The following is a 52,613-nucleotide window of genomic DNA, read 5'->3' on the forward strand; positions in this document are numbered from 1 at the left end:
AACACCTTGATCTTTCCAGCCATCCACTTGTGCTTGCTTCCGCACCATCGCAACAACCGGGTGAGTCTTTGCATGTTGCAACTGCTCGACCACATGCGTACCTATCTTCCCGTTTGCACCAATCACGGCAACTTTCATAACGCCTCCAGATTTTAATAAATTGTCTATGTATATTTCACTTACGAAAAATTATCGTTAAGAGTTCATGAACTAGAGGGATCTGAGTAGACATTTAGATACGTATTAGTCATGATTTATTACATTCAATTATATGGAATTTTTTATCATGCCGCATCGTACCTTACTCCCTTTATTCTGCTTATTCTTTGTTGCTATGCCTTCACTTAAAGCGCAGGAGTTATCAGCAATGCAAGAGTGCCTCCTTGATGCAATGAATAAGGAAAAGGCCTCGTTAACGATTGCAGAAGTGCGTCAGCAATGCATGGAGAAGCTACGTCAAGAAGAGTCAGAAGACGTGGTTAAGATTGATAAAGTCGAAGATCCTGGCGCATTGACCAAACGCTTACAAAGCGAAAAAGTAACCGAGTTTGATCCATACGTGCTCACGCCTCACCGCCGTAATTACATCTTACCCGTTTGGGGAACAACCGACATTAACACGGCGCCCTACCAAAACTTCCAAGGCTATGAGGACAATCTTGAAGAGTACGAAGCAAAGCTTCAGCTAAGCTTTAAAGTGCCTGTCAATAAAGAGAGCTTGCTCGTTGAAGGCGACAAGCTTTTCTTCGGCTTTACAATGCAGTCTTGGTGGCAAGTATACGCGAGTAATATCTCAAAGCCGTTTAGAGAGACCAATTACCAACCTGAGGTATTTTATACAACACCGACAGGCTGGCATCCATTTGGTACTAATACGGGCTTAGCTGTTGGTGTTGAGCACTTGTCAAACGGACGTAGCCAAGAACTTTCGCGCAGCTGGAACCGTGCTTACGTGCAGTTAGTCGCAGAAAAGGGGCCCTTTGTGTTCAGCCTAAAACCATGGATTCGCTTCCAAGAGGATGAAAAGTCCGATCCGATGCAGTCTTCAGGCGACGACAACCCTGATATTACCGACTACGTTGGCGACTATGAATTCACCATCGCTGCTAATATCGATGACTTTGAATATACATTAAACTTGCGACATGCCATCGAAACAGGTCGAGGCTCAGCGGAATTCAACTTCACTTTCCCACTTTGGGGCAAATTCATTGGCTATACCAGTTTGTTTACTGGGTACGGCGAGAGCTTAATTGACTACAACCACAAACAAACACGTTTTGGTGTGGGGATCGCGCTCAATAATGTTCTCTAACGCTTACCGGCCGTAATCGTCGCCAGCTGTTGAGCAAAATACTCAGCACCTCGGCGGCGGCAATATTCTATATTACGCTCGGGAATCTTCTCGGGGTGCTCGAATTGCTCTAATGCCTCTTCCATCATAGCCTCTCGAAGTAGGTGCAGTACCGGATAAGGAGAGCGATTGGTATAGTTCTCTGGGTCACTTTGCTTGGCATCCGCAAAACAGTAGTCGGGATGAAAGTGTGCCAGTTGGAATTCGCCATCAAAGCCTTGCATCACTATGAGTTCATTGGCTTGGTCTACCAAATCCAAGAAATCGTAAAACCCCTCCACGCCTCTAGGAACAATAAGAAGTGTAGTCGCAATAGCGTCGTTCTGTTGCAAGTTTAACAACTCATGATTCAGCGCTGCGAGCTGAGTCTGTCGGTCTTGCTCAGCTACAACGCAGTACCGGATACGCTTAGCGTCGACCTCCGGTCGTGCAAATGGGCAAAAGTTGAACTTAACCACAACCTCTTGTACCCAGCGTTGGGTTTGGTCAATAATGGTTTGCTGGCTCATCGTTAATCATCCTAAATTATGAAAGCACTTGAACTCAAAGTTCCACCGCTATTACTCATTTTTTTAATCGCCCTACTTATGTATGGTTGCGCGGTCCTGTTCCCTTCTGTTCGCTTCGGGTGGGTGCCGATGTGGATACGCATTATTTTATTAGCACTGGGTATTCTATTACCTCTATTGGGATGGATTGAGTTTCGTAAAGCAAACACCACCGTTGATCCCCGCATACCCGATAAGTCGAGCACATTGGTGACGCGCGGTATTTACCGCTGGACACGTAACCCAATGTATCTAGGCTTTCTAATTATTCTTTTTGCTTGGGGTTTATCACTACACAACATGGCAGCCTTGTTGGGCTTACCCCTCTATATGTTCTACATGAACCTATTTCAAATCAAACCAGAAGAGCGCCAGCTCGAAAGCTACTTTGGTGATACCTACCGTGACTATAAAAAACGCGTGGGACGCTGGTGGTGATTAAACCACTAGCTCCACCAGTTCGCTTAAATGACGGATAGTATGATTCGGTTTAACTTCTTCGGGACAAGTGGCTTGGTGTTCATTCAACCAGCAAGTATGCCAGCCTGCACGTTGTCCCCCCAATATATCCGAATACGGATTATCCCCGACCATTAAGATGCGACTGGTCGGAACCTCCTCCGAGATATGCTGACGATGCGTATGCTGGAAAATCTCAGGGTGTGGTTTTGCCACACCAAGCGCTTCAGAAACCACCACAAACTGAAAAAACTGTTCAAACTGATGCGTTGCGAGTCGCTCCTGCTGAAGCTCGACGAAGCCATTGGTGATAATGCCCATGCGAACTTTATCGTCGAGTGCAGTGAGCATTGACCCTGCCCCATCAAGCGTTGAGGAAATAGTACCCATCTGCGCCATAAATTGACGGTTGAGCTCTGTAGATGAAACCCCCAAACGATCTTCCCAATCCACAAAGCGTCGTGCTTTAATATCTGCGGCAGAAATTTCACCGCGTTGGAACGCCTCCCATAAGGGTGCATTCACTTCTTTAAACCGTTTAAAGTGCGTTTCGGTAAAGTCAACGTCGTAAGACTGTAATAGCTGGGTTAGACCGCGCTTAGCATCGAACCTAAATAGTGTTTCATCGGCATCAAATACAACCCAATCATACGCCATTGCATACTCCTAGTTAGCGACTGTCCTGCGTTTTCTGAGCGGCCATAATAACAAGCTCAACAACAGATCGGCTAGCAAACTAATAAATAAGCCGACTACGACAGCCATAACGAGAGCCTCAGGTGTCAGGCGTACCGCATAGTCATAACGCGCCCAAGCTTCTCTACGAATATCAGTAATCGGAGACAAAAATGTCGTTTGGTAACGTTGCCAATAGCCCTGTTGGTATTGGTTCCAAGCGGACTGAAGCATCTGGTAGCGCTGATAAATGGTCTCGATGCTATCTCCGCCATCAATAAATACCGGATCATCTGAAGCGCGGTAATAGTCAATAAGACGCTCAATAGAGCCATCAAAATAGCGGTCGGCTTCCTGTTGAAACTCCGCTACGCTCGCTTTCGCCTCGTTAAGATGTGCGTAGACGGCATCACCGTATTGGTCGACAAATTGCGGTATTTGAACACCTATCATAGCCGCCACAAAAAAACATATTAAGCGTCCATACGCTGCTAATCTTTTCATTTTTGAGAGCCTCGCCATCGCGCGATCTGCGCTTTCAACTCGGGTAACACCTCATCTTCGAACCATGGATTTTTAGCAAGCCAGCGGTTATTGCGAGGGCTCGGATGGGGTAATGGCAGTATGCCCTGTTCTAACCACGCCTGCCAATTCTTTACGCGCTCTGTGAGTGTTCGCTGGAGCTTGATACCGGTAAGTTGCTGAGCATGCCATTGCTGAGCATATTGTCCGATTGCGAGCGTGAGTTGTAAGTGGGGTAGTTGTTCAAGTAATTGCTCGCGCCAAGCGTCGGCGCATTCAGGTCGTGGGGGCGCATCTCCAGAGCTCGTAGTACCCGGGTAGCAAAAGCCCATCGGTAGGATGGCAAACTGCCGTGCGTCGTAAAAATCTGACTTATCGACACCAAGCCACGCTCTCAAGCGCTCACCGCTCGGATCATCAAACGGTTTGCCCGAACGATGTACGCGAATACCTGGCGCTTGGCCCGCTATGAGTATCCTGGCGTGCGGATGAAATTGAATAACAGGGCGAGCCCCTAAAGGTAATTTGGGCTCACATAGAGAGCAATTACGTACATGTTGTACAGTGGTTTGCCACGCGCTCATTACAAGCTCCTTAATATAAGACGCTTAAATAGCGTGGCAAACTTACTCGCTCAATTCAATTGGTTTACTTTTCGATGAACGCTTGCTCGATAACGTAACTGCCTTGTTTACGCGAGGTCGCTTTACTAAAGCCGCGTTCGTTCAAGATAACCATTAAATCTTGTAGCATGGCATCATTGCCACATAACATGAAACGATCGTGCTCAGGGTCGATATCAGGTAAATTCAGCTTACGCGTAAGCGTGTTCGACTCGAGCAACTCGGTGATACGTTTCTGATGATCTTCATCACGGAAGGGCTCACGCGTCACTGTTGGGTAGTAGCGTAGCTTTTCCTTGACCCAATCACCGAAAAATTCATTGTTGGGCAAATCCTCGCCGATTTCTTTCTGATAGGCGAGTTCAGAAACATAACGCACACCATGCACCAACACCACTTGTTCGTACTGCTCGTAGATATCGGGATCTTTAATCACACTCATAAACGGCGCTAGACCAGTCCCCGTCGAGAGCAAATACAAGCGCTTACCAGGTAGGAGGTGTCCTGGTACCAAGGTACCTGTTGGCCGTGTTGACATGATCACTTCATCGCCTACTTCGATATGTTGAAGACGCGAGGTCAGTGCGCCATCCGGTACTTTAATACTGAAAAACTCGAGCTCTTCTTCATAGTTTGCGCTTGCAATACTGTAAGCGCGCAGCAGAGGTTTATCGTCGACCTCTAAGCCAATCATCACGAATTGTCCGTTTTCGAATGTGAACGAACGTTGTCGTGTGGTTTTAAAACTAAAGAGGGTATCGTTCCAATGACGTACTTGAGTGACTTTTTCTGCAATGGTACTGCGCATAGCGACTCCTAGATCACTGTTTAAATCTCGAACAGTTTAACATACGAAAATCTAAATGAGAATTTTTTTCATTTAGTATTGAAAATGAGAATAAATCGCATATAATTAAATTGCACTTCACGTTAGTTAGCTGTGTGAGCAGTTGTCGTACGGTGATTCGAATTACAGGCGCGAAGCACCGTACGGCTCACATTTTTAGAGTGCGCCATGGCACACTCTGTTCTTACCTAAAGACTTGGCACGGTAGAGTGCTCTATCAGCACGATTCAGAATCGATTCAAATTCATCGTCTTGCGTCTCGAATAATGAAATCCCAATACTCACTGTATAATCCACTTCCTCGCCGCTGTGCACAATAGAGTCGAGCTCTATCGCTTGTCTTAATCGTTCTGCAATTGCCAACACCTGTGGCATATCTGCATCGCGGATTAACAAAGCGAATTCTTCGCCACCAATGCGGGCTGCAATATCGTTCATGCGTACAGCGTGATTAAACTGTTTTGCTAACGCCTTTAGCACCTCGTCCCCCGCACTATGGCCGTAGCGGTCATTGATGACCTTAAAAGAATCGATATCCATCATAACGACAGCGGCTTGATGACCCTTTCGTTTGAATAAATCATGGCTTTGCTGCAGTTCACTCATAAAAAAGCGACGGTTGGGTAATTGCGTTAACGCGTCGGTATTAGCAAGATGCTGTAACTGTTTTGTTACTTTGTCATGGGAAGCCATCTCAGCATCCGCGAATCGCATGCGCATTTCTGCTTCCGCTCTTGCCTCGCCCTCTCGCGCCAGCGCACGCATCAGATCTAAATTACGGATGGAAATTGCCGCCTGTGCAGCAATAAATTCCACAATGGGCATCTGCCTGTCGTTAAAAGCATATCGGTTGCGGCTATGCTCCAAATACAACACACCGACCAAGTCACCCAAATACACCAACGGTACAGTCACTGCCGAACCGGAAAATTCACCTAATTGGTTACGCTTAATATCTTCGGCACGGTTGTGCCAACTTCGGTTGGTCAGCGTATTTTCATTAATGTGTTGCAGCTTTTTTACTCTGGCGACATGGCGAATCATTTCCGTCGGTAAATTATTTACGTGCTCCAACCTAACGCTTGGCTCAAAATATTTTTCCAAGTGATGTTCTACGTCCATTACTAGCTTTAGCTCGTCATCTTCACACTGCAAAAGTGCCAATCGCTGGGCGCCTGTTTGTCGAACCAGTATACGAGAGACTTCAGAAACAAGTTGCTCATGCTCAGTAAACGCGGACAGCGCTTGCGCAATTTCAATCACAACATCCATACTCATCGCGTACCCCGTCGAACGGGTCTTACGTTCGCTGTCATGTATCAATTCGATCGCATCCCAACGCTCCATCGCATGATGCCGTTGGGAGGAATACTCCGATGCAAATCCAGGGTGCCCTTTACTTTGCCAGTAATGCTGCGCGCGCGTGGCTATCATAGCTGCTGTGTGCCACTGCCCTTGCTTCTGCGCTTGGCGCAAGGCAGCGTCATAATCTTCCAATGTTTGCGGCATATCACCTTGTCGACGTGCTTGCTCAGCACGCATTAACGTCAACCAATGGCTAAAGTTATCAGGCTGCCATTCTGCCCAGGTTTGATAACGCGTGATTGCTACGTTTAATGAATCTGTATCTAACTGTTCAAGCTGGCTTAATGCCAGCGCACGAAGGCCAGGCCAGTGCGCCATCGGCAGTAAGCCTTGTACCGATATATGTTCAATGTAGCGCTCGCACCGTTCGAGCGACTTTTGCACAATAATTCTATCGTTACCGACTAACCCTTCAATCAAACGCATGCAACTGAGGATAGCGAGCACTTGGTGATTATGGTTAGCTTCGGCTTGAGCTACATGTTGCTCAAAGCTACCTCGAAAGTGACCTATGCCACTCAACCGGTACATGACCCCTAGGGCCCCTGTCATTAAATCAATGCCCCAAGTATTACCGCGCTGCATGGCGTACTCTAGGTAGTGCTCTACACGCGGAACAAGCTCGGAAAGCGATTCACCGGAAAAAAACCGACAGTAAGTATCATGACCAAAGCCATATACTGCATACTGTAAATTTCCCGATTGTTGACCACATCGGTATGCCGCCATGTAATCATCGCTCGCGAGACGTTGGGCTCTAAACCAATGATTTAAGGAACTCCCCATCATCAGAAAACCCATACTTTGCGCACTCGTATCGCCACGTTTTCGAGTTAACCGTTCGGTAGCATCGTAAAGTAATTTAATTTGTTGGCTATCAGCCAACTGGTGATTAACCATCAGCCCACCGATCGCTGGTAGCGTATAACCGGTAGCACCGTTCGCACCATAAGCGCTGATTAACTTGAACTGCGCGATGACCACACTCGACCATAGACGTGGAAATGCTCGATAACATGGCGGTCCCATGGCTATCAATAAGGCGAGAATGGCCTGTTGTGTTTTATCGGTGAGCACTGGCAAATGCGCTAAGTCATTAAAAGAGAGGCTGTCTAAAGAATCCGATACGTTGCAACGCAACGCTGCCGTGCTGAGTTGTGCTTCCTCAGGCAGGCTCACATCGAACAATGCAAGCCCTTCACGCGCTACATTGACCGCTTTCTGATAATCAGCATTTAAGGTGGCTTGCTGCACCCACTGGGTATATAAGCTGGCCTTATCAAGTAACGAATCAGTATTGCCTATCGCTTGGCGTACAAAATACTCGGCGCGCTCAAAATTTGAGTTGAGGTACTCAAGTTCACCACGCTCAGAATACACTTGGTAAGCAAGTTCTGGATCTACTGACCATAAATCATCAAGGCATGGATTTTCATGCATTCCCTGATGCACGATCGTTAAAGCCTCGGCAAAGGCGCCTGCCGAAGCCGCTTTCTTAGCAGCATTGATGACTAGCCCAAGAAATTCTCTTTGTTCGACTCGGGTGTCAATAAACTGCTTACCACGGTACAGGTGGTTAACGATTCGGATTGAGTAAACTTCTGGATGAGCCGTGGCTTGCTGCAATAAATGTGTACCCAACTGATAATGCACTTTGGCACGACTGCTCGTATCAAGTGTGCGATGGGCGACATCCTGCACTCGATCATGAATGAAATGAAATCTCATGTTCGATTCATCCAATATCGGCGACTTAATATTAGCCTCTACGACAACAAACTCATCGTTAATTGCGGGTAACAGCTGCTCCAAAATCGTTTCAGGTGTCTTTCCCGTCAGTCTAACTAAAGACGCCATATCAAAGCGCACACCAATGCACGCGGCTTGAGCGAGTAGGTACTGCACGTCAGTTTGCAAAAGTTGAAACCGCAACTGTATGACTGAGAAAATATCGTCAACTTGGTCCAACTCATCAATTGCATCCATTCGCCACCGCCAGCCGGTCTCCAGTTGATACTGAAGTAATCCTCTCTGACTGAGAGTTTTTAATAGTTGCCAAACCATAAACGGGTTGCCATGGCTATGTTTATGCAACCAATCAGCTAACTGTTTAAATTGACGCGTTTCGTGTTGAACCTTTTCGGCGAGTAACAAAGAAATATCGTCGACAGATAACTCGTCAAGTTGAATATGCTTAAGCGGAATCACATTAGCACGTTCAATTTCCTGAATCGCGATACTGAGCGGATGTCCACTATTCACCTCATCTTCTCGCACTGAACCAATCAACAAAACAGGCGCTCGACTCGGTTGAGTCAGTATCCATTCCAACAGCTCCACGGACGCTTGATCCGCCCATTGCAAATCATCTAGAAAGATCACCAAAGGACGTTCAGCATACTCAAACACGGAAAGCAATCGGCGAACGGTTTCATTAAGTCGTTGTTTTGCCTCCGACGAGGGCAAATTAGTTTGTTGCGTTGCTATTGTCGAGTCGGAAAATCCAAGGCTGCTTTTAATATCAGGTACCCAACTCAAAAAGGCAGCCAGGTAGTCAGACATTGCTTCAGCGAGCCAAGACCGCCATTGAGTAAGCTGCTCACTCGACATCTGCCTAAAATAGCCCGCCAGCGACTCAATTGCTAACAGCCAACCAATGTATGGAACACCGCTAGTCGAGTGCTCATACTTACCCGAGATAAAAAAAGCATTGTCAGCGGTCATTTGTGGATACAAATTACGCACCAACGATGTTTTTCCTAAACCTGAGCGACCATTAATGAATACGCCTTGCGTTCCACCCTCGCGACTCATGCTGTATTTTTTTTCAAGCTGTCGAAGTTGGTTATCGCGTCCATAGAGCGAACCGACCCGCTCTATCTCGCTCGTGAATCCCAATCGCGAAATGATGCTGATATCATCCATACGCTGTCCTAATACCACTTGGCGTACCGTCACAAGATCGTTCAGTAATGCATCTACGTCACGGTAGCGTTGATACGGCTGCTTAGCCAACAATCGCGCGACGACCTCTGCCAGAACCTCAGGTAACTGAGGATTAATGTGATTCAAACGTTTGGGTGTTACTACTAGATGCTGGTGGACGATTCGCGCACTTGAGTCAGCGGTAAATGGATAGTCTCCAGCAAACCAATAATATAAAATCACTCCAAGACTATAAAGATCACAGCGAGCGTCACCTATCGCTTGTGAACGACCGGTTAACTCCGGTGCGACGCACCTCAAAGAGGATACGTTCTGTGGAAGAGGGAGCCAGGGTGTGTGAATAAATCGAATCTGCGTGACGGTCGCTAAATCAATCACTATGGCATGTTGGTCGGTTACGTAGAAAATCGAGGGGTTCAAAGCACGATGAATTAAACCCGTCTGATGAATGTGCTTTACCGCACCCACTATACGCTCTGCAACACCGATCGCTTCAAGTAAGTTATCCCAACGTAGTTCGTCGAGCCAGCCTCCTTGAGGCAAAACAAGCCCATGCTGATCGCCGTTATCGAGGAAGTAGTTAGGATTAACAACCTGATGCCAACGGTTATCGTTTTTTAATCGCTCGCCTGCTAAAGACTCAGCCCCTGCCTCAACACGCTTTAACCAAACTGAGCGCTGATTGTCCCGTTCAATACAATCAAATAAAACGCGGTCATCGAGCTTTCGTGTTGAATATGGCATTCGCGACAGAGATCCTTTTGTCATGGTTCTCTAAATATAGTTAAAGATAGGCGTCTTTACATTACGATCTTTACATTTACGCTCGAAACGCTGTCAGCGATTAATTCGTTTTGAAACCGCGTTTAAGAATACCGACTTTTTACTCACAACTAAGGTCAGTTTTTTCTTCGCTCGAGTGACCCCTGTATAAAGGAGTTCTTTAGTTAGTACAGGTGAGTCATGCTGAGGTGTTACTAATACGGTATGCGCAAATTCTGACCCTTGAGACTTATGCACTGTCATCACATAAACGGTTTCAACATGATTTAGGCGACTCGGTAATACCCATTTTACTTTTCCGTGACTGTCAAAAAACGCCACTCTCAAGCGACCGGTCTCGGGCATCCGAAACGTGACACCGATATCTCCATTGTTCAACCTCAGCCCGTAATCATTTTTAGTGACCATAACCGGACGACCTTCATACCACCGGTCGGCTTCAACGCCCAAAACATCGGCAACATATCGATTCAGTGCATGAGCGCCCCAGGGTCCATTGCGTAAACCTGTTAATAGCTGAAATGTTGCGTATGCATCCAGCACTGCCGCTGTATCGCGTTGTTCAGCGGGGGCTTCGCGCCATTGTTCGAGCGCTCTTAAGTAGTGCGAAAAACCCTGTTTTATCAACAGGTCAAAACTATCCTGACGGTCGTGTTCCAACATCAACCACGTGACAATATTCGAGTCATACTCCGACACTGGCGCGCTAAAGAAGTGCTCGATCGCCCGCGTATTCTGGTCGTTAATTGAATTCGCAACGTCCGCAATAGCCTGCTCAAAACGTCGTGTTTGACGCAGCATCACCACGTGCTGTAAGCGCTTGGGCCCGGCCTCATCCTGATACTGGATTAGCGCATCCCGTTGTGCATGGGTACTGGCCAAACTGTTAATCGTCGATGACCAATACCCCCCTTTCTCGGCCCCTTCACACAAGTTACCTAAAACAGCACCCGCCTCTACCGAAGCCAGTTGATCCTTATCACCTAGCAGTACCAATTGGGCCTGTGTCGGAGTCGCCTGAAGGAGTGCTGTCATCATTTCGATGTCTAACATTGATGCTTCATCAATCACTATAAGGTCGGCTCGAACAGGATTCTTTTCATGGTGACGATAACGGCGAGAGTTAGCGATAACTCCTAACAATTTATGTACAGTGGAAGCTTCTATTTGAATAGTCGCCAGCAACGGTTGAAGCGTTTCCGGTAACTTTGTTTGTAGTTCTGACAACGCCTCGTTGATAGATTCACTTAAGCGCGCTGCCGCTTTGCCCGTAGGTGCCGCAAGTTTAATACGCAGTGGTCTTCCATGGGCTTGTTGAAATTGTTGCTGCAGTACTACGAGCAACCTTACAACAGTGTATGTCTTGCCGGTTCCAGGTCCGCCAGTAATCACACTAAAGGCGCTTCTCGCCGCGTTAGCACAGGCCATTCGTTGCCAGTCTAATTGTTTGCTGGTATCACCAAACAAGGCGTCCAAGGTCATATTGAGCTGGTCATCGTTTACCTCAAGCGTATTATCCATCCGCATCTCGAGGTTTTGGCTGTTGTAGTGTTCACAATACCAATAGCGCCGCAAATATAAGCGCTCACCATCGCTACTTTTATTCAGAACCAATGGACTACTGTCACTATTGAGTGAAACAGATGTTTGCCAATCGCCTTCAAACACACTCAACTCATTGAGTAGTTTGCTAGGCAACGTGACGTCATGACTTCGCCCCGACGGCGGCAACGCCAAACAGCGCTCGGGCGACGCTTTAAGGTCCTCAAGCTTTAACGAGGTTAACCCTCGTCCAGCCTGGTGAGACGTCAGCATAGCGAGCGCCAGCATAGCGACATTTGTTTCTCCGCTGCGGAATAGAAAGTCGACCATGGCACGATCCAGCGCACGTATCCATTCATGCTCAAACCACTCATCAGCAATAGCACGCAAATAGCTCAGTCGTTCATGCGACATCATGGTTCTCCCTTCCTTTAAACAGAGCATCGAGCTCGGCTATGAGTTCATAGGGAGGTTTTGCTCGATAAACACCACCCGTTTCCGCGTGATTACCCCTTAAAAATAAATAGGCAATACCACCAACGTGCGTATCGTAATCGTACTCATCGCCTAAACGCTGTTTTAACTGCCGATGCAGAGCTAAGGTATAGAGTACATACTGCACATCGTAGCGACTCGCTAATATCTTATCGGTCATGGCTACTTCACTGTAATCATCGTCCGAGTCGCCCAGCCAGTTTGATTTATAGTCAACGACGAAATACTGACCTTGATGCTCAAACACCAAATCGATAAAGCCTTTGAGCATGCCGTTTAACTCGATGCTCTCTAAACGAGGTCGACTTTGCCCTGGGTGAAGATGTCGCTGGATTAACGCATCCAACTGTTCTGCTTCAAGCTCAATTACCGGTAACCAGAATTCAGGCTCGGCTTTATAGCTTGTAAGGTCACTCAGTGCCGTTGGTTGCATAGTGTCACTGAATACCATCGGAAGTGCTAAGTACTGCATAAGCCAATGTGCCAAATTATCCCGGTACTCATCCCAAACTTCGCCTCGCAGTTCTTGCGCGATAACATCGCTGAGCCGTTGTGGATCTGAGAGCACGGTCGAGAACCCTTCTATCGCGCAGTGTTCGAGAACGTTGTGTAAAAGCGTTCCTGGAGTCGCACCCTTCGGAAACTGATGTAAATGACTCGGTAAATAAGTCAAGTCATTTGCCTCAACATTACCCTCGCCTGTGGCGGTGTTTGCCTCCTCTAATAGGTTCATTTCGACTGCCGTTTGCGGACCTGACTGTGTGTAGTCATTGGCTGCTCGATAACGCAATGCGCTATAACTCGACACCCACCAGCGCTCAAGCAGTTGGGTTCTGGGCATCTCACGCGCCTTCAAAACCGTATATTCGGCAACTTGCTCTTGCAACGCTTCAAATCGCTCGTCGTCTTCTAGTTTGGAAACCACACTCACATCTGACTGTCCCCAGGCTTCGCTCGCAGCTTTATACAGATCGTCAGTTAGTGCGTCGTCACCAAGCAAATAAGCAAGCGGGTTATGCTCAAATTGCCCGACATTCTCGACTGTAATAAAAGTGGCGTGTTGTGCACGCGTTACGGCGACATAAAGCTTGCGTAAATCCTCAGCCAACAACTCATCTAACACACGCGATTTAGCAGAGTCGTCCTTTGACCAGAGCACTTGGACATCACCTTGTTCGTCATGATAAGTCATCGGTGGCTTAATACGATATTGCTCTTGTGGCGTGTAAGTTATAAAGGGCAAAAACACCAGCGGGTATTGCAAACCCTTTGATTTATGAATAGTAATAACTTTAACAAGATCGTCATCACTCTCGAGTCTGAGTTGTTGTTCATCGCGCTGCGTGCGGCTACTTGCACCAAAGCTCTGCCGCTCATAAACTTTCTCGGCAAAGTCATTAACCAACGCGGCCATGCCCTCTAACGCCATGCTGTTCTGTTGCAGCAGCTCCGCAATATGTAGCGCATCCGCCAATTTACGTTCGCCGTTGATTTTATCCTGTAACAAAGTTGCCGGCACCTGAAAGTGATGCATTAAACGATGTAGCATGGCTAAGACACCTTGGTTGCGCCATACTTCATGAAAATCAATGAAGGTATCGACCGTTCTTTCCCACGTGTTCTCGTCTTCCTGTAATTGAATTAATTCAGACAAAGATAAGTTCAGCAAGGGTGCCGCAACCGCAGTTTTCAGTGCGCTGGCATTTCGGGGCGCAGCACAGGCTTTTAAAATATAGAGTAAATCCCGCGCAACGGGTTGAGCATAAACCGATTCTCGCTCGGATAAATAAACACTTTTAACGCCCCTCGCTGAAAGCGCCGTACGAATAGCATCCGCTTCGGCGAAGTTATTAACCAAGATCGCGATATCCTTGGCACAAACACGTTGCTGCAAAGCATCGTTGTCATCATAGTAGCCCGCTTGCGGATCATTGAGTAAATTAACAATCAGCTGTGCATGATGACTTGCGAGGTGATTAAACGCGTCACTCTTTTTTCGCTTTTGTTCTGAACTTACGCTCCAGTAGAGCGCAGGCGCCGGCTCAAGCTGTTGACTTCGCAACCGATGTCTAAATGTTGTTTTTACGCCGTTCGCGGATACGGGTTCAAAGGGTAACTCATTTTTTTCTTCTTGCTTAAACAAGAAAGCCCCGCGTTCATACTGCTCGGCACGCTGAAAAAGATAGTTCACGGCTTCAACCATCTGTGTTGACGAACGAAAATTAGTTGCCAAACTATAATGCCGTCCTTCTGTATCACGACGCGCTTTTAGATAGGTAAAAATATCCGCATTACGGAAGCTGTAGATGGCTTGCTTGGGATCGCCGATTAAAAATATCCCCGTGTCTGGCAACGGTTCTTTTAGGCGATAAATACGATTAAAAATTTCATATTGAACGGGATCGGTATCTTGGAACTCATCAACCAATGCGATCGGGTACTGTTGTCTGATTGTCGTCGCTAACTGCTCACCATCCGGTCCTCGAAGCGCATCGCGCAGTCTTGTCAGCATATCGTCATGATTCATTTCAGCACGTTGATTTTGCAGCTCGGTGAAACGCGCTTTAACCCATTGAGTTGCATGACGGTTAATTAGCTCGTCAAAACCGCGCTTAATTTGATGTACCGCTTCAAATTTAGCTTTGAACTGGGCCACTTGAAGCCAGTAAGGTGGTAACTCAGCACCCGCTAATTTCTTCTCGTGCAGTTTTGTTAAATCAGTTTCACTGATCGTTCGCCAGTTAGCATCTGTGAACTTCACATCGGTTTGTGCGTCACTCGCACACCAGTCACCAAATTTTTGTATCTGTTTGGTTTTCTGCGCCACACCTTTAACACCTTCAAGGTCGGCTAACACGCGCTCAAATGCAGAACAGCTATGTTGCTTGAGCGAGTTCAGCTCGCTTTGGTAGCGCTGAGCTTCGCGTTGTAATCGCTCCGCGATATCATCGTCAACCTGTACAGACCCGCTGTCCTCCACGCTCGACAGCTGTGCCAAAATCTTGTCGGGAGTATCAAACACCGCTAGCAGAGCAGTTTGCGTAGCTCTATCACTTTGATAAATAAAGCGACGGAAGTAGTCCTCGGCCGCTTGCCGACGCAACTCCTCGTCATCGGTTTCAACATTTTGTGTAAACAGGCTTCCACTGGCGAATGCGTGTTCTTTAAGCATCGACTGACACCAGCCGTGGATTGTTTTTACAGCCGCTTCATCCATGGACTCGGACGCAAGCTCAAGCAGTCGCGCCAGGTAATTGAGTGATTCGCCTTGTGCTTCAGACGTGGCACGTAACTGCGTTAAAAACGGATCGGCAGCCACACTATCATCATCACGAAAATAACGCGCTGCTTCAGCGAGACGTGCACGAATACGGTCGCTTAACTCTTCAGTCGCCGCTTTGGTAAACGTCATCACCAGAATATTACGTGGCAAGAGGGGGGTCTCTAATGCAGCGTTGCTGTCACTATCAGCCCGCATGCCAATAACGAGCCGAACATACAGCGCTGCGATAGTATAAGTTTTCCCCGTCCCCGCACTCGCCTCTATCAGCCGACTACCCGCTAACGGAAAGTCCAAAGGATTTTGTAATACCTGGCTCATGACTTTTCCCCTCCCTGTTGTTCGACGAACTCAAACATGGGGCGGTACAAGGAATTTATAAAAAGTTTAAAGTAGCGCTGACCGTGTATGTCATTAAAGGTACCTGCTGTACGAGCACAATACTGTGCTGTCTGTACCAGCGGTTTACGTTGTGATGTGCCAACCTCATAGTACTCACGCAACGCGGCTTCAGCGGCTGTTTCATCATCTTCTTTACTCATCGTTTTTAAATAGATACGGGCTAAATCAAGATGCATTGCTATAGGCTCGCGGTACGCCAGTGAAATTAACTTTGTCATCGCATCAAGCTGAAAGTTAACTACATCAGGAGCAACTGCCGGCAACTTAAAGTGGCAGCCACCGCGAGACACGATATGTGTCACTGTTGGTTGTCGGCTATTTAACAGCAAATGTCCTACGTAATAAGGTGCGAAATGCTTCCATCCACTATCTGTAATGTTATCAGCCTTTTTTGCGGCGACCTGACTCGCCGTAGTAATAATCCAAGCACACTGTCCATTATCGTCCCAGTGCAAACCTTCAATACCCTCCTCAATAGTGACGTCATTATGTCGAACACCAACCCAATAAGGCGTTATATTTTGACGCGTGTACCCTTGCGCCACGACACCGTAGGTCTCTAGAATATCTTCAGCTTGCTGCTGAATGTGTTGTTGATGACGCTCCGCTATCATCGACGTACCAATCGCACCTTCTCGACGTATACGCGCCAGTTCTTCGTGCATCTGTTGCTCAGGCTCGAGTTCTTTCCTTACTGCTTCGCGCGTTTTATCCACCACCCGCTGTAACAGTTTCCACTCCGTTAACGCATCCAGTTGAAATGCCTCACGATCAATCGTTTCATCCGCGTCAACCGAAAAGTAAGTTTCCAACCGACTGTTAAAAAACAAACGCGCTGGCTCTTGAACAAAACGTTTAATATCGTTGAGGTTTACCGTCCGTTCATCCGCGAGGTCATCAGTAAGCGCAACCGAACTTGAAGACGATTGATGAGAGACGGAATCATGCGCCTGAGCCCACTCACTCGCGTATGAGAATACGCGCGAGCTGTCATCAAAGTAAGCTCGATTAAATGGCTGTAACTTATGCGCTAGCGTGTGCTCACTCAGATCGCTGTGCCATCCTTGCTGTAAATGTTCGCGTAGTTGCGCAACCAATACCGAAGGCGTGCGTGCGCTGTTATCTCGTGCGCTAAAGCCCACCCAGCTTACGTAAAAAACGTCACGAGCAGAGAGTAACGCCTCGAGAAATAGATAGCGGTCGTCATCTCGACGTGAGCGGTCACCGGGTCGATAACGTGATGCCATCAGATCAAAATCAATCTGACTGGTGTTTCGTGGATAATCACTCTCGTTCATGCCTAATATGGCAACAAACTTAAATGGAATAGCGCGCATCGGCATCAGCGTTGCAAAATTTACTGCACCGGCCAAAAATCGTTGATTTAAATTCTGCTCATCAACTCGGGATAGCCAAGACTCGCGGAATAATGCAATATTCAGTTCCGTTTTATTATCGGCCTCATCCACATGCTCGGCAACTTGATATAGCTGGTCGAGAATTTGGTTTTTCAGTAGCGCATCACTCGCCTCTTCCGACTCGAAAAAGGTGTCGATGAGCCACTCCGCTATGGGTAGCCAATCGCTATAAGTACGCGCCTCTCGCGAGTCATCCCACCAGCGCTCCAACTGCTCGATAAAATAACCGAAGCGTCCAACTAAGTCGGCACCTAGGCCGCCAATATCCGTATACGCAGCGATGTCTTGCCAGTCACTCTCTACTTCTGCGTAACCAATGCTATAGCCTGCCATCATTCGTTTGATCGCAAACCACCAACTATTGGTCTCATCGTCATCGGGCATGAAAAACAGTTTCCGGTGCTCAGCACTCAATCCCCATCGTCCACCCGCATTCGTCATCCAAGTTCGAAGTTGCTCGACATCATCATCGTCAATGTTAAATTGACGCTGAATCGCAGGTGTACCTAATAACGTCAGCAGATCGGTTTGGGTAAACCGAAGCTGATCACTCGAAAGCAGCAGCTCTAAGGCAATCAACAATGGTGCTCGATGACGCGACGTCTGATCAGCAATCGTATACGGAATAGCGCGCGTATCTTGTCCGTTACCATCTCGCGCATAGCGACCAAACACAGCGTCAATATAGGGCGCATAGGTATCGACATCAGGCAACATCACCATTACGTCTCGCGGCTTCAACGTGGGATCCTCTGCAAATGCCGCGAGTAAACGATCATGTAACACCTCAACTTCTCGCTGAGGACTGTGGCAGATATGAAACTGGACCGATTGATCCTGCACTGAAAGCGGCGACCAATGTTGCTGTGTTTCGTGCAGCGGCCTCAGGTTGAGAATGTCGTCTTGCAACTGTCCTAGCACATGCTCGGTGGCATGCGATTCAAACAGCTCCAGTGTCATATGACCCAATTCGGCCTGCTTTTGAATTGACTCATCATATAAATCGAGCAGGCGAATGTAGTCGCGACCCTGTTTACCCCACGATGCTAGCAAAGGGTGAGCAAGTTGATGCAACTCTTCGTCATTCCACTCCAACGGCATACCCGGTTTGTGAGCTAACCGCGACTTGGCTTTGACCACCTGTTTTAACTGTTCTTTTCCATCGACAATATCGGCCCAATAAAATTTTGACGGATTATGCACACACAACACGATCTGGCTGAGATGTTTTAAGGCATCGAGCACTTCTAGCATTTGTTGAGGTAAAGACGATATCCCAAACACCATAATACGAGGTGGTATCGTGGCGGGGCGTTGATTTAAAGCGCGTGCCGATTTAATAAATTGCTGATGTAAGGTGGCGCGGTTGTTCCACAAGTGTTCAGCACCAATGTCGTTTGCTACTCGACGCCATAACTCTGGTTGCCAAGCGTGCTCATTAGCGACAGGTTCGTCGTTATCGAGTACATCACGCTCGTTTAACCAGTTATCTAGCCAATCGGCACGATAGATAGCGTACTGATCAAATAAATCCGCTAAGCGTTCACTTAACTGATACAGCTTGCGATTATCGAGATCGTTAGCAATATAGTTTTTTAACGGCGTAAAACGCGCGTCCTGTTCGAGAACATCGGGTAGTAAGCGCAATAGTCGCCAACTCAAACGTGCTTTATCAAAAGGCGAGGTACGAGGTATATCGTCACCTAAAACGGCCCGATAAGCTTGCCACTGAAATCGCGCAGGCAACGTCACATCAATCATCGAAGCAATGCCGGCATGTTGTGCAAGGTTGATTTTTAACCACTGTGCAATACCGTTGCTTTGCACCAATACGGTTTCTTGCTCAAGTGGTGCAAGAGGAAACCGCTCAATAAAATTAACTGCGATATCCGTTAAGTCTTCCAATCGATGACTATGTGCAACAATGAACCCTGGCGCTTGATTAGCCAAACTCAACTCCTTTTACCCTTTCACTAAAGACAACGCTATGCCTATCCTAGGGCACTTAATGCCTTATCGATAGCGCTTTATCACGACCTTCACTGATTTAGTGGAAAAAATGATGATTTTTCGTGCAACTTTAGTAATCTTAAGGCAGTGTTATAGAAATACAAAAATTCAAAAATAAATGTCATCATTTGATCAATTGCTCTCGAAGCTATCAACTCGCTTAATTAACTCTCAGGGCTCAGAAACATCCCAATGCGTTTCTGAGGTCATTGCTGCCTATGGTGATTATTGCCAAGCGGACAGATGCTACATTTTTGAGTTTAATGAAGACCTCACAAGCATGTCGAATACGTTCGAATGGGTACGCGAGGGTTTCACACGACATATTGACGATCTTCAAAACGTCGGACACGACGATCTACCCTATTTTTTCGCCACGATGCGAAATGACTTTCGATTCGTATGCCCGGAAGTATCGCGCCTCCCTGACTCTGCTAAGGCAGAGCGCGACGAGTTTGAACGTGAACAGATCAAATCGGTGTTATGCATTGGTCTAGTGGCAAAAGGACGCCTATTAGGGTTTGTCGGGTGCGACAAGGTGCGCCAAAAATACCATTGGACTGAGGAAGACATTCAGCACCTGAGTTTAATTGCTGACATGATAGCGAACACCATTGAGCGTGAACGTACACACGCCGCGTTGCTCGAGACCAAACGAGCGCTTGAGTTAGCCAACCAACAATTAACTCAGCAAGCCAATATCGACGGCTTAACCGGTGTTGCTAACCGTCGCGCGCTCGATGAGCGTTTAGCCACGGAGATTAGACGTGCTAAAAGGCAACAAACGGGGATTGCGATGTTGCTGTTAGATATCGACGACTTCAAAGCCTATAACGATCATTTTGGTCACTTGGCGGGTGACGATGCGCTCAAAGCCGTTAGTCAAAGCTTAGCTCAACTGGTAAAGCGAGGTACCGACTTCGTTGCTCGTTATGGCGGTGAAGAGTTTGCCATTCTGATGTCTTCTGCCAATGCCAGTAGTGTATTAAAGATGGCAAACAACATCAGTGAACAAATCAGTCGACTTGCGATTACACATCCAAAATCACAGTGCGCAGACATACTGACTGTCAGCATTGGTGGCTATTATGAGCCACCGATTGCAGATTCGGAACTTGTTAAAACGAGTAAACGTTTGATTAAAAATGCAGATACGGCTTTATACCGTGCCAAGCTCGCTGGCCGCAACTGTATTCGCTTTTATTAACGCTTTGACAGCAGTGACTGCCACGCTTCGTTCAACGTTTCTTCCTCATGTTTATCACGGGCTTTCACCAACTCATTAAATTGCTGCTGCGCCCCCTGATGAGCATATAACTGCGCTAAGCGATAGCGTGCCCAATCAGCGCTTGGTAAAGATGTATCAGGTTTTTGCAGCGTCGTGAGCTCTTTAAGGTACCTATTTAGCGCAGTCACACCGTCAGCAGTTCGTGACTCCGAAAAGATACTCGTCCGAGCAAATTGATAATAACCCATCAGTCGCTCATTTAGCCTTTCAGCAGACATCATCCTTTCAAAAAGCTGAAACGCATCTGTCCAGTCTTTTTCCTCTTGCAGGACAAGCCCGTAATGGAGCTGAAATTCATAGCGTTCCGGGTAACCAATGTAACTTTGCTTGATAAGTGCTCTTGCATGCGCTTCGCCACCTCCAACGATACTTGGTGCATTTCGGTAATAACCGACCAGCCCCATAACCATCATCGGATTACTGGGCTCCAGCTCGACTGCCTTTTTGAAAGCTTCAAGTGATTCATTCGCGTAACTGAAGGCACTAAAAAAACTGCTACTTGCCTGTACCGCCATGACGCGCCCATGCCAGAACCAGGCATTAGCATCCTTTGGCTTATCCTGAATCCACTGCTGCGAAATCGTCTCAGCTTGGTCATATTGCTCCATGTTCAGCAGTTTCTCTATGTCGCTCCTTTGCGCGTTTGAGCAACAACTCCAAAAGAGCACTATCATGAATATTATTTTTTTCATATTAGACTCCTTTGCGCGTGTTTAAGGTTTCATACTTTTTGCTGTAGAAATAAATCGCAACGCCACCCAACACACCGGGCATAACCCAAAACAGTAACTGCCACTGACCGATATGTGCCAACGCATGCCTCGCACCAAAGGCAAAGAAGGCTGTGTAGACCGCGATACCGGAACCACACATGGAGCTTAAGTGTTCAATTAACCAACGATTGCGCGCTACATTTTTCGAAAATATATAAGACAGTATTTGATAGCCGTTGACGATACCCAGCACAGCAAAAATAAAGTGTAAGTAAGGACTGACCAATGCATGTTGTGCCATTAATACACCCTGCACAAAAAGCACACTGGCAACGACCATTAATAACACCGGCATTGCAACATAGTGCCATTTTCGTAGCGGTGCTCTATTTCCTTTCGTCTGCAATACTCGGTTCGCATGATGAATGGATGTAAAGGTCAGTAATGACAGAAAAAGAAGCAACGTCCAAAACATGCGTACCGTCGCTAGGGTATCTTCTGGCGAGGTCGATTGATTAATCAGCTGACCCTTAAAGTAGGTCGGAGCCACAAGTACCATCACCGACATCACTAAGGCTGAAATGGCTAACACATACATCGTGTAGGTGTAAAAGCGCCCATACTTACGGTGGTTGAGACTGCCTTTACGGGCCACCATCGGGATAACAAATAGAACCATAGCCAATGCACCTGCTAGGATATGCGTATATAAAAGAAAGGAATGTAATTGCAACATGGGTGTTCTCCGTCAGTTCACTGATTGAAAGCTTAAGCAACTCAAGCGCTCTTTGTGAGTGACAAAGGTCATGACTTAAAAGGTGACTTTCGGCCTATTTCTAAAGGAAGATATTCACGGCATACTGCCAATATGAACATTGCAAAATACATTTCACATATCACACATCTGGGCGCTGATCGTTGGGCAGGTCTGCTCACTTGGCTGGTTGTCTCGGTGACCTCGGTTTACTTTACTCACCGTCAAGGTTTGCTACCTTGGAGTGCGATTTCAACTTACGTAACTGGCCTCGCATTGATTGGGTTTATCGTTTGCTTTAGTCTCACCACACGACAAAAGCCATTCACATATGAACCCCATACTCGGTACGGGCTTATCTCTCTACAGCTAGCCTGTATTTATTTCACCTTCTTTTTTATCCCGCATAATTATGTCGCGATTCTGTTAGTGATCTGGGCCGCGCAGTTGCCCTACTTTATGTCGTTGCTACGTGCAGTCATACTCATGGCTGTTTTATCGATTATTTTTGGTGTCATTTATCACGTTCATTGGCAACAATCAGGCGCTTGGCTCAGCGCCGTTTTATTTTGGACGTTTGAAATTTTTTCTATCGTGATGATGACGACCCAACTAAAAGAGCAACAAGCCCGCGAGCGAGAGGAAGCAATTAATCGTGAGCTTCGCGCAACACAGACGCTACTTACTGAGGCGAGTAAACAATCTGAGCGCACCCGTATCGCTCGAAATATCCATGACTTAGTCGGACATCACCTAACAGCCCTCACTATTCAATTGCAAGTAGCCGAACGTAAGTCGGAAGGCCAAGTAAAAACACTGATTGAGCGCAGTCAGCAAGTGGCCAAACTGTTACTTGCCGATGTCCGCGAAGCGGTTAACGATATACGCAGCACGGCTGCAATCGATGTTAAAAGCGCTTTGCTCGCTTTACAACTCAACAGCCAAGACAAGCAGGTCGTTTTTAATATTTCGGACGACCTTACCGTGACTGATGTTGCTACGGCCGAGACGCTATTACTGATTGCAAAAGAAGCCATTACTAACTTTTTTCGGCACTCCAACGGCAACACGCTGACTATTGAGCTATCGAGTAACGAGGATATCGAAATGCGAATTGCTGATTCGGGCACAATAAAGCAATCATTGCGGCCCGGTAATGGCCTGCGAGGCATGGTTGAACGCGTCACAGAACTTAAAGGCCAGTTACGCATTCATGACCAGCCAACGTTAACCATCACGGCGATACTACCAAAGGAGCTAGCGTTATGATCAGGGTACTACTGGTCGATGATCAAACGCTTATTCGACAAGGGTTAGAGAGCCTTTTGACCATGAGCGATGCGCTCACCATTTGTGGGCAGGCGAGCGATGGTGAGGAAGCCATTAACGTGATCGACTCAGTACAACCGGATGTCGTGCTGATGGATATTCGTATGCCACGTATGGATGGTATTGAAGCGACAAGACACCTGCGCCAAACACATCCTCAGTTACCGATATTAATTTTAACGACCTTTGATGATCACGAGTTAATTATTAAGGCCATTGCAGCAGGTGCGAAAGGCTATCTACTTAAAGATGTCTCTTTAGAAACGCTGGTTGATGCAATTCGCGCGCTCGTCGACGGCGGCACTTGGCTCCAGCCTGCTATTACTGAGCGCATCGTTAACAGCCTAACACACAATACCAACAAGACCGCTCCCGTCTTGATAGAGCCGTTAACCGATAAAGAACTCGCTGTACTGAGACTGATGGCGGCAGGGCTCAGTAATCAAGAAATCGCCGATAGCTTGTTTAAGTCGACTGGTACTATAAAAAACCAAGTCTCGTCGATTATGGCCAAGCTAGGCGTTCATGACCGCACGCGCGCGGTACTCAAAGCGATTGATTTAGGTGTTTTATAGACTTGCGTTAGCCAACCGACCTCCGCAGTTGTTAGTATTAGATAAAATCTACGCAACCTATTCGGAGATATGGCTAAGCCAAACAAAAAAGGACCCGTTCGCACCGTTCAGATTTCTTGTTTGCAATGTAAAACCACTTTATTTAAATATCGCAAAGGTGGTAAAGGTGCACTGGTAAAATGTTTTATCGAACGGATAGTCGAGGATCACACACAAACCCCATGCCACTGCCCGGGTTGTGGGCAAGAGTTCGCACGGGAAACGATGATTCGAGGCACTCCAGCGTATAAAATGATTGGCGGCAAAGTCCATATGAAATAAGAGATGCACATCCCTGACGCTTTAAAATCTGAGTTTCACTCACAATTAGACACCGCCTCGGCGGTCATTCATCGCCATCCACAACCGACTCTAAAAAATGAGTTGGTGCAATTAAGCGAGTATGCGCAAGAACGCGACTCGCGCGATAGCTATGGACAGGGCGGCATTGTCAGCGAGTTTGAAGAGCAAATCTGCGAACTCTTTGACAAGCCTTCAGCGCTCTTCTTACCAACGGGTACACTCGCCCAGAGTGTTGCGATGAAGTGTTACAGCGAAGCCAGTGGCAAAAACGGCGTTGGTTTGCATCCAACGTCCCATTTACGACTCCATGAGCATGATGCGATAGAGCACTTGTGGGGGCTGTCCGTACACTCTATGGGTGAAGCGCAGCGCGCGCTCACAGCGGTCGATATCACTCAGCTTAACCCTGAAGACGTGGCTGCGATTATTGTCGAGACGCCGATGCGTGAAATAGGTGGCGCAATGCCGTCTTGGGATGATCTGCTCACGATGCGCGCATGGTGTAGCCAGCACAACGTACGTATGCACTTAGATGGTGCCCGTATTTGGCAAGCGACCGAATATTACCAACGCTCACTGGCTCAAATTGCCGAATTGTTCGACAGTATTTACGTTAGCTTTTATAAAGATTTAGGTGGGATATTTGGGGCGGCCCTGATAGGTACCGATGAATTAATAGAACCTGCACGTGTCTGGTCACGTCGCGCGGGTGGAAATCCTATCACACTCTATCCTGAGGCGCTTTCGGCTCGCAAAGGGTTAGAGAGTTATCTGCTAAAGATGCCTGATTTCGTTGAATTCACTAAAACCCTGACGGACTTGCTAAGCTCTGCTGGCTTCGAAATCATTCCTCCACAGCCCAAAGCGGCTATGTTTCATATTCGTCTCCCGTATAACGCGACAATAGCGGCTGAAAAACTTGTTGATTATGCTCAACAACAGGGAGTCATCGTATTACCTTTGCCACGAGCCGAGCATGATGACAAGGCTATTTGCGAGGTTTCAATTGGCGATCGGGCACTTGAGCAAGCGCCCGAGTTCTGGGTTAAGCATCTATCCGCTTGTTTCTCATGAAGGCTAGTTTTTCTTAGCCGAGGTGATTGTGTCGAGCGTGCGTAGGTAGTCTTTCGCAAAGCCTTTCACGCGCGCTTGGTTCATGGCCTCTGAACCTAAGTGGACCTGCTCCAATGAATTCGCCGCAACATCCAGCTCTTTACTCAGGCGCGCCAGCGCAACTTCTAATGTGTAGGTAATTTCATGCACTTTGGCTAAATCCTGAGCGGTCATCTCGCCTTCGGTTAAAGATTTCAGCTTCGCGTTATACTCATCAATATTGGCGAGCGCTTGCGCTAAATTTTCAGAAGGCTTCGGCTTAAAATGCTGATAGCTTTGTTGTTGCGCTAGCGCGCCGGCAGTCATTAGCACACTACACGCTGCCAAGGTATAAACCAGTTTTCGCATAGAACATTCCTCTTACTATTTTTCCAAAGTATTCAAATAATCAATCGGTATGACACTATTTTATGTAATCATAACTGCTAATCTTTAATTTGTATTAATTAATAAGGTACGTTCACATGCGTCATTTTGTTTTCGCGTTTATCGCCGTACTCATCTCCTCATCTGCGCTTGCACAGCAGCAGGCGACACCGCAGCCTAAAGAGCCATTAAAAATTGCGGTGCGCGTGAATGCGCCATTTGTCATTGAACAAAGTAACCAGCAATATCAAGGTTTGGCAATTCAGCTATGGCAAGATATCGCAGATCGGTTAAACGTCAATTATGAATTGTATCCACTGCCCTTAGACGAGGTTATCAATGGTGTGGAGCGTGGCGACTATGATCTTGGCCTCGGTGCACTCACCATCACCTCTGAACGCGAAGCACGATTAGACTTTAGTCAACCGTTTATCAATGGCGGTCTGGCTATTGCTGTACCCGTTAATAACGAGTCAACTTGGTGGGCAATGACTAAACGCTTTGTGTCCTTTGATTTTCTATACATCATTATGATTCTATCGTTGGTGCTCTTTGTTGCCGGTGCATTAGTTTGGTATTTCGAGCGCAAAGAAAATACTGAAGAGTTCTCTGACCAGCCACTAAAAGGCCTGGGATCAGGCTTTTGGTGGGCCGCCGTGACTATGACCACCGTGGGTTACGGTGATAAATCCCCCCGCAGCTTGGGGGGACGAGCAGTCAGCCTGATCTGGATGTTTACCTGCGTCATCATTATTTCGAGCTTCACCGCAAGTATCGCTTCATCATTGACCGTTTCTAAGTTTCAGTCAAAAGTATCCAGTGTTGCAGATTTAGGTAATGCGCGTGTAGCGACCATTGGCTCTTCAGCGACAGCGCGCTGGTTAGAAGATAAGAATATCGGCTTTGAATCGGTAACCGATCTCAACACAGCCTTAGCGAAACTCGACAATGGTCAACTCGATGCTGTGGTTTATGATGAACCTATCATTCGCTACCTGATTCGTACACAGTCATATAATAACGTCCGGGTATTACCCGAACGCGTGATTTCGCAAGACTATGGCTTTGTACTACCACAAGGCAGTCCGCTCCGCGAGTCTACCAACCGCGAGCTTTTAGCTATCATCCAAACTGAAGCATGGCGCCAAGAACGCAGCCGCTACCTCGGCCAATAATTTTTCTGGAGTTCAATCGATGTTGTTTAAATGGTTTGAAAATCGTATCAACCCGTTTCCCGAGGAAGAGCCAACGCAACCGCCGAAAGGCTTCTTTGCGTTTTGTTGGCATTTTACTAAAGGTTCAACGCCCTATTTGCTGATGACTGCGCTCTTTATGGCTGGAATAGCCATCGCGGAAGTTTGGCTTTTCGGTTTTTTAGGGCAAATTGTCGATTGGCTGTCACAGCAAGATCGCGAAACAATTTTCCAAGATCAGTTCGTACCCTTAGTTTGGATGAGCGCACTCGTGCTTATCGGACTACCGCTGTTGGTTTGGGTGCACTCCATGCTGACTCACCAAACACTGCTCGGTAACTTTCCTATGCGCATTCGTTGGCAGGGGCATCGTTACTTAATGAAACAATCGATGAGCTATTATCAGGATGAGTTTGCTGGTCGGGTCGCAACCAAACTGATGCAAACCTCGTTAGCTGTCAGGCAATGTATCATGTCGTTTATTGAGATCATTAACTATGTCGTGGTCTATTTTATTGGCATGTTCTTTATTATTGGTTCCGCCGATTGGCGCCTCATGTTGCCACTCGCTATTTGGCTTGTGCTCTACGGGATCTTATTGCGCTACTATGTTCCGAAACTGGGACAGGTTTCCGCTTTACAAGCAGATGCACGCTCGGTTATGACGGGACGTATTGTCGATTCCTACACCAATATCCAAACCGTCAAATTGTTCTCCCATGCACAACGTGAAGCGCGGTTCGCTAAAGAGGGTATGAGCGAGTTTTTAACCACCGTCCACGCGCAAATGCGCTTGGTCACGCAACTCTATGGCTTTCTATATTTTATCAATTGTGGACTATTATTCGGATCCGCTGCGACCGCCATCGTCCTATGGCGAGGCGACTGGGTCACCTTAGGTGCCGTGGCCGTTGTCATTGGTTTAGTACTGCGCTTGTTCGGTATGTCACAAATGGTCATGTGGCAACTATCAACGCTGTTCGAGAGCATCGGCACCGTACAAGATGGTATTGGCTCACTCGCCGTCCCCCAACGTATTGTTGATAAGCCCGATGCCAAGCCGTTAAATGTACCGCACGGTAACATTCGGTTTAATCATGTCAGCTTTCACTATGGGAAAGGCTCCGGTGTAATGGAAGATTTCAATCTAGACATTAAACCGGGTGAAAAAATTGGCGTTGTCGGTCGTTCGGGTGCCGGCAAGTCGACGTTGGTTAACTTATTACTGCGTTTTTACGATGTAGAAAAAGGCGCCATTACTATTGATGGTCAAGATATTAGCCAAGTACAGCAAGACACTCTGCGCGCTAATATTGGCATGGTCACGCAAGACACTTCATTGCTGCATCGCTCCGTGCGCGACAATATCCTCTACGGCCGCCCCGACGCCACCGAAGAAGAGCTGTTACTCGCGGTAAAACGCGCGCATTGTAATGAATTTATCGACCAACTCGAGGACTCAAAAGGACGACGGGGACTCGACGCTCACGTTGGTGAACGCGGCGTTAAGCTCTCGGGTGGACAGCGTCAACGTATTGCCATAGCGCGGGTGATGCTCAAAGACGCGCCGTTACTTATTTTAGATGAAGCAACATCAGCGCTCGACTCTGAGGTTGAAAATGCTATTCAAGATAACTTGTATCAACTGATGCAAGGTAAGACCGTCATTGCTATTGCGCATCGTTTATCCACTATCGCCGCGATGGATAAACTCATCGTAATGGACCAAGGTCAGATCATTGAACAAGGCAGTCACGAACAGCTTCTGGGGCAGGACGGTCTTTACGCTAAACTCTGGCGTCACCAGTCCGGAGGCTTTCTACCTGAGACACTTGATGAAGAGGCCACTCAATATTAAAAGCGCTCTCAATGGGTTGCGGTTTTGCAAAGCGGAAGCCTTGCATGACACCGCAGCCCATCTGAGTTATTAACTGTTCTTCTTCTACGGTCTCTACACCTTCAGCAACCACTTCCATATTAAGCTCTTTAGCAAGCTGCATAGAAGAGCGAATAACCGCTTGCGCAGAGTTATCTTTGACGGCGTCCTGAACAAAGGAACGATCGAGCTTAAGCTCTTCAAACGGTGTGTGCTTCAACCGATAAAGCGATGAGTACCCTGTTCCAAAATCATCAATGGAGAGACGGAAACCCGCTAGATGTAAACGTGCTAAAACCTCTAAAACATTAATCCGATCATGAGCTAAGCGAGACTCTGTTACTTCAATCACGATACGAGACGGAGAGACATTATATTCACGCAGCAGGTCGATCAGCATGTCCGGCAGGTGACGATCGCTAAGGCTCTCGATACTGAAGTTGACCGAAACGCTGACCTGCTCATCAAAGGCGTGAAACTGTTTAAAGTCGCTCAAGACCGTCTTTAAAAAGGTCAAACTCAGCTCACTGATAATACCAAACCGCTCCGCAACAGGAATAAACGTAGCTGGCGATAAAACCTGATCAGTTTTTTTATCGCGCCAGCGCGCCAAAGATTCAAAGCCAACCACCCGATTATCCTTCACATCAACCTTAGGTTGATAATAAGGGACCAACGCACCACTTCGAATGCCTTTGATAATCTGATTTGCTGATAACGAATATATAGAGTGAGGCTGTGGTGCAGGTTCATTAATCGGTCGCGCCATCAGCATGCGGACCACCTGATTGGGCGTAACGGGCTTGGTTAATCCCCCTAGAACTGAGTAGCCAAGTGAGCGAGCCAATTGCTGAACAACATCCAGCACTCGACTATCGTTGCCGCTGATAAATCCAATATCGCCTTCATAATGGGTTTCTGTTAAAAACCGTACAAATTGAAGACCATCCATATCCGACAAACGGAGGTCACATAAAATTAGGTCCGGGTGTTTACTGTGTTCAACTTCATGCAACACCTCAAACCCGCTTTCAAATCGCGTGACCGATGTAATACCTTGTTTAACTAAAATGCTCGAAAGGTGTTCCGCGGTAACCGCATCGTCCTCAAGAATTAATACATGCTGGTAGTTTGAGTTCATAATTGAGGTTCCGCAGCTCTATCGATGTGCGCCCTGCTGACTAATTGAGTCTTTAGTTTTACATTAATCACTCAAAAACGGATTAAACCCTTAAAAAATTAGTTCACTTTTGCGGTTTCAACTTTGGCAAACTCTATCTTCAAGTCGAGCAAACGTTGTTTACCACGAAGACTTAAGTCAGTGATGAACTTAAATTGCTGTCGCGGATCAACAGGGTATGCTTTCAAGCGATATCGTGTGCCCCACGGCTCATCGTTTACAGTAACCACAACAGGCTTGTGAATTTGTAGGTAGGGACTTGTCAATGCTATTTGCTCCAATGCCTCTTTTACCACCAAACCATCAGATTCTGGCGTCAAAAAAAACTCTGCCACACACATCAACGATGGACCGCCGTTATTGGCATTGAGCACCGCATGTTGCCAAATTTTCTCATGTGGCATCGCAACGACCGTATCATCGGGCGTGACCAACTCGACGGTACGCAATCCTATGTGGGTCACCTCACCATAAACGCCGTCAATGGTCACCCAGTCACCGGGGCGATAAGGCATTTCGTGAATCGCAACGACTCCCGCTATCAAGCTCGACACATAATCTTTAATCGCAAAGCCAATAGCTAACCCAAGCGCTCCCAAGGCTGCGACCATATTTTTTAGCGTCGGCTCTATAAAAATTGGCACAAGCATAACTAACGCGACGATTACGACAACTAAGCGAATCAAAGGAATCAGCGCCAACGTGTACAAGCGCTGTTTGCTATGAAGTAAGTTCGCTAGACGAGGCAGTAAACGCTGACTCAAAAATACAATAAGCCACGCGATTAGGATGATCGTAACAACTTGCAGAGCTGCGTTTGAATCAACCGTCTTAAACAAGTCGGAAATTTTCTGTGTGTCCATAAAATCCTACCCCTAACACGATGTCCAATTAAAGTCGCGTTGCGCTAAAAACTGCTTAGCGGCTGGGTAACCGAGTTCAGTGACCGACCACTGATCATCCTGATACCTCACAATTCCGTGACTACGCAATAAGTTTAGACTGTGCTCAATAAGGTTGGGCGCAATACTGTTAAGCACTTCTCCTAATAAAAACGTGCTAAGCCCACCGTGTAAAAGTAGTGCATAAATGACAAACGTTGATGTTTCACCATGAGCGGTTGGCACCTGAGGCATTTCAAGTACAATTTCAGTTTGTTCAGCCGCGACAGCAAAAGCGTTACGATAAGCCGCTGCAATGCCCGGGTGACCCTCACTCACCGCAACCAGACGCTTAGCATGCGCTCGACTCACAGCGATGCGACTGGTCACCATAGACTCAGTATCGAAAGGTCGTAACGTTAACGCCTGGCGATTGAGCCCGCCATGAGTCTTCTCTAAGTAGTAATATAACCAGCTGCCACAAATGACAAGCCCCGGTGATTGAGGCGTCTGAAGCGTTTTTCTCAAAAAGTTTTGCAACCAACGTATACCAAGAGGATGCCGAACAAAACCGTGCGATAAATCGTCCACCACCCAGGGTTCAGACGGTATATTTAACTCATCAACCGAACTTGAAGTCAGTAATGAGTCACGCTGAGGCATTGATACGGGTTGCCAACCGTTTTGATTAGCCCATTTTCGTATCACACTCCAAGCTGGAGATGCCGGTGCGAGTACTAGCCAAGTGACACGTGGATCATCTTGGTTTTGCTGGTCCAATAGCGTGTTTAGCGAATCCAGTAAAGGTTGCTCATCAAACTTAAATTCGACGCCTTTCGGTTCCTCCTCTGCCGAATTTGCGGTGGATACTTCGACACGGCTCGGTCTGAGTGTTTGTAGCATCTTCTGCCACCACCGCTTTGCCAACATCGTTGTCGGCACACTGGGCGTTTCGTATTCGTTGAGTTCAATCCATCGCCAAAGGTTTTTGTCCACAGCTGTACTCGTTAGTTCATCTTAGTTTCATTTAAAAGGGTTGGTTGCCAAGATGCAATTTTTTTCTTTCTCTACTTGAATTGGCTTACGCCTGTCCCTATTTAGAAATTAAGGGTGAGGTCTCAAAGAGAGTCACCCTCAGCAAAGGCGACAACGATTTGTGCCTTTTTATTGAAAATTAAAATGTTATTGCTTCTAAGGAGAATGACTATGGCTACTATAGATTTAAGTCCTCTGTATCGCAGCAGCGTAGGTTTTGATCGTATGGCATCACTACTCGACGCAGCACTTCGTTCTGACACCAGTGCGAGCGGTTACCCTCCATACAACATTGAGCGTGTGGCAGATAATCAATATGCGATCACTATCGCAGTCGCGGGCTTCGAAGATGACGATTTAGAAATCGAAGTCGAGAACGGTGTACTACGTGTTACTGGCAAGAAAGCAGAAGAAAACGAACAACGTGAGTATCTGCATCGAGGTATCGCAAACCGAGCATTCGAGCGTAAATTCAGCCTTGCAGAACACGTTGAAGTAACGGGTGCAGCACTTAAGAATGGGTTGTTAACTATTGGGTTAGTAAAACGCATTCCTGAAGCGATGAAACCTAAGCGTATCGATATTGGTAGTTCACCAAAAGAACTACTCGAGAATCGAGTTAAAAGCGAAAGCTAGTCTATTTTGTTTTCCCTGGGCAAAATAGTACAAGTTGAACAGAGGGCAGCATAAGGCTGCCCTTTTTCTTTGCATCATTACCAGCACGTCGGCTTACCGCAGGCAAAGCCTTGTAAGTAGTCAACCTGAGCTTTCGTCAACAACGCTCGCGTTTCATCATTTTCTACTCCGACTGCGGTCACTTCAATTTTATTAATTTGCGCTAAACGGATGCAGCTGTTTACCAACTCAGCATCAGTCGGGTCTAGCAGCATATTTTGAACCCAAAATCGATTCACTTTTATCTGAGTCAGAGGTAAATACTTGAGCAAACGAAAGCTATTGAAGCCAGTACCAAACTGATCGATAGCCGTACCAAAACCTAAGTGGTTTAACTCCTTGAATAGGCGATACGTTTCCTCAAATCGATCGTTTGCGATAGGTTCCGCAACTTCAAACATCAACTGCTTGGGTTGAATATTCGAGTGCGCTACCATCGACTCAATGAAGTTTATAAAGTCTGCATCCTCTAAGCTCTGCTGTGATAAATTCACATGACAACGCCAAGTACGTGTTGCTTCAAAGGGTTGTTCTTCGAAACGTTCTATAAGCTCTCGAAACAGCCAACGATCCGCCTTTCCCATAATCCCCGCTTGTACCGCGGCGTTTAGAAACTGCTGCGGAGCAATTGCTTCATCGGGCTCGAGTGCATCGTCATTGGGTAATCGCAACAAGATTTCATAACAGTGTTTATCCTGCTCAAGTGATGCGCTTAATATGGGCTGCCGAAATACTTGCCAGTCTTGGTTGACTAATGCACTACGAAGCCGATCTTCCCAACGCCGCTCTTCACTTGTCTGCAGCCGGCGATGATCATCCGCTGTAGCACTGTACACTTTAAAATCACCCAACTGCTGAGCAATTTTTTCTGCATCGTGCGCCTGTCGGATGAGCCGTTCTGCTATACTCAAGTTCGCATCTTTAGCAACGGCCATGCCCGCGTTTGCAGTGAACTGAAAAACGCGACCCTCGGTGCTATACCTAAACTCCCGTACAATTTGCACAAGCTGATAGCAAAGCGCGAAGACCGCTTGCTCGTCATCCGGTCCAAGAATAGCAATACCATTCACTGGGTAACGCGCAAGCCGCATTGTTTGCGGAGTTTTCTTCTTCATTTGCAGAATAAGTTGTAATAATGCCTGATCTCGATGTTGTCCTCCAACCTGATCACAGAGCACGTCGAAGCCTTTAATATCGATCAACATCACCGTACATGGCTTTTGCTTGTCGAGCTTCGCCTGGAAAATTCGCTTAAACTCTTCGAAGTTAAGCAAGCCTGTTAACGAGTCATGTTTGGCCAAATAGTTGAGTTGCATTTCTGCATCGATTTGCTTGGATACATCCATCACGTGGCCCAAACCATCTGGATAGATGGATACCGAAAACCAACGCCGTTGACCACTAATTAACGTGATATTCACCAACTGTTGCCAGTGCTCACTGCGACCTGGCTCGCGCCAGCTTAAAGCAGCTTCACCGAAAAGCTCTTCAGCACTGGGCCAATGTTGCACCAACATGCTTTTATTTGAACATCCCAGCATAGAAAGAAAAGGCTTGTTGGCACGGATCCACTGCATCTTTCTATCAAGCTCAAACCAACCCTCTGAGCTACGCTGCTGAAACAGTCGCATACGTCTGCGAATAGTTAGATTCGCCGCTTTTAAACGATGAACTTTGTGGGCAAGTTGCTCGGATATACGCTCGAAGTTGGCAATCAATAACGCCAAGAGTGTTGCTGTCATCGCACAATATACGACAATGGTATTCTGACCAACCCAGGTTGAAGACATTCGCGGCCATGTTATCAGTAAGCTGAGAACGGTTAGCACAGTGAGTAGGGAGGCTTCCCAAAAGACGCGGTTGCGCGCGCGGCTCGATGTAATAAAGAACATCGCTAATAGGGCGGTAAGCATCAACGCTGAATTTTGCGCCGCCAGCCACCAAGCGCTCCTTAGCATAGGAGCCCATGGCTGCAATACCGCACTAACGATGAACACTAAGGTAATCAACTTTAAGCCGCGTACAATTTGCGATTGACGCGCTAGCCGACTAAATAACTCAACACATGCCCACCCCAGAACAACCAATAACCATTGTTGCGAATAGGGCATTAATAGTTGTGCAATACTGGGCTTTAACGGCGAGAAATAGGTGATCCAAAGACCACTGTGCAATAACACGACGAGTATGAGAGTGACGCAAACACACGCAATACTCAGCTGAAGACGTCTCCGATTGCCTCGAGTCATACTAAATGCTGCAACAGCAATCAATACCATCAATCCCACATTAATACCCAATGCAGTTTGTTTTTGTTGCAGATGGAGCTGTAATGAGCCGGGATTCCAAAGCTGTATTGGATTGACATATTCGGGAGGGGTTTCGACAGAGACGAGCAAACGTACTGTAGTGCGAGCCGGCACTTCTATGGGTAACATCATTTGTTGTGCAAGGTACGGACGCTGAATCAGGCCATCTTTAAAGCGAACATCAGCCGAATCAATGACTTCTTCATTCCGATTTATCACAAATACTTGTGCGTATTTGACGTAAGAACCGCCAAGATCAACGACAAAAGCCTGATTGATAGCACTGCGATTGTAGAGCGTTGCCAACCCCCATACCGTTGTGTCGTTGTTTGCTTGCGCGCTTTGTTTTAGCGCTTCGAAAGACTGCCAGTATCGGGCACGATTAATATCGAGCTGCTGTAGAGACGTATTCGCTGGCAACACGCGAAATGTCATGTCCTGCGAAAGAAGCAGACGGTCGGTTTGCGCCGAAACAGTAACGATATCGCTCGCTGAAGCATGGCTACCTATTAACATCAGAGCCCATATCACCAATAAAAAGCCGCTCTGCCTAGCGAATTTCATGATATTACAATTTCCTGACTTGTGCTTCGATCCATTGCTCTGTTCCCTCAAGTGGCACTAACCACGCAGCATCGCACAATGACGAGTAATGCAATAACCAATGTTTGCCATCTATCGCAAGACGCCAGCTCCATAAGTCTGCACTGCATTCTCGTTCCTTAATCGTTGCATTTATACGTTGAGTTACCAAGGTTAACCACGCATTAATTTCCTGGTCGGTATCATCTTTCGGAAGCCTCGGTAGTGTGACGGTCTCATCCATCCAATACATCCTTCTCCGAACTGAGTGTAAGAAATGACTCTATCTCATCAATGAACGCCTCGCCATAACGCTCCAATTTGACCTGACCAACACCACTAATCACCAACATTTCTGGAGCTGAAGTTGGATATTTCTGACACATTTCTACCAAACTATTATCATTAAATACAACAAACGGCGGAACGCCCTCCCGATCGGCGATGTCTTTACGCAATTTCCTTAAACGTCTAAACAGCACTTTATTGTAGTCACCTCGGTCAGTGATTTTGCTTTGACCTGACGTCAAATTAAGGCGAGGCTTAGCCAGTTCAAGCGTATTTTCGCCGCGCAGTATGGGACGCGCTTCTGCTGTTAACTGCAGGGCTGCATGTCGGCGGATATCTTGTACCAAAAAGCCACGGTGAATCAACTGACGGAGTATCGAATACCAGTATTCGTGTGTCTGATCACGACCCAACCCATAAGTACTGAGCTCGTGGTGTTGGTGTTCAAGTACCTTTTGATTTTTTGAGCCGCGCAACACTTCGACTACATGAGAAATACCAAACTGCTGACCAACCCGATAAACGCAACTTAATGCTTTCTGTGCATCTTCAAGCGCGTCAAAACGCGTTGGCGGATCGAGACACAAGTCACAGTTACCACATTCTTTTTCAGAAAACTCATTAAAATAATTGAGCAGTACTAAACGCCGACAAGTTTGGGCTTCTGCCATCGCTTGCATTGCAGAAAACTTTTGACGTTCTACGATCCCCCGATGCTCATTATCATGCTCATCTAGAATGCGCCGTATCCATTGCGCATCACTTGGGTCGTATAATAATAGTGCTTCCGCTGGCAAACCATCACGGCCAGCTCGGCCGGTTTCCTGATAATAGGACTCAATGCTACGCGGAATATCAAAGTGAATGACATAACGGATGTTGGGTTTGTTGATACCCATACCAAAGGCGACTGTCGCGACCACCACATCCAAGTCGTCGCGTAAAAACTGTCTTAATGTTGTCTCTTTCAGTTCACTCGCGAGACCTGCGTGATAAGGTGCTGCTCGAACGCCTGCATCTTGTAAGCTCTCGGCAATGTCTTCGGTCTTCTTTCGACTACCACAATAAATGATACCTGCTGCGCCTTTCTGCTTGCGTACGTAGTCTTTGACCTGCTTAAAAGGCTTATACTTATCTTGCACGACATAGCGAATATTCGGTCGGTCAAAGGAGCTACGGTGACAATAGGGTTGTCTTAGTCCTAACCGTTCGATGATATCTTGTTGCGTTGCCGCATCCGCCGTAGCAGTCAAAGCCATAAAAGGAACATTAGGTAATACGTGACGTAGCTGACCTAGTTGACCGTACTCGGGTCGAAAGTCATGCCCCCACTGACTGATACAATGCGCTTCGTCGATCGCAATAAACTGAGGTTGGTATGTTTGCAAACGCTCAATAAACGCAGCTTGCAACGCTCTCTCCGGACTTACGTAGAGTAAAGATACTTCGCCATTTTGTAAGCGTCTCAATACGTTCAAGGCTTGTTCAGAAGATAGACCCGAGTGCAACGCCTCAGCCGCAACACCCATTGCCTGTAATGCCTCGACCTGATCTTGCATCAATGACAACAACGGTGAAATAACGACCGTCAGCCCAGGTTGATGAATTGCGGGTAACTGATAGCAAAGTGACTTTCCACCGCCTGTTGGCATCAACACAAGTGTGTCTCGCCCTTCAAGCAGTTGCTGGATGACAGCTTCTTGACCCGCTCTAAATTGGGTATACCCAAAAACGTTGGCTAGCGTCTGCTGCAAGCTAGATGTTGTCGGCTGAGCTTCACTTAACGTCATAATAAAATCGGCTAGCTGTTATTGACTTAATGATTCGCATCACTCTATTGTAAGCGTCCTAGCCTCTTTGCACCATGATAAATAATGAATACCCAAGAAATTCTCACACGCGTATCTGCTTTTATGAACGAACAAGTACCTTTTCAAAAGTTACTTGGCTTTGAAATTACCGAGTTCACACCCGAGCGCGGCCAAGTGAAGTTTCGTTGGCAAGATCCACTCATGGGTAATGTTCCACAACGCATGTTACACGGCGGTGTAACCGCAACCGCCCTTGATACTGCCGGTGGATTGGTCGCTATCGCTGGCATGATTGAACGTTTACAGGAACCTTCAGAGCATTACCTGATGGAACGGTTGAGTCGGTGTGGCACAATTGATCTTCGTGTCGACTACCTGCGTCCCGGTCGGGGTAAAGAATTTATTGCAAATGCATCGATAATCCGTTCAGGCAACAAGGTTGCCGTGGCGCGAATGGAACTTCATAATGAAGACGGTACGCATATCGCCTTTGGTACAGGCACTTATCTCGTCGGGTAATCACTAGGTAACATCATGACCGAAGATGCTGTTCGAGCGCGTCAGGGCGTTTTCTTCGCGCTGGCCGCCTATTCATTTTGGGGTTTCGCACCCATCTATTTTAAATCAGTCCAACAAGTGCCGGCGTTCGAAATCCTGGCACATCGAATTATTTGGGCGTTTATATTAGTTTTTATCCTCATCGTAGGCTTAAAACGACTGAATCGTTTAAAGCCGATTATCCGTTCACCAAAAATGATGTTTCGTCTTACCGTCGCCACCTGTCTATTGGGGGGTAACTGGTTTCTATTTATATGGGCGGTTAATGCGAATCATATGTTAGATGCAAGTTTGGGTTACTACATTAACCCACTGCTCAATGTCGCCATTGGCATGGCTTTTTTCCAAGAGAAGATGAGACGGTTACAACTATTTGCTATTGGGTTAGCCATTGTTGGTGTGGGAATACAAGTCGTTACATTTGGCTCAGTGCCTTGGGTGGCGCTCGCTTTAGCGAGCAGCTTTGCGATTTATGGCGCGATAAGAAAGCGTTTGCCTGTCGATTCGATTTCGGGTCTATGGTTAGAGACGACATTGCTTGTGCCGGTCATGTTGGGATATTTACTGTTTTTCGCAGACTCACCCAGTGCTGATATGACAGCCAACTCATGGCAACTTAACGTGTTGCTGATGGCCGCAGGATTAGTTACGACGATACCGCTCCTTTGCTTTACGGCGGCTGCGCAACGCATTCGCTACGCAACACTCGGTTTTTTCCAATATATCGCACCGAGTCTGATGTTTATTCTTGCCGTGAACTTGTATGACGAACCGTTAGCAGAGAGTAAGCTCATTACTTTTGTGATTATTTGGAGTGCGTTGGCGCTATACACCTTTGACTCGGTGATACAGCGCCAGCGAAACCGCCGTCTGAAAAAGTCAGCGGTACAGGAGCCGATTAGTTAAGCGTTGCTTCCATCGTGATTTCTGCATTGAGAAGTTTGCTGATAGGACAGCCTTTCTTGGCTTCTTCAGCGAGCTTCTCGAACTCGTCCTGCTCAATACCTTCAATATCGGCTTGCACTGTTAAGTGAATCTTATCCACTTTGAAACCACCATCAGCTTCAACTAAGCTCACTTCAGCTTTTGCATCAATCGAGTTAGGCTCATAACCGGCCTCGCCTAGCATCAGCGAAAAAGCCATCGCGTAACAGCCTGAATGAGCAGCGCCGATCAACTCTTCAGGGTTAGTACCTTTACCTGATTCAAAGCGGCTTTTGAACGAATACTGTGTTTCATCCAAGATGCCACTTTGAGTTGATACAACACCTGAACCTTCTTTGATACTTCCTTTCCAAACTGCGTTTGCACTGCGTTTCATAATAACTTCCTCATTAATGAGAGTGTATTATGGCTTACGCGCATAACGCGAATGTCGATCAACTAACTGACAGATGGTTCAAGTTTGGCATAAGCAACCACAAGCCACTTAGTCCCTACTTGATCGAAATTTATCTGGATACGGCTTTGCGGACCTGTGCCTTCATAATTGAGCACGGTTCCATCACCGAACTTCGCATGACGCACGCGCTGTCCCAACGAAAATCCAGTTTGCTCAAAGGCCTCATGACTTGCACCGGTATTGAAGCGTCCATAACTTGTCGGCTTTTGTACCTGAGTTTGCAAGCGCACTTCATGCAGAGCATCTGCTGGCATCTCGCTAATAAAGCGACTCACTTTGTGGAAAAAGTCTTGTCCATAAATACGCCGCTGTTCGGCGTATGTGATAACTAACTTTTGCATCGCTCGTGTCATACCGACATAGCACAACCGACGCTCTTCTTCTAAGCGTCCTGGTTCGTCCATCGACTGCTGCGAAGGAAATACGCCTTCCTCAACGCCAGTCATAAAGACCATCGGAAATTCGAGCCCTTTCGCACTGTGTAGCGTCATCAGCTGAACCGCATCTTGGTATTCATCGGCTTGCTCTTCACCCGCTTCCAACGCCGCGTGCGCTAAAAAGGCATTAAGCGGTGTAAGGTCTTCTTCAGTCTCGTCTTGAGTAAAGTTTTCGCAGGCACTGACTAACTCTTTCAAGTTCTCAACTCGTGTTTCCGCTTTCTCACCTTTTTCGGCCTCGTACATCGCCAGCAAACCAGAGCGTGATATCACTTCATTGCTTAAACGACCCAGAGTGAAGTCTTCCGTTTCATCGTCAGTGGTATTGATAAGTTCGATAAAGCTCGCCACTGCATTGCGCGCTCGACCCGCTAGTTGCTTTTCATCTACAAGCTGGGTCGCCGCCTGCCAGAGAGATTTCTTCTGTTCTCGAGCCGTCTGCCGGATGATGTCTAAGGTACGATTGCCAATACCGCGCGTCGGTGTATTAATGACACGCTCAATCGCCGCATCATCATCACGATTACTAACTAAACGTAAATAAGCGAGTGCATCTTTGATTTCTTGCCGTTCGAAGAATCGCAAGCCACCATAAATTCGGTAGGGAAGACGCGCATGCAGTAGCGCTTCTTCAAGTACGCGTGACTGCGCATTGCTGCGATACAACAGCGCTACGTCCTGTAAGGCACCACCTTGATCGCGCCACTCCTCAATACGACCCACGATATAGCGTGCCTCGTCCATTTCATTAAACGCAGCATAGAGGCTAATAGGCTCGCCCTCATTGCCTTCTGTCCAAAGATCTTTGCCAAGTCTGTCTGAATTATTTGCGATCACTGAGTTCGCGGCACGCAATATATTTCCGGTCGAACGATAATTTTGCTCGAGGCGAATAGTCATCGCTGCAGGGTAGTCGTCTAAAAACTGCTGAATATTCTCAACCCGAGCACCGCGCCAACCATAAATTGACTGGTCATCATCGCCGACAATGGTGACGATATTATCTTGCCCAGAAAGCAAACGAATCCAAGCATACTGAATCGAGTTAGTATCCTGAAACTCGTCTACGAGGATATGGCGGAAGCGTTTTTGGTAATGTTCCCGCACGGTTTTGTTATCACGCAGTAGCTCGTGCGCACGCAAAAGCAGCTCGGCAAAATCAACTAGACCGGCACGGTCACAACTCTCTTGGTATGCCTCGTAAATCTGTTTTAAGGTTTGTTCGGTGGGATCAAAGGTTTCAATATGCTGTGCTCTTAAACCTTCGTCTTTTTTACCATTGATATACCATTGCGCTTGTTTTGCTGGCCAGCGCTTTTCATCCAAATTCATTGACTTAATTAAGCGCTTAACCAAACGTTGTTGATCGTCACTATCCAATATTTGGAAGTTTTGCGGTAAGCCTACATCCATATAGTGCGCTCGCAACAGACGATGGGCGAGACCATGGAACGTACCTATCCACATATTTCTGACCGATGAACCGAGGAGTTGCTCAACACGACCTCGCATTTCCGAGGCAGCCTTGTTAGTAAAGGTCACGGCTAAAATACTGTAAGGAGAATAACGACGTTCTTGAATCAGCCAAGCAATTCGGTGCACTAATACCCGAGTTTTACCACTACCGGCGCCAGCCAATACCAGCATAGGCCGATCATCAGCGCTTACCGCCGTGGCTTGCTTCTCATTTAAACCGGAAATTAACGGGTGCGTGCTCATGCATGACTCCTTGGCTAACTGAATGAGGCTCAGTGTAATGATCCAATACTGTATAAGCAACCAGTTATCTTAAAGGAGTAATGCGCTAAGTTCCTGTAAGTCATCAATGGTCACCGTTGGCAATACGCGCAACTGGTGTGAGCGTCCTAAGCCACTGGTTAACCAAACACTTTGCATTCCAGCACGTTGAGCACCGAAAACATCCGACTGCGGCGAGTCACCAACGTGCAAAATAGCCTCGGGTGCGCAATTCATTGCCTGCTTTACGTACTCGAACATGTCAGTATTGGGTTTGCCACGTAAATCATGGGTCGGTTGTAAGGCAAGTTTAAAGTAGTGCCCAATTCCGACGCGCTTAACATCGGCATTGCCATTACTTACAGCCACTAAGCTATACCGAGATGCTAATTGGTCGAGCAAGTCATGTACTTCTTCGCTGACACTAAAGTCGCTTCGAAAAGCAAGGAACGCATCCATGATCTCATCGGTTACCGTGTCCGCATCATCGATCTCAAGTTCACGAAAGCCTTGTAGCAAAGTGGCACGACGCAGCGCAGTCATATTGTCTGCTAGGGCATCATCGCGTCGCATTAAGTCCAACCGGCGCTGCCGCCAGTGCTCAATATCCCACTCTCGCGTCTCAGGCACACGTTCAGTGATGAGCGAATGGGTGCGCTCCTCAGTACGTTTAATAATCGGAACGTTGTCGTATAAAGTATCGTCTAAATCAAAACTAATGACTTTAGGCGGATGAAAGCGTCGATGGAAACGTATCATGAGGACTTCTTACCTTTAGTTGCACGAGGATGAGCCGAATCGTAAACTTCTGCCAATCGTTTAAAGTCCAAGTGAGTATAGACTTGCGTAGTCGACAGGTTCGCGTGCCCGAGTAACTCTTGTACGGCTCTTAGGTCGCCACTGGATTCCAACATGTGTGAAGCAAAAGAGTGGCGCAATTTGTGTGGATGTAAATTACCCACCACGCCTTGCTGTTTTCCCCAAAAATTGAGCCGTTGCTGCACGGTTCGCTGACTAATACGTTGGTTACGCTGACTAATAAATAGCGCGACCTCGGGACGCATAGCCAACCAATTGGCCCGTACTTTCAGCCAACGCTGTATCGCTTTTATAGCGATCTTACCCACAGGGACAATTCGTGTTTTGCTTCCTTTACCAACAACGCGCAGCTGTCCATAGCGAAGGTCGATACTATCCATATCTAAGCTCACTAACTCAGCTAAACGTAAGCCGCTCGAGTAAAGCAATTCCATCATCGCGGAATCTCGGATCGCTAATTCATCATCGAGGGGAAGTTCCAATAAATGTGAAATACTATCGACATCAAGGTTTTTAGGTAGCCTTTTAGGGATCTTAGGTGCCTTTAGGCCACTGAGGGGATCATCATTTAAATGTTGATAGTCAAGCATGTACTGCACAAAGGTTCGCCATGCAGATAGTTTAAGCGCAATTGAACGTTCGCCGAGACCATCTCGGCGCCACCCCACAAGTAGTCGTTCAAAAATCGAGCGAGTCAATTGATGGGCATGCTCGACACCTTGTCGGTCGAGCTGCTCAATATCGATCCCCGTCAGGCGTTGATAGTTTTTAATCGTCAGCTGAGCTAACCCACGCTCGCCTTCAAGTTGTTGCAACCAACGATGCTGAATCTCATGCAGCTTCATGATCAACGAGCAAGCGAGGCAATAAGGCGCTTAACAAGGCTTGTAATTGATTAATTAACAAAGGATCCATTGCTGGCTCAAAGTGGTCCGCTTGGCTACTGCCGACCGCAAACATGCCGACTTCACCTTGATCACCGAGTGACATCAGCGCGACTGAATGAACCGCTTCATCTTGAAATAACAGCTTGCGTTCTTGTTCAGTTAAGCGTCCAAGATAGATAGGACTCTCCTCAAAGCGCTTACTCAATAACTGACGGTGAGTATCTGCCGCAAAAACTAATTGATCGCTGACTTCGATGGGGCTATCGAATACTTTCAATGTTAGGGCCGATAAACCTAAATCATCTTCAAATGTGTCACTTAAAGCATCGAGCGCCTGCTGTAGAGTCCGGCAATTTAGTAATTGAACATACAATTTACTATAGGCTTTAAAAATGGCCTCGTTACGCCTTGCATTAATCATTAATTCGGTTATTTCTTCTTCCAACTGATTAACGCGCTCACGTAGCTTCTGTTGTTGACGTTCGACTAACGATACCGAGCCTTTACGTTCGTGAGAAACTGACAGACGACTGAGTAAATCATCATGTCGTTCGAAAAAGTCGGGATTTTGTTCCAAATAGGCTCGAATAAGGGTGTCATCAATGACAGGTGTATCAAGCGCTTGTTTGTTATCGTTCATATCACCATTTGTCCATCAAAAATAAGTGTTGCAGGTCCTGTCATTTTTACCGACTGACCCGCCTGCCAACGAATAGTCAACTCGCCACCGGGCAGCGTAACTTTAACTTGGCGCTCCAGTTTGTCTTGCTGCATTCCAATGACCGCGGCGGCACAAGCTCCGCTACCACAAGCTTGAGTCTCACCGACACCACGTTCAAACACACGTAATTTTATCTGCTGACGCGAGACAATCTGCATAAAGCCCACATTGACGCTTTCAGGGAAGCGCTCATGCTGAGCAATTTTTTCACCTAATGACGCGACCGGAGCGGTATTTACATCGTCCGTTTCGATAACGCAGTGTGGATTTCCAAGCCCCATTACACCACACAACACGGTCTCATCGGCGACTCTCAATACATAGGTATGCTCGGGTTTCTGAGCTTTAAAAGGGACACTGGCTGGCTCAAACATGGGCTCACCCATTTCGACCGTTACTTGGCCATCCTTTTCTATGTGCAAAACCATCGTGCCGGCTTTGGTACTCACTTTTAGGTGATTTTTATTTGATAAACCTTTCGCTTTAACAAATTTAGCAAAGCATCGCGCCCCATTACCGCATTGTGCGACCTCGCTTCCATCAGCGTTAAAAATGCGATAGTGAAAATCGAGATCAGGGTCATATGGCGGCTCGACCAATAGCAGTTGATCGAACCCGATACCACGGTGCCTGTCTGCCCACTGCTTAATTTGCTCAGGATTCACATAAAAGTTCTGTGTGACATTATCGATGACAACAAAGTCATTACCTAATCCGTGCATTTTTGAGAACTGCAGTAACATCATTCTACTCCTCAGCGATAAGCCGCTCACCGCGGATCAGATCATCGAATGTTTCACGCTCACGTATTAACCATGCTCGGTCGTTTTCAACCAAGACTTCAGCAGGTCGTACACGCGTATTGTAATTTGACGCCATAGTAAACCCATAAGCCCCCGCGTGCTTTATAGCAATAAGGTCATCGGCGTTTACATTGAGATGGCGCGCATGGCCCAAAAAGCAACCTGTTTCACAAACAGGGCCCACAACATCTACGATGCCATCCGCAACCCCGGTCAACTCACGTACAGGCACAATATCGTGCCATGCTTGATAAAGCGAAGGACGCATCAGGTCGTTCATTCCCGCATCGACTAACACAAACTGTTTGTCATCTGAGCGCTTTATGTATTCAACTTTACTAATCAACACGCCAGCGTCCCCAACGATTGCACGTCCTGGTTCCAACATTAACGTGAGCTTAGGGTAGTCGTGAGCTAGATCAATAACACCTTGAAGATAATTTTCTAAATCGAGGGTTGCGTGGCCTTCATAATCGACACCGAAACCTCCTCCTAAATCAAGGTGTGAAAGTTCAATTGCCTCTTCTTGCAGTCTTTCTAAGAGCTTAAACATACGCTTTGCTGCATCTAAAAAAGGCGCATCAGACATAATTTGTGAACCAATATGGCAGTCTGCACCTAACAGCTCGATATGGTTAAGCGTATGAGCTCTACGAAAAACTGCCATAGCATCATTTATGGCTATCCCAAACTTATTAGCTTTTAAACCTGTCGAGATATAAGGGTGTGTTTTAGCGTCAACATCGGGATTGACGCGCAGAGACACGGGAGCACGTGTTTTTAGCGCCCGAGCAACTTGCTCAATCCGCTCTAGCTCTGCTGCAGACTCAACGTTAAAACATGCAATGCCTTTTTCGAGTGCGAAACGAATCTCTGCTTCTGACTTGGCGACGCCCGAAAATACCACCTGATTAGCGGATCCACCGGCTGCTAACACACGCTTGAGCTCACCTCCTGAAACAATATCAAACCATGCACCGTGTTGAGCAAGTAGTTGCAATATAGCCAAGTTGCTGTTCGCCTTAACCGCGTAGCACAACTTATGCTGACTCGGCCAAAACGCACGAAACTTTTGCCAATTCGCTAAAATTTGGCTTTTTGAGTAAACATAAAGTGGCGTACCAAATTGCTCAGCTAACGCTGAAAGGTTGTTAGACTCTATATGAAGCTGTCCCGCTTTATAACTTAACTGACTCATCGGCGTTACTTGGTTGTTGTGGTTGTGGTTGCTGTTGGTTTTTTTCAGGCATTGGCGCTGGTTGCAGAGGTCCTTTTTGACCACAAGCGGCTAGGGCGCATACACTGGAGAAAACGATACACAGTTGAATCAATGGCTTGGTTACATTTCGCTTAAACATCGCTAAACTATATCTTTATATTGAATATGCTCGTGGCGCCTATCATCGCACCACCAAAGCGAAATGTCATTAAGTAGTAAGGGGTAGACATGTCAAAGACGGTAAGAATTGCTACGCGCAAAAGTAAACTCGCCATGTGGCAGGCGGAACATATACAAGCTCGTTTAGCGTCGCTCTATCCAGAGCTCACAATTGAGCTTGTACCCATGTCGACGCGCGGCGATATTATCCTTGATACACCTTTAGCTAAAATCGGCGGTAAGGGCTTATTCGTAAAGGAACTTGAAGCAGCGATGTTAGAAGGCAGAGCCGACCTCGCGGTACATTCTATGAAAGATCTTCCAGTTGAGTTCCCTCCTGGACTAGAGCTGCACACTATCTGCGAGAGCGAAGACCCTCGCGATGCCTTTGTCTCTAACCACTACCAATCATTGAATGAATTGCCAGAAGGCGCTGTTGTTGGAACCTGCAGTCTGCGCCGTCGTTGCCAGGTTAAAGAGCGTTTTCCACATTTAATAATCAACGATCTACGCGGCAATGTTCAAACGCGCTTACGCAAACTGGATGAAGGTCAGTTTGATGCGATTATTCTAGCTGCTTCAGGTCTTATACGATTAGAGCTCGGTGAACGTATTACATCATTTATCCCCGTTGAAGATTCATTGCCAGCTAATGGCCAAGGCGTATTAGGTATTGAAGTACGTAGCGATGATGACGAGATAAAAGCGCTGCTCGAACCACTGCAGTGCCCTACGACACGTTTTCGCGTATTAGCCGAGCGTGCGATGAATCGTCGACTTCAAGGCGGCTGCCAAGTACCTATTGGCGCGTTTGCAGTGGTGGATGGTGATCACCTCAGTTTACGAGGCTTGGTCGGCGATCCAGACGGTGTCGAGGTCATCCGAGAAGAAATCCAAGGTCCTGTCGAACAAGCCGAGGCGCTGGGTATCGAACTCGCGGAGAAGCTACTCGCACGGGGTGCAGGAGAAATTTTGAAGGCGGTGTATGACCAGCACGACTAAGGCGCTGATATTACAACCCGATGACTCTAGACAGCGTATTATCGGTGCGTTGTCGGAGTCAGCAATTCAATTTACACAACACAGTTTTATTGATATCGAGCCTATTAGCGTAAAGCCGCTTGTAAACCCGGACTACGATGGTGTGATTTGGATAAGCAAAAATGCTGTCAAGTTTGCGGCAGACGCCGGCTTTCGTTTTCTGCCCCAAACGTCAATGTTTGCAGTGGGACCAACAACGGCTCGACTGGCTGCCAATACGTTCGGCATTTCCGCATACTGTCCGACATATAAACATGATAGTGAGTCATTACTAACTCTGCCAGAAATGGTTAATGTCGATAATCAAAAATGGCTTATTATCAAAGGTGAGAAGGGCCGGGATTTACTATTCGATACGTTGCGAGCACGAGGCGCTACGGTCAGTAGCATTGATGTATATCGACGAGTAAAACGGCCATTAAATGACGAAACGCAAGTGACGCAGTGGATGAATACAGTTAATCTAATTGTAGTGACAAGCGCAGAGCAGTTAGGCTATTTTTTATCCAGCCTGCCTCGAGAAGCTGGTGGATGGCTATCCCGTTGCGATTGGATTGTTCCGAGTGAACGCTTGAGAGACCTAATTCCCTTTGTTGCAGCAGACACTATCACCGTGACTGGCAGTGCAACTGAGAGCAAGATGATTGAGGCGATAATAAAACATGGATAACGATAAGAACGAAACCCCAGAAACGGCGGCCGATTTAGCAACAGAGTCTAATCAGGCCACTTCATCAGACCCACACAAGTCGCCTAAACGATCACGCTCGCGACTTAAAAGTGCTATTTATTGGCTGTTGCTTATTTCAGTCATAGGTCTGGCTGTTTGGATTTATTTAAAGCAGCCATATAAACAATTACCATTTTGGCCGGAATCTGAAACACAGACTCAAGTAAAAGAGCCCGTCATAGAATATGCGCGTCAGGCAACCGTCGCCCGCACTCAGAAGCAGCTTGAACAGCTGCAGACCGAACTACAACAGGCGAAGCGACAGATTGAACAAAACTCAGACAACCGTGAACAGACTCAGCTCAATCGACGTCTGAACCAGATAGAACAGGAACTCAACCGGCAACAACAAACGTTGCAACAATTAGCTGATCAGCTACCTCAACAACAGGCCGAGCGTATACGTGAGTGGCGTTTATTTGAAGTCAAGCAAACCTTAGCGGCAGCAGCTCGCTCAGCGATTTTTAATGCCGACGCACAAACCGCACTTCAACTTCTTGATATTGCAAGTCAGCAATTAGCAGGTATTGAATCATCAGGAGCCTTGCAAATTCGCCAGGCAATCGAAGAGGACAAGCAAGCCTTATTAGAGTACCAACAGAGCGATGCAACGCAATGGGTCGTTGAACTTGCGGCAGCGAAACGCCAAGCCCTCTCGCTAGCAAATAAAACACCGACCCATGATTTCGCAAGTGAAAATAGACAAACCAAAGAACCGACCAATTGGCGCGAACATCTTGCTTATAATTGGCGTGCCTTTATGGATAATTTTTTCCGTATTCAAAAGTCGACTGACTCTATAGAGCCCGTTATATCAAACGAAGCCATCACCCTTAAACAGCAACAGCTCGATTTGACGCTTAGCGTTGCAGAAAATGCCGCATTAAAAGGTCAAGTTGAGCTAGCCAAAACCAAACTGAAAGAAGCGAGTGCATTAATTAGTGAGATAAAAGCAGATAGTCCGGCACAACAACGCGTACTGAAGAAGCTAGCGCAATTGGAGGATGGCATTAAACAAGCCGCTGAGCTGCCCGAAGTGTCGTCTCTTTCCGTAGCAGCAAGTCAGCTAGGAGGACGTTTACAATGAAATGGTGGGTGTACGTCCTAGTTGTTTTAATTGCGGGGGCTATTTTAGGTCCGATCTCTGCTGGCAACGCAGGTTATCTGTTAATTAATTTTGCGGGCTATACGATAGAAAGCACCGTTATTGGCTTGGTTGTATTTCTAGTAATCGCGATATTAGCGTTCAGCATAGTTATTGCTGCCATTAGAGCTTTATTAGGTAAGACGCGTGCAGGAAGTCAGTGGTTCTCGCGGCGAAAAGCTAAGAAACTTAAACAGCGAGAAAGGCGAGCTATACTTGCTATGCTGAAGCACGACTACACGTCCGCATTAGTCGATTTCGAGCTTCTCTATAAACAGCAACGTTCTGAGAATTTGGCTGCGCTATTAGCGTTCACCGCAGATAGAGCAGGGGAGCCTGGCAAAGCAAAATATTGGCTCGATACTGCGGGTTCAGACTTCAAGTCGGCGGTGGGTTTTATTTCTATGCAAAGTGAAACTCAGAATAATGGCGATCATCAGCAGCTTTCAATACGCCACGTGGAGAGTCAGCTCGATCGGGGTGAGCTTCCTCCTAGTCAATGGGCTCAGACCATTGAGTTATATAAAACCGAAAAGCGCTTAGATGACTTGCAACCTCATTTGAATCAAATCCAAGAGCAAGCAAAGCTCAGCCAACAGGATTATGACCAACTCGTATTATCGGTTTACCTGCAGCACTTTATTCGTATCGCCCATAACGATGCCAAAGCACTATTTAAAGACTGGAAGAGTCTAAGCCGCACACAGCGTAGCACACCGTCTATTCGACTCGCGTACGCAAAGGCACTGAACTACTACGGACAACACGCTGCGTGCACTAAAGTCGTCAAAAAGGGCTTGGAGCGCGGTGAGCTTAATTTGAATGATTGTGTTAATGAACACGTGTTAGTCGGTACCGACCCCAACATCATTGATTGGGTACAGTCTCACTTGAAGCGCAAACCTAACGACAGTCAGTATATCCGTGCACTTGCTGTGTTAGCTTTGGGGAACAAAGACTATTCGTTGGCTCAGCGAGCGTTAAAGAAACTTAGCGATTTAAATGCGTGCAATAAGGACGATTATATTAGGATGGGTGACGCATACGCTGCGCTAGGTGATAACCGCTTAGCGGCTAATGCTTATAAGCAAGCACTAACCGCTAAAGCGCGCTAATTACTGGCGGACACCTTCGATAGAAAGGTATAGCTCAACTTCTTTGGCCTCAGGACCTAAGTTGTAATCAATGTTGTAGTCGGCCAATGTCAGGTCGACTTCACCTTCAAAACCACGGCGGAAGCCACCCCATGGATCTTCGCCTGCACCGACCTGTTCTACTTCGATAGCAATTTCTTTGGTTACACCATTCAGAGTAAAGTTGCCGTACAGCGTACCCTCATTTTCATCATCACTATCTGGGACGTAACGTGTACTGACAAAGCTTGCCTCGGGGTATTCTCCCGTGTTTAAAAAGTCGTCGCTACGGAGATGTTTATCGCGTTCCGCATGGTTGGTATCAACGCTCGCAGTATCAATTGTCACTTCAACTGAGGCATTGCCCGGATTCGCCTCGTCGTAACTAAATTTGCCTTCAAAGTCATTGAAGCGCCCTAGCAACCAGCTATAACCTAAGTGTTTAATCTTGAACTGAATAAAGGCGTGTTGACCTTCAGTATCAATGACGTAATCGTCTGCAACCGCGGGAGCTGCTAATACGCTACCTACGATGGCGGATAATGCTAAAAGTTGTGTTTTCATAACTTAGTTTCCTCTTAAGGTTTTATCATTCGAATAAGTGTTGAACGTTTATCAATAAAGTGATGCTTTAATGCCATAACGCCATGGCCTAGCGCTAGGATCACTAAGACATAAGCGGCATATTCGTGAATAACGCCTGCTAATGTGGCTTGTTGATCTACCTGAAAGGGCAACGCAGGTACGTCAAACCAATCGAAAAAGCTAATCGGTTTGCCTTCACCCGTTGAGATTAAATAACCGCTAAAAACAACCGCGAGTAGACTGATATAAAGTAGTACGTGACCGAGTTTTGCAGCTTTTTTCTCGAATGCAGAACCATCAATTGTCGGGGTGCCTTTTACAAGCCGCCAAACAACTCTAAAAAGGGTGATGAAGAGTACCAACAAACCTAGGGACTTATGCCACCACGGTGCCGTTGTGTACCAATTAGAGTAGTAGGTAAGATCGACCATCCACCAACCCAGCACAAACAGCCCGAATACAAGCAGAGCACTGCTCCAGTGAATGATGATCATGAGGGCATCATAACCTTTTACCCCTACTTCTCGCATATTTCCTCGCTATTTCGCTGATATGTTATTGCATGACATCTGAATAATAGTATGGATATATAGAAATAAAAGCAGCCATTTTAGGAGATAACGTTCGATTTATTTGTATCGTGCGCATTCTGCGCACGGCGCGGTGTGGATGGTCGCGCACAATGCGCGACGTACGTGGCGCGGTCGTAGCGTGCGCCTTGGGCGCACGGGCCGGTGTGGATGGTCGCGCACAATGCGCGACGTACAGGGTGCGGTCGTAGCGTGCGCCTTGGGCGCACGGGCCGATATGGATGGTCGCGCAGGATGCGCGACGTACAGGGTGCGGTCGTAGCGTGCGCATTCTGCGCACGGGGCGGTGTGGGTTGTCGCGCAAGATGCGCGACGTACGCGGTGCGGGGGCGACGTGCGTCTGGCGAGCAGGCATAAAAAAATCCCCCGTGCTTGCGCACGAGGGATTGTTTATTTGAAGTCTGGCGGTGTCCTACTCTCACATGGGGAGACCCCACACTACCATCGGCGCTGGTATGTTTCACTTCTGGGTTCGGAATGGAGCCAGGTGGTGCCATACCGCTATGGCCGCCAGACATAAACTGTCACAACATGGATTCGGCTGATTGCATCGCCACTCTCTTATTCAATTCGATAAAGCGTCTTACGTGCTCAACAAGCAAACACCTTGGGTGTTGTATGGTTAAGTCTCACGGGCAATTAGTACGGGTTAGCTCAACGCCTTACAACGCTTCCACACCCCGCCTATCAACGTCGTCGTCTGCAACGACCCTTCAGAGCACTTAATGTGCTAGTGAGAGCTTATCTCGAGGCTCGCTTCCCGCTTAGATGCTTTCAGCGGTTATCGATTCCGAACTTAGCTACCCGGCAGTGCCACTGGCGTGACAACCGGAACACCAGAGGTTCGTCCACTCCGGTCCTCTCGTACTAGGAGCAGCTCCTCTCAACTCTCAAACGCCCACGGCAGATAGGGACCGAACTGTCTCACGACGTTCTAAACCCAGCTCGCGTACCACTTTAAATGGCGAACAGCCATACCCTTGGGACCGACTTCAGCCCCAGGATGTGATGAGCCGACATCGAGGTGCCAAACACCGCCGTCGATATGAACTCTTGGGCGGTATCAGCC

The 52,613-nt window shown here is 47.1% G+C and carries 45 protein-coding genes, 1 rRNA gene and 1 other annotated feature (2 of these 47 only partly in view); of the genes, 16 read left to right on the plus strand and 30 right to left on the minus strand.

What is annotated here, in order from left to right:
• On the minus strand, positions 1–138 hold the 5' end (the start) of the coding sequence (locus tag OS145_RS03100) for an SDR family oxidoreductase (RefSeq protein WP_006954611.1). It extends 507 nt beyond the left edge of the window; only the first 138 of its 645 coding nucleotides appear in the window; it begins with the start codon at positions 136–138; its stop codon lies off the left edge, out of view.
• A gap of 148 nt (positions 139–286) precedes the next feature.
• Between OS145_RS03100 and OS145_RS03105 the strand changes: the two genes are divergently transcribed.
• A complete protein-coding gene (locus tag OS145_RS03105) occupies positions 287–1,315 on the plus strand; it encodes a phospholipase A (protein ID WP_006954613.1) in 1,029 nt (342 codons plus the stop codon).
• On the opposite strand, the gene OS145_RS03110 is transcribed toward OS145_RS03105, so the two are convergent.
• Entirely contained in the window at positions 1,312–1,863 is a 552-nt protein-coding gene (locus OS145_RS03110; protein ID WP_006954615.1) for a DUF1415 domain-containing protein, read from the minus strand. The two genes, OS145_RS03105 and OS145_RS03110, sit on opposite strands and share 4 nt — an antisense overlap.
• Positions 1,864–1,992: 129 nt before the next feature.
• Between OS145_RS03110 and OS145_RS03115 the strand changes: the two genes are divergently transcribed.
• Positions 1,993–2,340 (plus strand): methyltransferase family protein, encoded by a 348-nt coding sequence (locus OS145_RS03115; RefSeq protein ID WP_242603645.1) that lies wholly within the window; start codon positions 1,993–1,995, stop codon positions 2,338–2,340.
• On the opposite strand, the gene yjjG is transcribed toward OS145_RS03115, so the two are convergent.
• The 8 genes from yjjG to recC all read right to left on the minus strand — a co-directional run bounded on the left by yjjG (position 2,341) and on the right by recC (position 19,209).
• Positions 2,341–3,018 (minus strand): pyrimidine 5'-nucleotidase, encoded by a 678-nt coding sequence (yjjG, locus tag OS145_RS03120; protein ID WP_006954619.1) that lies wholly within the window; start codon positions 3,016–3,018, stop codon positions 2,341–2,343.
• A 9-nt stretch (positions 3,019–3,027) separates the two neighbouring features.
• Entirely contained in the window at positions 3,028–3,540 is a 513-nt protein-coding gene (locus OS145_RS03125) for a DUF2937 family protein (RefSeq protein WP_006954620.1), read from the minus strand.
• Entirely contained in the window at positions 3,537–4,142 is a 606-nt protein-coding gene (locus tag OS145_RS03130) for a uracil-DNA glycosylase family protein (protein ID WP_006954621.1), read from the minus strand. The genes OS145_RS03125 and OS145_RS03130 overlap by 4 nt, the downstream gene beginning before the upstream one ends.
• A gap of 64 nt (positions 4,143–4,206) precedes the next feature.
• Positions 4,207–4,989, minus strand: a complete 783-nt coding sequence (locus OS145_RS03135; protein WP_006954623.1) for a ferredoxin--NADP reductase — start codon at positions 4,987–4,989, stop codon at positions 4,207–4,209.
• A 195-nt stretch (positions 4,990–5,184) separates the two neighbouring features.
• Entirely contained in the window at positions 5,185–10,083 is a 4,899-nt protein-coding gene (locus OS145_RS03140; protein WP_006954625.1) for a diguanylate cyclase, read from the minus strand.
• Between the two features lie 93 nt (positions 10,084–10,176).
• Positions 10,177–12,081, minus strand: a complete 1,905-nt coding sequence (recD, locus tag OS145_RS03145; protein ID WP_050749970.1) for an exodeoxyribonuclease V subunit alpha — start codon at positions 12,079–12,081, stop codon at positions 10,177–10,179.
• Positions 12,068–15,760: an exodeoxyribonuclease V subunit beta gene (gene recB, locus OS145_RS03150; RefSeq protein WP_006954629.1), complete on the minus strand. Its 3,693-nt coding sequence runs from the start codon at positions 15,758–15,760 to the stop codon at positions 12,068–12,070. The genes recD and recB overlap by 14 nt, the downstream gene beginning before the upstream one ends.
• Complete coding sequence (recC, locus tag OS145_RS03155; RefSeq protein WP_006954630.1) at positions 15,757–19,209, minus strand: exodeoxyribonuclease V subunit gamma; 3,453 nt, start codon at positions 19,207–19,209, stop codon at positions 15,757–15,759. The genes recB and recC overlap by 4 nt, the downstream gene beginning before the upstream one ends.
• A 178-nt stretch (positions 19,210–19,387) precedes the next feature.
• Here recC and OS145_RS03160 point away from each other — a divergent pair, with 178 nt between their 5' ends.
• Entirely contained in the window at positions 19,388–20,476 is a 1,089-nt protein-coding gene (locus OS145_RS03160; RefSeq protein ID WP_006954632.1) for a sensor domain-containing diguanylate cyclase, read from the plus strand.
• Here OS145_RS03160 and OS145_RS03165 read toward each other — a convergent pair.
• Both OS145_RS03165 and OS145_RS03170 read right to left on the minus strand, forming a co-directional pair.
• Positions 20,473–21,249 carry a tetratricopeptide repeat protein gene (locus tag OS145_RS03165; protein ID WP_131382121.1) on the minus strand — a complete coding sequence of 259 codons (777 nt, stop codon included), beginning with the start codon at positions 21,247–21,249 and terminating at the stop codon, positions 20,473–20,475. The genes OS145_RS03160 and OS145_RS03165 overlap by 4 nt on opposite strands.
• 1 nt (position 21,250) lies before the next feature.
• Positions 21,251–22,006, minus strand: a complete 756-nt coding sequence (locus tag OS145_RS03170) for a DUF2306 domain-containing protein (RefSeq protein ID WP_006954636.1) — start codon at positions 22,004–22,006, stop codon at positions 21,251–21,253.
• A gap of 132 nt (positions 22,007–22,138) precedes the next feature.
• Between OS145_RS03170 and OS145_RS03175 the strand changes: the two genes are divergently transcribed.
• The 4 genes from OS145_RS03175 to OS145_RS03190 all read left to right on the plus strand — a co-directional run bounded on the left by OS145_RS03175 (position 22,139) and on the right by OS145_RS03190 (position 25,344).
• Positions 22,139–23,293, plus strand: coding sequence for a sensor histidine kinase (locus OS145_RS03175; RefSeq protein ID WP_006954638.1), 1,155 nt, complete (start codon positions 22,139–22,141; stop codon positions 23,291–23,293).
• Positions 23,290–23,928: a response regulator transcription factor gene (locus tag OS145_RS03180; protein WP_006954639.1), complete on the plus strand. Its 639-nt coding sequence runs from the start codon at positions 23,290–23,292 to the stop codon at positions 23,926–23,928. The genes OS145_RS03175 and OS145_RS03180 overlap by 4 nt, the downstream gene beginning before the upstream one ends.
• A 69-nt stretch (positions 23,929–23,997) precedes the next feature.
• Positions 23,998–24,249 carry a hypothetical protein gene (locus OS145_RS13535; RefSeq protein WP_006954641.1) on the plus strand — a complete coding sequence of 84 codons (252 nt, stop codon included), beginning with the start codon at positions 23,998–24,000 and terminating at the stop codon, positions 24,247–24,249.
• Positions 24,250–24,252: 3 nt separating this feature from the next.
• Positions 24,253–25,344 (plus strand): threonine aldolase family protein, encoded by a 1,092-nt coding sequence (locus OS145_RS03190; RefSeq protein WP_006954643.1) that lies wholly within the window; start codon positions 24,253–24,255, stop codon positions 25,342–25,344.
• A 3-nt stretch (positions 25,345–25,347) separates the two neighbouring features.
• Here OS145_RS03190 and OS145_RS03195 read toward each other — a convergent pair whose 3' ends face one another.
• Positions 25,348–25,731, minus strand: a complete 384-nt coding sequence (locus tag OS145_RS03195) for a DUF6746 family protein (protein ID WP_006954645.1) — start codon at positions 25,729–25,731, stop codon at positions 25,348–25,350.
• A 116-nt stretch (positions 25,732–25,847) separates the two neighbouring features.
• Between OS145_RS03195 and OS145_RS03200 the strand changes: the two genes are divergently transcribed.
• Together OS145_RS03200 and OS145_RS03205 are read left to right on the plus strand one after the other, a co-directional pair.
• Positions 25,848–26,924, plus strand: coding sequence for a transporter substrate-binding domain-containing protein (locus tag OS145_RS03200; RefSeq protein WP_006954647.1), 1,077 nt, complete (start codon positions 25,848–25,850; stop codon positions 26,922–26,924).
• Between the two features lie 22 nt (positions 26,925–26,946).
• The gene (locus OS145_RS03205) at positions 26,947–28,800 is read left to right on the plus strand and encodes an ABC transporter ATP-binding protein (protein WP_040487685.1); all 1,854 of its coding nucleotides are present in this window, start codon (positions 26,947–26,949) and stop codon (positions 28,798–28,800) included.
• On the opposite strand, the gene OS145_RS03210 is transcribed toward OS145_RS03205, so the two are convergent.
• The 3 genes from OS145_RS03210 to OS145_RS03220 form a co-directional block, all read right to left on the minus strand.
• On the minus strand, positions 28,730–29,959 hold the full coding sequence (locus OS145_RS03210) for an EAL domain-containing response regulator (RefSeq protein WP_006954651.1): 1,230 nt from the start codon (positions 29,957–29,959) through the stop codon (positions 28,730–28,732). The genes OS145_RS03205 and OS145_RS03210 overlap by 71 nt on opposite strands.
• Before the next feature lie 98 nt (positions 29,960–30,057).
• Positions 30,058–30,861, minus strand: coding sequence for a mechanosensitive ion channel family protein (locus OS145_RS03215; RefSeq protein WP_006954653.1), 804 nt, complete (start codon positions 30,859–30,861; stop codon positions 30,058–30,060).
• 12 nt (positions 30,862–30,873) lie between these two features.
• Complete coding sequence (locus tag OS145_RS03220; RefSeq protein ID WP_006954654.1) at positions 30,874–31,875, minus strand: hypothetical protein; 1,002 nt, start codon at positions 31,873–31,875, stop codon at positions 30,874–30,876.
• A 210-nt stretch (positions 31,876–32,085) separates the two neighbouring features.
• Here OS145_RS03220 and OS145_RS03225 point away from each other — a divergent pair, with 210 nt between their 5' ends.
• The gene (locus OS145_RS03225) at positions 32,086–32,550 is read left to right on the plus strand and encodes an Hsp20 family protein (RefSeq protein ID WP_006954656.1); all 465 of its coding nucleotides are present in this window, start codon (positions 32,086–32,088) and stop codon (positions 32,548–32,550) included.
• A gap of 77 nt (positions 32,551–32,627) precedes the next feature.
• Here OS145_RS03225 and OS145_RS03230 read toward each other — a convergent pair whose 3' ends face one another.
• From OS145_RS03230 to recQ, 3 genes are read right to left on the minus strand one after another with little or no spacing between them, the layout of a single operon-like run.
• On the minus strand, positions 32,628–35,414 hold the full coding sequence (locus OS145_RS03230) for an EAL domain-containing protein (protein WP_165477437.1): 2,787 nt from the start codon (positions 35,412–35,414) through the stop codon (positions 32,628–32,630).
• 52 nt (positions 35,415–35,466) lie between these two features.
• Positions 35,467–35,724, minus strand: coding sequence for a DUF3630 family protein (locus OS145_RS03235; RefSeq protein WP_006954659.1), 258 nt, complete (start codon positions 35,722–35,724; stop codon positions 35,467–35,469).
• Positions 35,717–37,558 carry a DNA helicase RecQ gene (gene recQ, locus OS145_RS03240; protein ID WP_006954662.1) on the minus strand — a complete coding sequence of 614 codons (1,842 nt, stop codon included), beginning with the start codon at positions 37,556–37,558 and terminating at the stop codon, positions 35,717–35,719. The genes OS145_RS03235 and recQ overlap by 8 nt, the downstream gene beginning before the upstream one ends.
• Positions 37,559–37,642: 84 nt before the next feature.
• On the opposite strand from recQ, the gene OS145_RS03245 reads away from it, so the two are divergent.
• Both OS145_RS03245 and rarD read left to right on the plus strand, forming a co-directional pair.
• The gene (locus OS145_RS03245) at positions 37,643–38,098 is read left to right on the plus strand and encodes a thioesterase family protein (RefSeq protein ID WP_006954664.1); all 456 of its coding nucleotides are present in this window, start codon (positions 37,643–37,645) and stop codon (positions 38,096–38,098) included.
• Positions 38,099–38,113: 15 nt separating this feature from the next.
• On the plus strand, positions 38,114–39,043 hold the full coding sequence (gene rarD / locus OS145_RS03250) for an EamA family transporter RarD (protein WP_006954666.1): 930 nt from the start codon (positions 38,114–38,116) through the stop codon (positions 39,041–39,043).
• Here rarD and OS145_RS03255 read toward each other — a convergent pair.
• The 8 genes from OS145_RS03255 to lptM all read right to left on the minus strand — a co-directional run bounded on the left by OS145_RS03255 (position 39,036) and on the right by lptM (position 46,301).
• Complete coding sequence (locus tag OS145_RS03255) at positions 39,036–39,458, minus strand: OsmC family protein (protein WP_006954667.1); 423 nt, start codon at positions 39,456–39,458, stop codon at positions 39,036–39,038. The two genes, rarD and OS145_RS03255, sit on opposite strands and share 8 nt — an antisense overlap.
• A 62-nt stretch (positions 39,459–39,520) precedes the next feature.
• Positions 39,521–41,695, minus strand: coding sequence for a DNA helicase II (uvrD, locus tag OS145_RS03260; RefSeq protein WP_006954670.1), 2,175 nt, complete (start codon positions 41,693–41,695; stop codon positions 39,521–39,523).
• A gap of 69 nt (positions 41,696–41,764) precedes the next feature.
• Positions 41,765–42,472 (minus strand): HAD-IA family hydrolase, encoded by a 708-nt coding sequence (locus OS145_RS03265; protein ID WP_006954672.1) that lies wholly within the window; start codon positions 42,470–42,472, stop codon positions 41,765–41,767.
• Positions 42,469–43,377, minus strand: coding sequence for a tyrosine recombinase XerC (locus OS145_RS03270; RefSeq protein ID WP_006954674.1), 909 nt, complete (start codon positions 43,375–43,377; stop codon positions 42,469–42,471). Before OS145_RS03270 ends, OS145_RS03265 begins: the two co-directional genes overlap by 4 nt.
• Positions 43,364–44,059 carry a DUF484 family protein gene (locus OS145_RS03275; protein WP_006954675.1) on the minus strand — a complete coding sequence of 232 codons (696 nt, stop codon included), beginning with the start codon at positions 44,057–44,059 and terminating at the stop codon, positions 43,364–43,366. Before OS145_RS03275 ends, OS145_RS03270 begins: the two co-directional genes overlap by 14 nt.
• Positions 44,056–44,883 carry a diaminopimelate epimerase gene (gene dapF, locus OS145_RS03280; protein WP_006954677.1) on the minus strand — a complete coding sequence of 276 codons (828 nt, stop codon included), beginning with the start codon at positions 44,881–44,883 and terminating at the stop codon, positions 44,056–44,058. The genes OS145_RS03275 and dapF overlap by 4 nt, the downstream gene beginning before the upstream one ends.
• A gap of 4 nt (positions 44,884–44,887) precedes the next feature.
• Entirely contained in the window at positions 44,888–46,141 is a 1,254-nt protein-coding gene (gene lysA / locus OS145_RS03285) for a diaminopimelate decarboxylase (protein WP_006954678.1), read from the minus strand.
• Positions 46,122–46,301 (minus strand): LPS translocon maturation chaperone LptM, encoded by a 180-nt coding sequence (gene lptM / locus OS145_RS03290; protein ID WP_006954679.1) that lies wholly within the window; start codon positions 46,299–46,301, stop codon positions 46,122–46,124. Before lptM ends, lysA begins: the two co-directional genes overlap by 20 nt.
• Before the next feature lie 89 nt (positions 46,302–46,390).
• Between lptM and hemC the strand changes: the two genes are divergently transcribed.
• The 4 genes from hemC to OS145_RS03310 are packed head-to-tail and all read left to right on the plus strand — an operon-like array spanning position 46,391 to position 50,351.
• Positions 46,391–47,323, plus strand: a complete 933-nt coding sequence (gene hemC / locus OS145_RS03295) for a hydroxymethylbilane synthase (protein ID WP_006954681.1) — start codon at positions 46,391–46,393, stop codon at positions 47,321–47,323.
• Entirely contained in the window at positions 47,307–48,032 is a 726-nt protein-coding gene (locus OS145_RS03300) for a uroporphyrinogen-III synthase (RefSeq protein WP_006954683.1), read from the plus strand. Before hemC ends, OS145_RS03300 begins: the two co-directional genes overlap by 17 nt.
• Positions 48,025–49,179, plus strand: a complete 1,155-nt coding sequence (locus OS145_RS03305) for a uroporphyrinogen-III C-methyltransferase (protein WP_006954685.1) — start codon at positions 48,025–48,027, stop codon at positions 49,177–49,179. Before OS145_RS03300 ends, OS145_RS03305 begins: the two co-directional genes overlap by 8 nt.
• Complete coding sequence (locus OS145_RS03310; RefSeq protein ID WP_006954687.1) at positions 49,176–50,351, plus strand: heme biosynthesis HemY N-terminal domain-containing protein; 1,176 nt, start codon at positions 49,176–49,178, stop codon at positions 50,349–50,351. The genes OS145_RS03305 and OS145_RS03310 overlap by 4 nt, the downstream gene beginning before the upstream one ends.
• Here the strand turns inward: OS145_RS03310 and OS145_RS03315 are convergent, their stop codons facing one another.
• From OS145_RS03315 to rrf, 3 genes are all read right to left on the minus strand, one after another.
• Positions 50,352–50,933 (minus strand): YceI family protein, encoded by a 582-nt coding sequence (locus OS145_RS03315; protein WP_006954690.1) that lies wholly within the window; start codon positions 50,931–50,933, stop codon positions 50,352–50,354. It abuts the gene before it with no gap.
• A 14-nt stretch (positions 50,934–50,947) separates the two neighbouring features.
• The gene (locus OS145_RS03320; RefSeq protein ID WP_006954693.1) at positions 50,948–51,484 is read right to left on the minus strand and encodes a cytochrome b; all 537 of its coding nucleotides are present in this window, start codon (positions 51,482–51,484) and stop codon (positions 50,948–50,950) included.
• A gap of 459 nt (positions 51,485–51,943) precedes the next feature.
• Positions 51,944–52,059: ribosomal RNA gene (rrf, locus tag OS145_RS03325) — 5S ribosomal RNA — on the minus strand.
• 103 nt (positions 52,060–52,162) lie between these two features.
• Positions 52,163–52,613: a sequence feature (mutual gap in cmsearch alignment for this rRNA model is longer than 100), on the minus strand (it continues 2,183 nt past the right edge of the window).

It is taken from the genome of Idiomarina baltica OS145 (genome assembly GCF_000152885.1).
GTDB classification, from domain to species: Bacteria; Pseudomonadota; Gammaproteobacteria; order Enterobacterales; family Alteromonadaceae; genus Idiomarina; species Idiomarina baltica.

Coding starts and splice junctions, on each gene's coding strand:
- OS145_RS03105 (WP_006954613.1), top strand. CDS start 287: ATGCCGCATCGTACCTTACTCCCTTTATTCTGCTTATTCTTTGTTGCT.
- OS145_RS03110 (WP_006954615.1), bottom strand. CDS start 1,863: ATGAGCCAGCAAACCATTATTGACCAAACCCAACGCTGGGTACAAGAG.
- OS145_RS03115 (WP_242603645.1), top strand. CDS start 1,993: ATGTGGATACGCATTATTTTATTAGCACTGGGTATTCTATTACCTCTA.
- yjjG (WP_006954619.1), bottom strand. CDS start 3,018: ATGGCGTATGATTGGGTTGTATTTGATGCCGATGAAACACTATTTAGG.
- OS145_RS03125 (WP_006954620.1), bottom strand. CDS start 3,540: ATGAAAAGATTAGCAGCGTATGGACGCTTAATATGTTTTTTTGTGGCG.
- OS145_RS03130 (WP_006954621.1), bottom strand. CDS start 4,142: ATGAGCGCGTGGCAAACCACTGTACAACATGTACGTAATTGCTCTCTA.
- OS145_RS03135 (WP_006954623.1), bottom strand. CDS start 4,989: ATGCGCAGTACCATTGCAGAAAAAGTCACTCAAGTACGTCATTGGAAC.
- OS145_RS03140 (WP_006954625.1), bottom strand. CDS start 10,083: ATGCCATATTCAACACGAAAGCTCGATGACCGCGTTTTATTTGATTGT.
- recD (WP_050749970.1), bottom strand. CDS start 12,081: ATGATGTCGCATGAACGACTGAGCTATTTGCGTGCTATTGCTGATGAG.
- recB (WP_006954629.1), bottom strand. CDS start 15,760: ATGAGCCAGGTATTACAAAATCCTTTGGACTTTCCGTTAGCGGGTAGT.
- OS145_RS03160 (WP_006954632.1), top strand. CDS start 19,388: ATGTCATCATTTGATCAATTGCTCTCGAAGCTATCAACTCGCTTAATT.
- OS145_RS03165 (WP_131382121.1), bottom strand. CDS start 21,249: ATGAAAAAAATAATATTCATGATAGTGCTCTTTTGGAGTTGTTGCTCA.
- OS145_RS03170 (WP_006954636.1), bottom strand. CDS start 22,006: ATGTTGCAATTACATTCCTTTCTTTTATATACGCATATCCTAGCAGGT.
- OS145_RS03175 (WP_006954638.1), top strand. CDS start 22,139: ATGAACATTGCAAAATACATTTCACATATCACACATCTGGGCGCTGAT.
- OS145_RS03180 (WP_006954639.1), top strand. CDS start 23,290: ATGATCAGGGTACTACTGGTCGATGATCAAACGCTTATTCGACAAGGG.
- OS145_RS13535 (WP_006954641.1), top strand. CDS start 23,998: ATGGCTAAGCCAAACAAAAAAGGACCCGTTCGCACCGTTCAGATTTCT.
- OS145_RS03190 (WP_006954643.1), top strand. CDS start 24,253: ATGCACATCCCTGACGCTTTAAAATCTGAGTTTCACTCACAATTAGAC.
- OS145_RS03195 (WP_006954645.1), bottom strand. CDS start 25,731: ATGCGAAAACTGGTTTATACCTTGGCAGCGTGTAGTGTGCTAATGACT.
- OS145_RS03200 (WP_006954647.1), top strand. CDS start 25,848: ATGCGTCATTTTGTTTTCGCGTTTATCGCCGTACTCATCTCCTCATCT.
- OS145_RS03210 (WP_006954651.1), bottom strand. CDS start 29,959: ATGAACTCAAACTACCAGCATGTATTAATTCTTGAGGACGATGCGGTT.
- OS145_RS03215 (WP_006954653.1), bottom strand. CDS start 30,861: ATGGACACACAGAAAATTTCCGACTTGTTTAAGACGGTTGATTCAAAC.
- OS145_RS03225 (WP_006954656.1), top strand. CDS start 32,086: ATGGCTACTATAGATTTAAGTCCTCTGTATCGCAGCAGCGTAGGTTTT.
- OS145_RS03230 (WP_165477437.1), bottom strand. CDS start 35,414: ATGTTAATAGGTAGCCATGCTTCAGCGAGCGATATCGTTACTGTTTCG.
- OS145_RS03235 (WP_006954659.1), bottom strand. CDS start 35,724: ATGGATGAGACCGTCACACTACCGAGGCTTCCGAAAGATGATACCGAC.
- recQ (WP_006954662.1), bottom strand. CDS start 37,558: ATGACGTTAAGTGAAGCTCAGCCGACAACATCTAGCTTGCAGCAGACG.
- OS145_RS03245 (WP_006954664.1), top strand. CDS start 37,643: ATGAATACCCAAGAAATTCTCACACGCGTATCTGCTTTTATGAACGAA.
- rarD (WP_006954666.1), top strand. CDS start 38,114: ATGACCGAAGATGCTGTTCGAGCGCGTCAGGGCGTTTTCTTCGCGCTG.
- OS145_RS03255 (WP_006954667.1), bottom strand. CDS start 39,458: ATGAAACGCAGTGCAAACGCAGTTTGGAAAGGAAGTATCAAAGAAGGT.
- uvrD (WP_006954670.1), bottom strand. CDS start 41,695: ATGAGCACGCACCCGTTAATTTCCGGTTTAAATGAGAAGCAAGCCACG.
- OS145_RS03265 (WP_006954672.1), bottom strand. CDS start 42,472: ATGATACGTTTCCATCGACGCTTTCATCCGCCTAAAGTCATTAGTTTT.
- OS145_RS03270 (WP_006954674.1), bottom strand. CDS start 43,377: ATGAAGCTGCATGAGATTCAGCATCGTTGGTTGCAACAACTTGAAGGC.
- OS145_RS03275 (WP_006954675.1), bottom strand. CDS start 44,059: ATGAACGATAACAAACAAGCGCTTGATACACCTGTCATTGATGACACC.
- dapF (WP_006954677.1), bottom strand. CDS start 44,883: ATGTTACTGCAGTTCTCAAAAATGCACGGATTAGGTAATGACTTTGTT.
- lysA (WP_006954678.1), bottom strand. CDS start 46,141: ATGAGTCAGTTAAGTTATAAAGCGGGACAGCTTCATATAGAGTCTAAC.
- lptM (WP_006954679.1), bottom strand. CDS start 46,301: ATGTTTAAGCGAAATGTAACCAAGCCATTGATTCAACTGTGTATCGTT.
- hemC (WP_006954681.1), top strand. CDS start 46,391: ATGTCAAAGACGGTAAGAATTGCTACGCGCAAAAGTAAACTCGCCATG.
- OS145_RS03300 (WP_006954683.1), top strand. CDS start 47,307: ATGACCAGCACGACTAAGGCGCTGATATTACAACCCGATGACTCTAGA.
- OS145_RS03305 (WP_006954685.1), top strand. CDS start 48,025: ATGGATAACGATAAGAACGAAACCCCAGAAACGGCGGCCGATTTAGCA.
- OS145_RS03310 (WP_006954687.1), top strand. CDS start 49,176: ATGAAATGGTGGGTGTACGTCCTAGTTGTTTTAATTGCGGGGGCTATT.
- OS145_RS03315 (WP_006954690.1), bottom strand. CDS start 50,933: ATGAAAACACAACTTTTAGCATTATCCGCCATCGTAGGTAGCGTATTA.
- OS145_RS03320 (WP_006954693.1), bottom strand. CDS start 51,484: ATGCGAGAAGTAGGGGTAAAAGGTTATGATGCCCTCATGATCATCATT.